Raw genomic sequence first — 56,527 nt, 5'->3', positions numbered from 1 at the left:
GGTTGATGGCCCGATAAAAACCCTGATAGAGAGCCAAATGGCCTTCATCCGTAGGATGGATGGGATTGCGTACCAGCCTGACGTCCCGAAAAACGCCGTTGCGATAGTGTTCAACATACGTCGGTTCCTTGCCGCGGAACAACTTGGGGCCCTCGACCAGCACCAAGCCGTGGCGCGCGGCGACGCTGCGGATCATGTCGTTGTATTGCGAAATAATTCGTTCCGCCAACTTGAAGTTGGGAAATGGGTTGTAGAGCGTGGCGATGGCAAACGTGTTGTACGGCCTCTTCGTCCGCTCCACAATCGCTTCGATCTCGCTCCTCGATTTGTCGCACACCTGCGCAATCTTGTCCGCTCGCCCCATGAGCAAAGTGGTCGCAGCGTGAAGCAAATCGTTGCCGCCAATCATCAGTGTGACGATTTCCGATTCGTCAAAAATGCATTGCGGCAGATCGTTCAAAGACTTATTCAGTTGCTTGGAAGTCCAGCCTGGCTTCGCTTGCAGGTGCAATGTGGTTCGTCCATGCTTCGCAAGCTGCTTTTGCAGCAATTTCACGAAACTCCTCTCTGGACTCGTGGCGCCGTATCCATATGTAATGGAGTCGCCTAACGCGAGCATTAACATCGTGAGCCCTCCCAGCCGTCGGTGCTTTTTTAAGCTATGGGCTGAGAGGGCAAGTGGTCACAGTGACTGCCTAAATAACGGTTTTTCCGAACAGGGATTCAAGCAGTTCCACAGCCATCCTGGCTGTCTGATTCTGCTTGTCGAGAATCGGGTTCACTTCGACGACATCGACGGACTGCAGTTTGCCGGAGTTCGCGAGCAGTTCCATCGCCAGATGCCCTTCGCGGTACGTCACGCCGCCGTTCACAGGCGTGCCGACGCCTGGTGCAAACATCGGATCGAGCGCGTCCAAATCCAGGCTCAGGTGAATCCCGTCCGTACCCGCCGCCGCGATCTCGATGGCTTCCGACATTACCGTTGCCATCCCACGCATATCGATCTCGGCCATTGTGAAACACTTGACGCCAGTCTTGCGGATCAGCTCGGCTTCCTCGCGATCGATGGAGCGAATGCAGACAAGAACCACATTTTGCGGCTTCACCTTGCCAATGAAACCGCCGATGCTTGTCAGATCAGGATGCCCGTAGCCGAGGCTGACCGCGAGCGGCATCCCGTGGATGTTGCCTGTGGGCGTGGTTTCAGGGGTATTCATGTCACCATGGGCGTCGAACCAGATGACACCGTAGTTCGGGTTCGTTTGTGAAAGTCCAGCCAGACTGCCGATGGCTACGGAGTGATCACCGCCAAGGACGATGGGTAAATGCCCCTCTTCGATCACGTTCTTCACCATGTCGGCCAATGTCTGCGACAGTTGAGCGACCTCCCGAAGATACCGCAGCCCATGATTCACTTCGCCGTCGTGCATCTCCGGGGTCGGAACGTTGATGTTGCCCAAGTCTTGCACTCGATAGCCAAGCGACTCCAGCTTGCTGCTCAGGTTTGCATAACGAATGGCGCTCGGTCCCATATCAACGCCTCGACGACCCTGCCCCAAATCGGATGGGACGCCAATAATCCGCAGGTCTTTCATGGCCATTCCTCCATTCCATGCTCTCCGGTCTACGCTTAGCTTACGCTATCGCGAGTTCGGATCAAAACAAACCATCTCCCATTTTCTGCAAAACGCAATGTGAAATTGCATAGCAAGCAGTTCGCAAGCAAAGACTTCCGTATGAAAAAAGGAGGTCTATGTTCATGACTTGGAAAGCGATTCGACGTTGGACGCAACTGGCAGCAGCGGCCTTGTTGCTGACTGGACTGTCCATAGCGCACCCCGCAACCGCGTCGGCGAAGTCCGATGCGCCCAAAGCCATCTATAAAGTCGAGACGGACAAGAAGGTGGTTGCGCTGACCTTCGATATCTCGTGGGGCAATAAAGTGCCTGAGCCTGTGCTCGACGTGTTGAAAGAACAAAACGTCAAGAAGGCTACGTTTTTTCTGAGCGGCCCTTGGACGCTGCACCATCCCGAAATTGCCAAGCGGATCAAGGCGATGGGCTATGAAATTGGCAGCCACGGCAATTTACACAAAGATTTCTCCAATTACCCAAACAGTTGGATACGCCAACAGGTGCAAATTGCGGATCAGTCCATCGCACAGGTCACAGGAGTCCATCCGAAGCTGATTCGGACGCCAAATGGGGACTTCAATCCGCGCGTGATCGCTTGCTTGAACGACATGGGATACAAGGTCATTCAGTGGAACACCGATTCGCTCGACTGGAAGAACCCTGGCGTACAGAACATTGTAAACCGTGTCACCAAGCGCGTCGTGCCGGGAGATATCATCCTCATGCACGCCAGCGACTCGTCAAAGCAGATCGTGCAGGCCTTGCCTCAGATCATTTCGCAGTTGCGGCAACAGGGATATCAATTTGTCACCGTATCTGAGTTGATATCCGGCACGAACGTGTCCTCCTCGGTTCAGTAACACGTTCCGAAAGCTTCTTGTCGCGGGTCTCGGTGTGCGAATGCGGTCCAGCGCGGTGCAAGGACGCGGAGTAGAGGGACGGCGGAGCCGCTCGGATAGTCCGCTGCCTGCAGTCACATACTGAGACACAAGAGTTGAGAACACCATGGAGGGGCTGTCATGAACCGTAAGACTGCTGGATTGCTCACCATTGGATTGAGTACGCTGTTCGTTGTCGGCTGCGGAATGTCGGACGCAGGCGCTGACGTCAGTGGCAGCAGCACCGGAGGTGGATACGGCCAAACAAAGCAAATGGTCGTCGATATTTTGAATTCTAAGGAAGGCCAAGAAGCACTCTTGGAGACGATGAAAAATCCTGAATTCAAAAACCAGTTGCTGGCGTCGCCGACCGATATTCAGAAGGCGATGACCCAGTTTATCGAGTCGCCGAAGAATCAACAATTTCTCGCTGAGGCGGCTAAAGACCCGACCTTTGCTGCTGCCCTCGCCAAGGCTGCGCAGCCCGAATTGAAAACGACTGTCCAGGAACTGATGAAAGAACCGAGTTTTCAACAGGATATGCTCGTTCTTTTGAAATCGGACGAGTTCACCAAGAATTTGCAAACCATGATGCAGGGTCCGCAGTTCCGATCCGATCTGCAAAAGCTGATTTTGCAAACCATGCAGTCGCCGACGTATCAGGTCCAATTCCAAGAGACACTTCAACAGGCAATCAAGAAGGCCATGGAAGCTGGCCAAGCATCCGGAGGCGAGAGCAGTGGCGGAAGTCAGAATAGTTCCGGAGGATCAGGCGGTTCTGGAGGAGAAGGAGGAGGCAGCGGAGGATCCAGTTGATGCAGAATGGGCCGAATCGTGCGTGATCGCATGAATCGGCCCATTTGCTTTTGCCGGGCATACCCGTCTATTTGCTCCCCGACCGACACTATGCGCGCAGTTCCTGTGACGTCAGTCCGAGCGATTCGCGTACGCGGATTGCCAATTTGTCAAACTGGACTCCCTGAATGCTGTTGGCGTCAAATACGCCGCTGGTTTGCTCACTCAGGTTGGCGATAGGGATTTCCGCCAAGAGATCGGTGTTCAACTGCTTGGCCACGCGCTCTCCGCCGCCCCGTCCGAAGATATAGGCTGGCTCCCCGCAAGCTTCGCACTGATAGTAGGCCATATTCTCCACGACGCCAATCACCTCGTGATTGGTCCGAACACCCATCAGGCCTGCGCGCACGGCCACTTCCGACGCGGCGCTCTGCGGCGTCGTCACAATCAGCTGCTTGCTGTTTGGCAGAAGTGTGTGAATATCGAGCGCCATGTCGCCGGTTCCTGGCGGCAAGTCCAACAGCACCACGTCGACGTCTCCCCAAACGACCTGCGCAAAAAAGTTTCGGAGCATCTTTCCCAACATCGGGCCACGCCAAACAACCGGTGTATCCTTCGGGACGAAGAACTGCATCGAGATCAGTTTGACGCCGTTCGCTTCGACAGGGATGATCAGTTCGTCGATCATCGTCGGCTTGCGCTCCTGAACGCCAAAGATGGCTGGAATGCTGAATCCGTAGATGTCCGCGTCGATCAAGGCCACGCGAACGCCCTGGCGCGCGAGCGCCACCGCCAGGTTGGCCGTCACGGTGGACTTCCCCACACCGCCTTTGCCGGACGCCACGGCGAGAAAATGCCTCGGACCGCCTTCCTGCAAGAGCGGCGGAAGCTGCGCTTGCTGCGGATTGGCGCCTGCAGCCGAACCGCCGCGGACCTTTGCCGCGAACGCCGCCCGCTCTTCGTCGCTCATGTGGCCAATCTTCACCGTGACCTCGTCCACACCCGCCAGCTTGCTCAGGCGGTCGTTTACTTCCTTCTCGATCACGTTGCTGAGCGGACAGCCTCGAATGGTCAACAACACCTCGACCGTCACATGTGTTCCTTCGATCTCGACGGACTTCACCATGTCCAACTCGACGATGCTTCTATGGACTTCGGGATCGTGTACATCCCGCAATGCTTCAATCACTTGTTCCTTTGTAACCACGGCACCTTGTCCTCCTATCCGAAGTGACGAGACACTTCCTAGCGAAAGTGTACAACATCACTCGGACGAATCCAAATTGGCCCGAAGCACTTCATACTCGCCGCGATCGTTCGCGCCAAGCCAATTGACGACATACTCGGTGTCCGAATTCGGCTCACCGACGAACCAGATGGAGGCTCCTGGCTGCAGGGTGTAAGGCGGATTGGGATCGCCGTCCGCAGGGAGAGGGTGCGGGAACTGACTGCCGACGGCCAGCACGGGCAGGATGTCGTTGTTCCAGCTTTGGATGAAGACGTGCGAGAGCGTCTGCGTGGAGTCGTTCTTCACTTGAAAAACAGGGCGGTCATTCCACTGAAACGGCGCAGTGGACATGGACAGCCGCGGCTCGTTGGTGGAATGAACCTGCCGCTCACTGGTCGATGCTTGACTTTTCGACTCCGAAGCGAAGAGATTGACGCTGAAGCTCGTCGCTGCGATCAACAGTACAGCCAGACCTAGCGGTCCTAGGATGGGAAGTCTCCCGTCGCGCCTCATCGCTCGCATGAATGCCCAACTCCTCGTAATGGACTACGTTTCGTCGGAGACGTCAGCATCGTTGGCCTCATCCTGCCCTGACCTATCCTGTTCCGTGTCGCTTTCATTGCCCATCTGGTTGGCTTGCAGAACAGACGGATCGCTGAAATATCGAACCAGGGCTTGGTAGGTCGCGAACGCGATCCGTTCTTGATAAGCGGGTGTTCGCATCGCGGCTGCTTCCGTCGGGTTGGTGATAAATCCGATTTCGGCAAGCACAGTCGGCCCTTCGATCCGCTTCAGCAAATACAGCGTCCGGTTGGACTGAATGGCCCGATTGGTTGTCAGCAGTTCGCGTCCGTACGTCTCTTGTAGAATGGTCGCGAGTGTCTTGCCCTCGACATTGTTTCGGAAGTACAGGACTTGCGCGCCGTGCCAGTTCGGCGACGGAGCCGCATTGCAGTGAATCGAAACAAATGCGTCCACATGTTGCTTTCGCACAACCTGGAGACGTCCTTGCAGATCACCTATATGCCGACGGCGACGGGTTCGATCCTCATCTGTGGCGAGATCGACATCCGACGTTCTCGTCATCACGACATGCGCGCCAGCTTGCTGCAAATAAGCCGTGAGTCGGCGCGACACCGCGAGTGTAATCTCTTTCTCCTGCAGTCCGTTCACGCCTCGAGCGCCCGAGTCGCTTCCTCCGTGTCCAGGGTCGATCACGATGGTCTTACCCGCTATACCAGTGGGTTTTGTCTCCTCTTTGACGCTATGCGATTCCGCCTGCAACCATGCTCCTGCATGCGCATGAATGAACGGGCTCAACGCAGAGGCTGACGCCATGAGGGCGAATGCGGCTATGATGACGGGGAAGTGTTTGTCTCGCTTAAGCTTCATATCGTTCACTCCTATCCTGCAACAGCATGGAAAAGCTCTCGTTCAGTTTGCACAGGAATAGGGAAAACAATGAGGCTTGACACGGCACGAAACGAAAAAAGGCTGGTACCGCACGACATTGCCGTGCAGTACCAGCCCGAGAAAACGATACAATTAACGCTTCGAAAACTGAGGAGCGCGACGAGCGGCCTTCAGACCGTACTTCTTACGTTCCTTCATACGAGCGTCACGAGTGAGCAAACCAGCACGCTTCAAAGGTGCGCGAAGCTCTGGATCCACCTTCAACAACGCCCGAGCGATACCGTGGCGAATCGCCCCGGCTTGACCAGAGATACCGCCGCCATAGACATTCGCGTACACGTCATATTGGCTGAGCGTCTCCGTCAGCAACAGTGGTTGCTTGACGATAAGCTTCAAAGTCTCCAACCCAAAGTAATCGTCCATCGCGCGCTTGTTCACAACGATATTGCCGTCACCCGGCAGCAAACGAACGCGAGCGACAGAGGTTTTGCGCCGTCCAGTCGCCATATACTGTAAACGTGCCAAGTTCCTGTCCCTCCTTATTCCTTCGTACCCGGTACGAGCGGTGTCGGTTGTTGTGCTTCATGCGGATGTTCCGGACCCGCATACACTTTCAACTTCTTCAATTGAGCACGCCCAAGCGTGTTGTGTGGCAACATGCCGCGGACCGCGTAGTACAGAACACGCTCCGGATGCTTGTTCAACATCTCTTGCGCCGTCGTCTCCTTGAGTCCGCCAGGATACCCGGAGTGACGATAGTACTTCTTGTCCTGGAGCTTCTTTCCTGTAAATTGAACCTTGTCCGCGTTGATAACGACGACAAAATCGCCTGTATCGATATGCGGTGTAAATTCCGGTTTATGTTTGCCGCGCAGAATGGAAGCGATGTGCGTAGCCAATCGACCTACACGCCAGTCTGTAGCATCGATGACATACCACTTGCGCTCAACGCTGCCGGGCTTCGCCATATACGTCGTACGCATGTTCAGATTCCCTCCGAATCTCAATTTGACCGACTGGGTAACGGGGGGTTTCAGCGGGTCAAATATACCTGCATAAGTTTATTACAAATGCCACTCAGGATCAAGTACTTTTCCACCGTACACTGTTGGATACTCCACATTCCACAAACACAATCCTTGCGGTGGCGCTGTACTGCCGGCGCGGGCGCGGTCTTTCGCGAGCAGAATCTCCCGAATGTCATCCGGGGCACGTCGCCCAAGACCAATCTCCACCAGTGTTCCCACAAGTATCCGAACCATGTATTGCAGAAAGCCATTTCCCTCGACGTACACGTAGACCATACGTTCCGCTTCCACGATCTCGACGCGGTACAGCGTACGCACCTTGTCTTCTTGCGGCGCTTGTCCGCTGCAGAACGACGTGAAGTCGTGCGTCCCCACCAAATGCGCCGCGCCGCGCCGCATCGCGTCGAGATCGAGAGGAGTTGGGACATGCCATGAAAAGGGCCGGTGGAACAGGTCTCGTATGCGACCGCGGTACAACGCGTATCGATACGTCTTCCGAACAACCGAAAACCTGGCGTGGAATCCAAGGTCGACCGCGTCGGCGCGAATGGGAATGATGTCGTCTGGAAGGCGGCGGTTCAGTACGTGGACCAGTTTTTCCGGCGGCGGGCCATAGGGTTGATCGAAGTGGACCACCTGGGCCCTGGCATGAACACCCTTGTCTGTACGACCGGAACCGTGCACCTCTATCGACGTCGCCAACATGGTCGACAAGGTGCCTTCTAAAACGCCTTGGACGGTTCGCAAGTCTCGTTGACGGGCAAAGCCGTGGAAACCGGCTCCGTCGTATGCGACGACGAGGCGAATTCGGCTGCCACGGCTTTCCTGTGTTACACGTTCCATTATACGAGCTCGATGAGAACCATCGGGGCCGCGTCGCCACGACGAGGTCCAATCTTCACGATACGCGTATAACCGCCATTGCGCTCTTGATAACGCGGCGCGATGTCGCTGAAGAGCTTCTGGATTGCATCGTGCTCGCTGCCTTCCAATTCTTCGCGACGCACGTATTGAGCCACCAGACGGCGCGCGTGCAAATCTCCACGCTTCGCCAGCGTAATCATCTTCTCCGCGATGGAGCGAAGTTCTTTCGCCTTCGCTTCCGTCGTCTGAATCCGCTCGTACAGCACGAGATCCGTTACGAGACTCCGAAACAACGCCTTCCGGTTCGAAGACGTCCGATTCAGCTTACGATATGCCACTGGGTATCCCTCCCTCTGGAAACGATTGAGATGCGACAGCACCGGCCACCGCCGTGCTGTCCGGGACTGACGTCAGTCCTCTTCACGAAGTCCGAGACCAAGGCCTTCGAGCTTCTCGACAACCTCTTCGAGAGACTTCCGACCAAGGTTGCGGACCTTCATCATTTCTTCTTCCGACTTCGAGCACAGTTCCGCAACGGTATTGATGCCGGCCCGTTTCAAGCAGTTATAGGAGCGCACAGAAAGATCCAACTCTTCGATGGGCATATCCATGATCCGATCGTTTTGCGTGCTCTCTTTTTCGACCATCATGTCGGTATCTTTTCCGCGATCTGTCAATCCGACAAAAAGCATCAAGTGATCCGTCAGGATTTTTGCACCAACGCTAACAGCTTCATCTGGAGCAACGCTGCCGTCCGTCCATACTTCAAGCGTCAGCTTGTCGTAGTCGGTGACCTGACCTACGCGTGTATTCTCGACGGAGAAATTCACACGGGAGATCGGCGAGTACAGCGAGTCGATTGGAATTAATCCGATTTCCTGTTCTTCCGGCTTGTTCCGATGGGCTGGCACATACCCGCGTCCTTGACCAGCGCGCAATTCCATGTAGACGTGCGCACCTTCTGTCAACGTTGCGATGTGCAAATCCGGATTCATGATGTCCACATCCGAATCGGCTCGTATATCTGCGGCTGTAATGGCTCCAGGGCGATCCGCGTCGATAATCAGGATCTTCTCTTCGTCGGAATGAATTTTAAGCGAGAGCCGTTTGAGATTGAGAATCACTTCTGTGACGTCTTCCACAACCCCTGGAATTGTCGCAAATTCATGCAAAACGCCCTCAATCTTCACCGAGCGAACCGCTGCTCCCGGAATGGAGGAGAGCAGGATTCTGCGCAGAGAATTTCCGAACGTCGTGCCATATCCGCGCTCCAAGGGTTCGCAAACGAACTTCCCGTAATCCTGGGACTGCTCCACAATCTCAATGCGCGGCTTCTCTATTTCAATCATTCCTAATCCTCCTTGGAAGTGGTACTTGTCGACGCCCGGACTGGCCCGTACAGACCCGCCAGCTTACGCTACCGGATTACCGCGAGTAGTGTTCGATGATCATCTGCTCAGCCACAGGCGTGTCGATCTCTTCACGCTCCGGCTTGCGCAGGACCTTGCCACTCAACTTCTCGGCGTCTAACTCCAACCAAGCAGGAATGGTCCGATTGGTAATCACTTCAGCCAACTCTTTGATGCGGCCGATCTCGCGACTCTTCTCACGAATCGCAATCACATCACCCTCGCGCACGAGGAACGATGGGATATCTACGCGGCGGCCGTTGACTTCCACGTGACCATGACGAACCAATTGGCGAGCTTCCGCACGAGAAGCGGCGAAGCCCAACCGATACGCGATGTTGTCCAAGCGGCTTTCCAGAATGGACAGCAACGTTTCGCCCGTGACACCGCGACGGCGAGCTGCTTCTTCGTAATAGCGTTCAAACTGACTTTCCAATACTCCATAATACCGGCGAGCCTTTTGCTTCTCGCGAAGCTGGTTGCCATATTCGGAGTTGCGTTTGCGACCTTGTCCATGTTGTCCAGGTGCATATGGCCGTTTGTCGATGGCACACTTGTCACTGAAGCAGCGGTCGCCCTTCAGGTACAATTTGATACCTTCGCGACGGCACAGTCGGCACACTGGCCCTGTATATCTTGCCATTCTAGCATTGACACCTCCAATTTCTTGTATACCCGTGTTGCATAAATTGATCCGATCCTGCGCACCTTAACCGATCCTCGTTAGACACGACGACGCTTCGGAGGGCGGCACCCGTTGTGCGGAATCGGCGTCACGTCGCGAATTCCCGCAACTTCCAGGCCAGCAGCCTGCAGAGCCCGAATCGCAGCTTCGCGGCCGGCACCAGGCCCTTTGACCGTTACCTCAACCTGCTTCATACCATGTTCCATAGCCGTACGCGCAGCTGTCTCAGCAGCCATTTGCGCAGCATACGGCGTGCTCTTTCGGGATCCCTTAAAGCCGACGTTACCTGCGGACGACCAGGAAATCACTGCACCGGTTGGATCCGTGATGCTTACAATCGTGTTGTTAAACGTAGAACGGATGTGAGCCACACCCGACTCAACATTCTTTCGATCACGACGACGCGGACGCGCTGCAGCAGCCGTCCCACGACGTTGCTTGACTTTTGCCAAGTGTTACACCTCCCGAGATTTACTTCTTCTTACCTGCAACGGTCCGACGAGGACCTTTACGTGTGCGAGCGTTGGTCTTCGTGCGTTGTCCGCGAACGGGCAAACCGCGACGATGACGTACTCCTCGATAACAGCCGATTTCCGTCAGACGCTTGATATTTAGCGCGATTTCTCGGCGGAGGTCACCTTCCACCTTCGTCGTGCGGTCGATCTCGTCACGAAGGCGAATCACTTCGTCTTCGGTCAACTCACTCACCCGACGATTTGGATCGATGCCTGTCGCTGCGAGAATTTTGTTGGACGTCGTGCGCCCAATCCCAAAGATATACGTCAAGCCGACTTCCACACGCTTATCACGCGGCAAATCGACACCAGCGATACGAGCCATGCGAATGTTCCACCTCCAAGTAAATACGTTGCAAAGCGGCTGTGCAGTCCGGATCAAGTCCGCTGCTCAGCTTGGGAAGCTGTAGTGCATAGTTGTCTATGGAAACACGATGACAGGTCCGTGACACAATCAACGGAAGGAACCGATTGGCTCCTTCTGGACACGTGCCATGGATTCAGCCGCGCTGCCCTCGTGGACGACACATGTTTGACTCCAATCTGTCGACGTATCGACTGGAACACCACGATTAACCCTGGCGTTGTTTGTGTTTCGGGTTTTCACAAATGACCATCACAGTGCCCTTACGACGAATGATTTTGCATTTCTCGCACATGGGCTTGACAGAAGGCCGTACTTTCATCTAGAACCCTCCTCACTTGCGGTATCATACCGCATCTCGGCGTCGAATGCCAGTCTAGGATTACTTGTAACGATACGTAATCCTACCACGTGTCAGGTCGTACGGTGAAAGTTCGACCGTCACGCGGTCCCCTGGCAAAATTTTGATGTAGTGCATCCGGATCTTTCCGGACACGTGAGCCAGCACCTTGTGGCCATTCTCCAATTCGACACGAAACATTGCATTTGGCAATGGTTCTATGACTTTGCCTTCAACTTCGATGACATCGTCTTTCGCCATATTACGCTCCTCCTTGTTGGCTATCGTGCGCTGCTGCTAAACGTCCTTCGAGGAATGTCCGTACCGCGTACCGCAACTGGGCGTTCGTGACATGCCCGTCACTCTGAAGCCGTTCCGCGATGTCCGTTGCCACATAGGACAGCTTGCGTACATGCGCGACGTTCTTCTTCTTTGGCTTATCAGAACGCCGGACACTCCCGTCGGCAATCAGCAGATACTTTCCCTCGACCTGCCCAACGACAACAGCGATCAGGCCAGCATCGCGCCCCTGCATGACTTCAACTAGGCAGCCGAGCGGTGGCAATTCGCGATGTACCGCCATCCTGAAAACGGTCACCTCGCAAACGGCGCGAGCGCCGACAGAACGTCTCTGTGCACCTGATCGATAGACTGCTCTCCGTCAATTCGACGCAATACGCCGCGTTGTTCGTAATAATCAATCAGCGGCGCTGTCTGCTTGAACTGTTCCAGACGAGTCGAGACCGCTTCCGGCGTATCGTCGGCTCGTTGGTAAAGTTCGCCGCCATCGATGTCACATACGCCCTCCACCTTCGGCGGTTGGAAGACCGTATGATACGTCGCGCCACAGGATTTGCATATGCGGCGGCCGGTCAAACGTGCCAACAACACGCTTGGATCGACATGGATGTACAGAACCACGTCCAGTGGCCGGTCTAGTTCGGACAGCATCGAATCCAGCGCATGGGCCTGTTCCAGCGTACGGGGGAAACCATCGAGAAGAAATCCGTCCTTTGCATCATCCTGTTGCAAACGCTCGCGCACGACTGCAATCGTCGTCTCGTCCGGTACCAAACGTCCCGAATCCAAAAAGGCTTTCAGTTGGCGACCAAGTTCACTCCCAGACGCCACAGCGCTTCGAAACATATCACCAGTCGAAATATGAGGAATTCCGAATTCTGTTTTGATACGTTCCGCTTGTGTGCCTTTACCAGCTCCCGGAAGCCCAACTAGTATTACCTGCACTGACATATCCCCCTCGGTATTCGCGAATGATGCACCAACGAGCAAGCGTGTAAACGGTTTGCAAAAGCACTCAACGGATGAACCCCCGGTACTGCCGTTGGAGGAGTTGACCTTCCATTTGCTGCATGGTTTGCAACGCGACGCCGACCAAGATAATCAGAGAGGTTCCCTGAATATTGTAGTCAGTCAGGTTGATTGCTCCAAGCAAAAGAAACGGAAGAATCGAAATCACGCCCAGAAATACGGAGCCAAACACCGTGATCCGGTTGATTACCTTGATGATGTACAGTTCCGTATCCGCACCAGGACGGACGCCTGGAATAAACCCAGCGTGCTTCTGCAATTGCTCAGCCAACTGCTGAGGATTGATCTGAACGTGCGTATAGAAGAACGAAAATGCGATGATCAGCAAGACTTCCAATCCCATATACCAGCCAGTCTGCGGACTCAAGTACCGCAGAATAAAGGCGGCCCACCCGTGTGACTGAAAGTACGACGCGATGGTGTACGGGAGGATTAGGAGCGACACCGCGAAAATGACCGGAATCACACCAGCCGCGATGACCTTAATGGGAATATAGGACTGTTGCCCGCTGTAGACCGTCCGCCCAACGACGCGCTTGGCATACTGGATCGGAATCTTCCGCTCAGCTTGTTGGATGAAGACAATCAGCCCAAAAATCACGATGATCCCTGCGATCAACAGCAGTGTCTTCAGGATTGCGATCATCAAGTGGCCGGATTGTCCAACAAACCAACTCGTGGCGACCTGTTGACCCAGCGTGGAAAACCGGGACAAGATACCCACGAAGATGAGCAGTGAAATGCCGTTGCCTACGCCTTTTTCCGTTATCATCTCGCCAAACCACATCAACAGCGTGTCACCAGCCGTCAACGTCACAACAATCACGACGTACGACCAAAAGTTTGTCGCGCCTGGCAACAAATCGCCGGATTTGACAAACATGTACGTAAAACCCATCGCCTGCAGGCATCCGAGTCCAACTGTTAAATAACGGGTAACTTGAGTCAATCTTTGACGACCTGACTCGCCTTCCTTTTGCCATTCTTCAAATCGCGCAACCACGCCCGACTGAAGCAGTTGGACAATGATGGACGCCGTGATGTATGGCGTCACGCTCATCGCGAAGATGGAGAACCGGTAAAAGGCGCCGCCGGAAAACATGTTGAGCAGACTGAACAGAGCATTGTTACTCGATCCAGAGTTCAACGCACTCACGTTCATGCCGGGCACCGGAATGTACGTCCCAATCCGATACACGGCAAGCACCATGAGTGTGAACAGTATCCGATTGCGAAGGTGTTTCAGTCGCCACAGATTCGCAATGGTCTGCAGCACGTTAAATCACCTCAACGGTTCCGCCTGCGGCCTCGATCTTCTCTTTCGCCGACGCGGAGAACGCGTGTGCGTGAACCGTAAGCTTGACCTGCAGTTCACCACTGCCAAGAACCTTGATTCCATCCAGCGGTTCGCGGATGATACGGCGTTCCAGCAGAACATCAGGCGTCACGACCGAGCCTGCTTCGAAGACGTTCAAGGACTCCACGTTGACCGTCGCATACTCCTTCGCGAAACGGGCATTGTTAAAGCCGCGCTTCGGAAAACGACGGAACAACGGAGTCTGGCCGCCTTCAAAACCAATGCGGACACCGCCGCCTGAACGAGCCCACTGCCCCTTGTGTCCACGAGTCGAGGTCTTACCATGACCAGAACTCGTTCCGCGGCCGACACGCTTCTTCGCGCGACGGGCACCTTCCTGAGCTTTCAGTTCGTGCAGTTGCATTCGTGAGACACCTCCTTCGAATTCGATTACGCTTCTTGTTCGACGACTTCGACCAAATGACTGATCCGGTTGACCATACCGCGAATGACTGGAGTGTCATCGCACACCACGGTCTGACGCACCTTTCTCAAACCGAGCGCGACCGCCGTCTTGCGTTGATTCTCAGGGCGGCCAACTGGACTCTTTGTCAACGTAATTGCAAGCTTTTTCGCCAAGTTGAACGCCTCCTTAACCGAGAATCTCTTCGACGGACTTCCCACGAAGGCGTGCGACCTCATCGGCGCGCTTCAACTGCTTTAACGCATCCAGCGTCGCGTGAACCATATTGATGGGGTTCGTCGATCCCAGAGATTTTGTAACGATATCCTTGATACCAGCCAATTCGAGAACCGCGCGCGCCGGACCGCCGGCGATGACGCCGCTACCTTGCGGAGCCGGCTTGATCAGCACGCGGCCTGCGCCGAAATGACCCAATGTTTCGTGCGGAATCGTCGTCTTCTTCATCGGTACGTGAATCAGGTTCTTCTTTGCGTCGTCAATCGCCTTGCGGATCGCGTCAGGCACTTCCTGCGCTTTGCCAAGACCAGCGCCGACGTGACCGTTCTGGTCACCTACGACGACCAGCGCGGAGAAGGAGAAACGACGTCCACCCTTGACGACCTTCGCCACGCGATTGACATGGACGACACGTTCTGTCAGTTCCAGTTGATTCGGATCAATGCGCACGTGAACACCTTCCTCTCTGAATTAGAATTCGAGTCCCGCTTCACGGGCCGCATCCGCCAAAGCCTGAATGCGTCCATGGTACAGGTAGCCGCCGCGATCGAACACGACCGACTTGTATCCCTTTTGAATCGCGCGCTCTGCAATCAAAGCGCCGATCTTCTTTGCCGCCTCGACATTGCCGCCATTGCCCTCGTACCCAGGTTCCTTCGTCGATGCGCTCGCCAATGTCCGGCCGGAAGCGTCATCGATCAATTGGGCGTAGATGTGCTTGTTGGAACGAAACACATTCAAGCGCGGGCGCTCAGACGTGCCGGATACGCGTGCGCGAACACGCACATGCCGACGTTTACGCGCTTCGTTGCGATTCACTTTCGTGATCAACCGCACTCACTCCTCTAATCTTATTTCTTACCAGTCTTACCGACTTTCCGACGGACATTTTCGCCCTCGTAGCGAATACCCTTGCCTTTATACGGTTCGGGCGGACGCAGTTCGCGCACTTTCGCTGCGTACGAACCGACGAGTTCCTTGTCGATACCGCGAACAACCAACTTCGTTTGCGCCGGGACTTCGACTTCGATGCCGGCCACTTCCGGCAATTCTACCGGGTGCGAAAAACCGAGTGACAGCGTGACCTTGTTACCAGCCTTGTTGGCGCGGTAACCGACGCCGACGAGATCGAGACTCTTGGTAAAGCCGTTCGTGACGCCTTCGACCATGTTCGCAACGACGCTGCGAGTCGTACCGTGCAAGGCCTTATGCTTCTTCTCGTCCGATGGCCGCTCCACGAGTATCACGCCATCGTTGATGACAAGCTTCATATCCGGATGGAGTTGGCGCTCCAATTGTCCCTTGGGTCCCTTTACGAGAAGGTGATTCCCCGTCAAATTGACTTCCACACCACTGGGCACAGGAATCGGTTTACGTCCAGTACGTGACATACGTTACACCTCCAATCAAATCAAAATTACCAAATGTAGCAAAGTACTTCGCCGCCGATACCTTGTTGGCGAGCTTCTCGATCCGTCATGACGCCCTTCGACGTCGAGATGATGGCAACGCCGAGACCGCCGAGCACGCGCGGAATATTCTCATGGCTTACATACACGCGCAGACCAGGCTTGCTGATGCGCTTCAGACCGGTGATCACGCGCTCTTGTCCTTTGCCGTACTTCAAGAACAGGCGAATGATGCCCTGCGGCCCATCCTGCACGAATTCTGCATCGCGAACGTAGCCTTCGTTCTTCAAAATTTCGGCGATCGAACGCTTGATGTTGGATGCCGGAATTTCCACCTTTTCGTGACGAACCTGGTTCGCGTTACGAATACGGGTCAACATATCCGAAATCGGATCGGATGTAATCATTTGTGCAAACCTCCTTCCACCTGCGGATTACCAACTAGCCTTCTTAATACCGGGCAGTTGCCCCTTGTATGCCAACTCACGGAAGCAGATACGACAGATGCCGAACTTCCGCAAAACCGAATGCGGACGTCCGCAGACACGGCACCGCGTATATGCGCGCGTGCTGAACTTCGGTTTCCGTTGTGCCTTAATGATCATCGATTTTTTGGCCACGATCTCGACCTCCTCGTCAAAGACTGATTACTTGCGGAAAGGCATGCCGAGTTCGGTGAGCAGGGCGCGCGCCTCTTCGTCCGTTTTGGCCGTCGTCACGACGACGACTTCCATGCCCCGAACCTTGTCGATCTTGTCGTACTCGATTTCCGGGAAGATCAATTGTTCCCGAAGACCCAGCGTATAGTTGCCGCGGCCGTCGAACGCCTTCGGCGAAACACCGCGAAAGTCGCGGACGCGCGGCAAAGCGACGTTCATCAGCTTATCGAGAAAGTGGTACATCCGCTCACCGCGAAGTGTCACCTTGACGCCGATAGGCATCCCCTGACGGAGGCGGAAGCCTGCAATCGACTTCTTTGCGCGCGTAACCACAGGCTTTTGACCAGCAATCGCAACCAAGTCCTCCACCGCGGAATCGATGACCTTGGAATTCTGCGTAGCTTCGCCCAATCCCATGTTGATCACGACCTTCTCCACGCGGGGAGCTTGCATCGCGTTCGTGTAGTTAAACTCCTTCATGAGCGCCGGTACCACTTGTGAACGGTACATTTCTTCCAAACGAGTCACACCAACGACCTCCTTTCACCTGGCTACTTCAGTCCAATACTTCGCCAGACTTTTTCGAGTAACGTACTTTCTTCCCGTCTTCGGTAAACTTGTATCCGATGCGCGTCGGTTCCCCTGTTTTCGGGTCCGCGATCGCGACGTTCGAAATGTGAATCGGAGCTTCCTTCTCGATGATACCGCCATCAGGATGCGCCATGCTTGGCTTGGAGTGGCGCTTCACGATGTTGACACCCTCCACCACCACGCGGCCCTCGCTCGGCAGCACTTTCAAAATGCGCCCCTTCTTCGACTTGTCTTTGCCTGCGATGACAACGACGTTATCGCCGGTTTTCACACGAATCTTGCTCACATTGACACCTCCCGCTTGAAACGATCGTCAACCTCAGAGCACCTCTGGTGCCAAGGAAATGATTTTCATAAAGTCGCGTTCGCGCAATTCGCGAGCGACAGGTCCAAAGATACGCGTTCCACGCGGGCTCTTGTCTTCGCGGATGATGACCGCCGCATTTTCGTCAAACCGAATATGCGACCCGTCATTGCGACGAAATCCGCGCTTGCTTCGAACGACAACCGCCTTTACGACGTCGCCCTTCTTGACAACGCCCCCGGGTGTTGCACTTTTAACAGACGCGATAATGATATCGCCGATATTCGCAGTCTTGCGGTTGGATCCACCAAGAACTCGGAAACACATGATTTCCTTCGCACCAGAGTTGTCCGCAACCGTCAATCGTGTTTGTGGCTGAATCACGTCGATTCCTCCTTCCTCTTAGCGCAACTTAGATAATAATCGCCTTTTCCACGATCTCGACCAAACGCCACCGCTTATCCTTGCTGAGCGGACGAGTCTCCATGATGCGAACGGTATCGCCGATCTTCGCCTCGTTCGCCTCGTCGTGAGCCTTGAACTTCTTCGTCCGACGGACAGTTTTCGCATACAGAGGATGCTTGATATTCTCTTCGACAGCGACCACGATCGTTTTATCCATCTTGTCGCTAACTACCTTGCCAATCCGCTCTTTGCGTTCATTGCGCTCCATTCAGTTACCTCCCTCCAAATTAGCTAATGCCTAGCTCCCGCTGACGCAAAATCGTCTTGGCACGTGCAATGTCCTTGCGGACCTGGCGAATGCGCATTGGATTTTCCAATTGACCCGTCGCGAGTTGGAAGCGGAGGTTGAACAACTCATCCTTCAACCCTTCAATGCGGGTTTCGAGCTCTTCACTGCTCAGCCCGCGCAACTCAGTTGCCTTCATTTGCGTCACCACCCACTTCTTCGCGAATCACGAACTTCGATTTGATGGGAAGCTTCATCGCTGCGAGACGCATCGCTTCGCGCGCAATTTCTTCGCTGACGCCAGCGATCTCGAACATCACGCGTCCCGGTTTCACGACAGCAACCCACTTCTCCGGTGAACCTTTACCACTACCCATGCGTGTTTCCGCCGGTTTTTGCGTGACCGGCTTGCTCGGGAAGATCTTGATCCAAACCTTACCGCCACGACGCATATAACGCGTCATCGCAATACGGGCAGCTTCGATTTGCCTGTTGGTGATCCATGCCGGTTCGAGCGCGACGAGACCGTACTGGCCGAACGTCACCTCGTTGCCGCCTTTGGAATGACCCTTCATACGGCCGCGAAACTCTTTTCTATGCTTAACCCGTTTCGGCATCAACATGGCTTACTGACCTCCTTCGACAGCTTCTTGAGCCGCTTCAGCAGAGGGACGATTCCGCTGTGGCAGCACCTCTCCACGATAAATCCAAACCTTCACACCGATCCGTCCGTAGGTGGTGTGCGCTTCCGCCAAGGCGTAGTCAATGTCTGCGCGGAGCGTGTGCAATGGCACGGTGCCTTCCGAATAGCCCTCGGTACGCGCGATTTCAGCGCCGCCGAGACGGCCTGACACTTGCACGCGAACGCCCTTCGCGCCACTGCGCATCGAACGTTGAATGGCCTGCTTCATCGCTCTCCGGAAGGAGACACGGCGCTCGAGTTGCTGCGCGATACTCTCCGCAACCAACTTCGCCGACAAGTCCGGCGTCTTAATCTCGGAAATGGAGATGTGAACGCGTTTCCCGGTCAAAGCATTCAAGTTGTTTCTCAACGCGTCGACTTCCGATCCACCCTTGCCAATCACCATACCCGGCTTTGCGGTATGGACGGTGACGTTGATTCGGTTTGCCGCCCGTTCAATATCGATCGATGCAAGCCCTGCGTCCTTCAAGCGACGAGAAACGTAGTTGCGAATTTTCAGGTCCTCGTGGAGCAGGTCCTGATAGTCCTTCTTGTTCGCAAACCACTTCGCCTCCCAATCGCGGATGATCCCGATTCGAAGACCAACTGGGTTAACCTTTTGACCCATGCAGCAAATCCCTCCTTTACTTTTCCGCGACGACGACGGTCACGTGGCTGGTACGTTTGAAGATGCTGAACGCACGACCTTGCGCGCGCGGGTGGAACCGCTTCAGCGTCGGACCTTCATCCACATAGATTTCCTTCACAAACAGGCGATCAACGTCCATATTGTGATTGTTTTCGGCATTCGCCACAGCCGATTTCAGCACTTTTTCGACGACAGGCGACCCAGCACGCGGGGTGAACTTCAGGATCGCCAACGCCTCTTCTACGCTCTTGCCACGAATCAAATCGACAACCAGGCGCATTTTCCGAGGTGCTATGCGAATATACTTCGCTACAGCACGCGTTTGCGTGGACTCCATGCTCTAACCTCCCTCAACATGCGGACGCGGCCCTCATCATCCGGCCGACGTCACACATCAAATCTGTTACCGCGATCTCGATGATTTTTCGTCGCCTGCGTGTCCCTTAAAGGTTCTCGTGGGGACGAATTCGCCCAGTTTGTGTCCGACCATGTCCTCGGTCACGTACACAGGAACGTGCTTCCGGCCGTCGTGAACGGCAAAGGTGTGACCAATAAATTGCGGGAAGATCGTGGAGCGGCGAGACCAAGTCTTAATGACTTTCTTTTCGCCGTTCGCATTCTGTTGCTCGACCTTCTTCATGAGGTGATCGTCGCAGAACGGCCCCTTCTTGAGTGAACGACCCAACGTCGTGTTCCTCCCTTCACACAGCTAGCATGATACGACGGATAAGCCAATTACTTGGTGCGGCGGCGCACGATGTACTTGTCCGTACGGTGATTCTTCTTCCGAGTCTTCTTGCCAAGCGTCGGTTTGCCCCACGGGGACATCGGCGATTTGCGGCCAATCGGAGCGCGGCCTTCACCACCACCATGCGGGTGATCCACCGGGTTCATAACAGAACCACGAACGGTCGGACGCCTGTTCAACCAACGGCTGCGACCAGCCTTGCCAATGTTGATGTTCTCGTGATCGAGATTGCCAACTTGACCAACCGTAGCACGGCATTCCACGCGAACGCGACGAACTTCGCCCGATGCCAGACGAACCTGCGCGTAGTCGCCTTCCTTCGCCATCAGCTGCGCAGACGCGCCAGCCGCTCGAGCGAGCTGTCCGCCCTTGCCAGGCTTCAGTTCGATGTTGTGAATCACAGTACCAACAGGAATCGCGGACAGCGGCATCGCATTACCGACACGAATATCCGATCCAACGCCATTGTGAATCACATCGCCGACCTTCAGTCCATGCGGCGCAATGATGTAACGCTTTTCCCCATCCAAATAGTGCAACAGCGCAATACGCGCGGAGCGGTTCGGATCATACTCGATGGTCGCGACCTTAGCCGGCACTCCATCCTTGTCGCGCTTGAAATCAATCAGGCGATAACGGCGCTTGTGACCGCCGCCCTGATGGCGCACAGTAATTTTACCCTGATGGTTGCGGCCAGCGCGGTTTTTCAACGGCGCCAACAGCGACTTCTCAGGGGTGTCCGTCGTAATCTCATCGAACGCCGACACAGACATGAAACGGCGTCCAGGAGAAGTAGGACGATATTTTTTAATCGCCACTCTGACGACCTCCTTTGTCAAATTTCATGAACTCGGAACAATCACGCTTCCCCGAAGAAGTTGATTGGGTTCGAATCGGCTGCAAGCTTCACAATCGCCTTCTTGCGATCCTGTGTACGGCCAACGTGCTTGCCCACGCGCTTCAGCTTGCCGGTTTGGTTCAGCGTATTGACCTGCTCGACCTTCACGTCAAACAGCTTCTCAATCGCCTTGCGAATCTCAACTTTATTCGCGCGGCGATCCACTTCGAAGACGTACTTGTTCTCTTCCATCAATTCACTGGAACGTTCAGTGATGATAGGGCGCTTAATGAGGTCCCGCGGATCCATCAGGCGAACACCTCCTCTACCTTCGCCACTGCATCCTTCGTAAGAACGAGATGGTCGTGCCGAAGCAATTCGTACACATTGATGCCGTTCGCTTCCATGTACTTGACACCCTCAATATTGCGAGCAGACAAATACACAGGCTGTTTCTTCTCACTGTCCACAATCAATGCTTTGGACAAATTCAACGTCTTCAACACGGAAGCCATTTCCTTCGTCTTCGGCGCAGGGATTTCCAACTGGTCAAGCACAAGCAGCTTGCCTTCTGCGACCTTGGACGACAAAGCGCTGTAGAGCGCCAGTCGACGAACCTTCTTCGGCACAGAGATCGCGTGTGAACGCGGCGTCGGACCAAAGACCACACCGCCGCCTTTCCACTGCGGCGAACGCGTGCTGCCCTGACGTGCACGGCCCGTACCCTTCTGACGCCATGGTTTACGCCCGCCACCAGCAACTTCCGACCGATTCTTGACCTTGTGCGTACCAGCGCGTCGATTCGCCAAGTACTGCAAGACAACTTGATGCATCAAATCAGGACGAATTGCAGCTCCGAAAACTTTGTCGTTCAATTGCAGTTCAGAGACCTGCTCGCCCGCTGTGTTATAGACTGCTACCGTCGGCATACGTCTGCCTCCTTTCGATACGACCTGTTATTGGTGAACCTTCACGGCAGAACGAACTGTGACATACGAGTTCTTCGGCCCAGGAACGGATCCTTTGATCAAAAGGATGTTCTTTTCGACATCCACACGAACAACCTCAAGGTTTTGCACGGTTACCCGTTCGCCACCCATGCGGCCCGCCATCGTTTGGCCCTTGAATGTGCGGTTCGCGGCGATTGATCCCAACGAACCCACGCCGCGGTGGTACTTCGAGCCGTGGCCCATCGGCCCGCGATGTTGATTGTGGCGTTTAATCGGACCAGCGTAACCCTTACCTTTGGAAACACCAATCACGTCAACGACTTCACCAACCGAAAACACATCAGCTTTCAGTTGTTGGCCAACCTCGTACTCAGCAAGGTTGACACCGCGGAATTCACGAACAAACCGCTTCGGCGCCGTGCCAGCTTTCTGCGCATGGCCAACTTCCGCCTTGGTCGCGCGGTTCGGCTTCTGATCCGCAAAACCAACTTGAATCGCTTCATAGCCATCCACAGCTTGTTCCCGCTTCTGAAGAACAACGCACGGACCAGCTTCGATTACCGTAACCGGCACAACTACGCCGTCTTCGGTAAAGACCTGGGTCATACCCAGTTTGCGACCTAGAATCCCCTTCAAGATGTGCACCTCCTCGAACGCATTCAACACAACGGCACCTGGTGTACCGTATTCATTCTTTACAGCTTAATCTCAATGTCGACACCCGACGGCAAATCAAGACGCATCAAAGAATCCACCGTCTGCGGCGTTGGATTGTGAATATCGATCAACCGCTTATGCGTACGCATCTCGAATTGCTCACGAGAATCCTTGTATTTGTGTGGAGCACGAAGGATCGTGTACACTTCCCGATCAGTCGGCAACGGGATGGGTCCTGCCACTTTCGCGCCAGAACGCTTCGCCGTATCAACAATCCGCTCAGCGGATTGATCCAAAATCTGATGATCATACGCCTTTAATCGAATTCGAATTTTTTGCTTCGCCATATGTTTTCCCTCCTTTTCGCCCAATTGAGTGGACATACTCCACGGAAATTCCCCCATCGGTATCCCATATGGCTTTATGGACACATAGGCAACCTTCCGCTTCATAGCAGTCAGAGACCAACGTTCGATATTATACTAGACGTTCCACCCGATAGCAAGTGCCTGATTTGGCCGATCACGCTTAAACTTCTCCGACCCGCCGTTAAAACGAAAGGGGGCGACCAAGTCGCCCCCTATATCTTCAATTAAAACGCTGTTCACTCTCTCTTACTTCAAGATGGAGGAAACAACGCCAGCGCCGACCGTGCGGCCGCCTTCACGAATCGAGAAACGGGTGCCTTCTTCAACGGCGATTGGCGCGATCAGTTCAACCGTCATCGCGACGTTGTCGCCAGGCATAACCATTTCTGTACCTTCCGGAAGGGTAACTACACCCGTGACATCCGTGGTACGGAAGTAGAACTGCGGACGATAACCGTTAAAGAACGGAGTATGACGGCCGCCTTCTTCCTTCGTCAACACGTACACCTCAGCGGTGAACTGCGTGTGCGGGTTGATGCTGCCCGGTTTGCACACAACTTGGCCGCGCTCGATGTCCTTGCGCTCAACGCCACGGAGCAACGCGCCGATGTTGTCGCCAGCTTCAGCGGAGTCAAGCAGCTTGCGGAACATCTCGATACCTGTTGCAACCGTCTTGCGGCGTTCTTCGTGGAGACCAACGATCTCGACTTCGTCGCCAACCTTCAAGGTTCCGCGTTCCACACGACCGGTAGCAACCGTACCACGACCAGTGATGGTGAACACGTCCTCGACCGGCATCAAGAAAGGCTTCGTGGTATCGCGTTCCGGAGTCGGGATGTATTCGTCAATCGCATTCATCAACTCTTCGATCTTCGCCACATACGCCGGATCGCCTTCGAGTGCCCGCAAAGCGGATCCGCGGATAACCGGGATATCGTCGCCAGGGAAGTCGTACTCGCTGAGGAGTTCGCGAACTTCCATCTCGACCAGTTCCAACAGTTCCTCATCGTCAACCATGTCGCACTTGTTCAAGAAAACGACCAAGTACGGAACGCCGACCTGACGAGACAACAGAATGTGCTCGCGGGTTTGCGGCATCGGGCCGTCTGCAGCGGATACGACGAGGATACCGCCGTCCATCTGCGCAGCACCGGTGATCATGTTCTTCACGTAGTCGGCGTGACCCGGGCAGTCAACGTGAGCATAGTGACGCTTCTCCGTCTGATACTCAACGTGTGCCGTGTTGATGGTAATACCGCGTTCACGTTCTTCTGGAGCCTTGTCGATATCATCGTACTTTTGGGCGTCAGCGAAGCCCTTTGCAGCCAATACCGTCGTAATTGCAGCGGTCAATGTCGTTTTACCATGGTCGACGTGGCCGATGGTACCGATATTCACGTGTGGTTTGCTGCGATCAAATTTTGCCTTTGCCACGAGAAATCACTCCTTATTCGCCTTTGCTCTTCTTAATGATTCCTTCAGCAACGTTCTTCGGCACTTCCTCATAAGCTGCGAGTTCCATTGAGTAGGTCCCGCGGCCCTGGGTGCGAGATCGAAGCGAAGTAGAATAACCAAACATCTCTGACAGCGGAACATATCCGCGCACGATGCTTGCGTTATTACGCGTGTCCATACCTTCGACACGTCCACGGCGGGAGTTGATATCGCCGAGGATGTCTCCCATGTACTCTTCCGGCACCGTGACTTCGACACGCATGACCGGCTCAAGCAAGACTGGACCAGCTTTTTCAGCACCCGCTTTGAGCGCCATCGATCCAGCGATTTTGAACGCCATTTCCGACGAGTCGACATCGTGGTACGAACCGTCGTACAGGCTGGCCTTCACGTCCACGAGCGGATAGCCCGCCAACACGCCATTGCGCATCGCTTCCTGAATGCCTTCTTCGACAGCAGGGATATATTCCTTCGGAATCACACCGCCGACGATCTTGTTCTCGAACACAAAACCTTGTCCGCGTTCCAACGGTTCGAAGATCACTTTGACGTGACCATACTGACCGCGTCCGCCAGACTGACGTACGAACTTGCCTTCTTGATCGACCCGCTTCGTGATGGTTTCGCGGTAAGCAACCTGAGGCATACCCACGTTGCATTCTACCTTGAATTCGCGTTGCATGCGGTCGACAATGACTTCCAAGTGCAACTCGCCCATACCCTGAATGATGGTCTGGCCAGTTTCTGGGTCTGTGTACGTCTTGAACGTCGGATCCTCTTCGGCCAACTTCGACAAGGCGATACCCATCTTGTCCTGGTCGGCTTTTGTCTTTGGCTCAATCGAAACCGAGATAACCGGTTCCGGAAACTCCATCGACTCGAGGAGGACCACGTTTTTGTCGTCGCACAGCGTATCGCCAGTTGTCGTGTCTTTCAGACCGACAGCGGCAGCGATATCACCCGCGTACACTTGCGAAATTTCTTCCCGGTGATTCGCGTGCATCTGGAGAATACGTCCGATGCGCTCGCGCTTTCCTTTGGTGGAGTTGAGAACGTACGAACCGCTCTCCAACACACCGGAATACACGCGGAAGAAAGCAAGCTTACCGACGAACGGATCCGTCATGATCTTGAACGCAAGCGCCGCGAACGGTTCTTCGTCGGACGAATGTCGTTCAATTTCCTGACCGTCCGGCGTGACACCCTTGATGGCAGGCACGTCGGTCGGCGCCGGCAAATAATCCACAACCGCGTCCAACATCAACTGAACGCCCTTGTTGCGGTACGACGATCCGCACAAGACTGGGAACAATTGAACCGTACATGTGCCATGGCGCAACGCCGCTTTGATTTCCTCAATGGTGAACTCCTCACCCTCGAGGTACTTCATCATCAAATCTTCGTCGATCTCGGCGACCGCCTCAATCAACTCGGCGCGCTTCTGCTCAGCCAGTTCCCTCAGCTCTGCAGGAATTTCTGCGTCCTCCGAACGGGTGCCAAGGTCATCCGTATAGATGATTGCCTTCATTTCGACGAGATCGATGATCCCGCGGAAGTCGTCCTCCGCACCGATCGGCAACTGGATCGGCACAGCCTTGGCACCGAGGCGATCCCTCATTTGTTCCACGCAGCCGAGGAAGTCGGCACCAATGATGTCCATCTTGTTGACATAGGCAATACGCGGTACATGGTACTTGTCGGCTTGCCGCCACACCGTTTCTGACTGCGGTTCTACGCCACCCTTGGCATCAAAGACAGCGCACGCACCATCGAGTACGCGAAGCGAACGTTCGACTTCAACCGTAAAGTCGACGTGCCCCGGCGTGTCGATGATGTTGATGCGGTGTCCTTTCCACTGGGCAGTCGTCGCTGCAGACGTGATGGTGATACCACGTTCTTGCTCCTGAACCATCCAGTCCATGGTGGCTGCGCCGTCGTGGACTTCACCGATCTTGTGAACACGGCCGGTGTAAAACAGAATGCGTTCGGTCGTCGTGGTTTTACCCGCATCGATATGCGCGATGATACCGATGTTTCTCGTCTGAGCGAGCGGAAATTCGCGTGCCATTTTGCCGCCCCCTTCCATACACGAAGTAGATTCTACCAGCGGTAGTGCGCGAATGCTTTGTTGGCTTCAGCCATCCGGTGCGTGTCTTCGCGTTTGCGAACTGCGCCGCCGGTGTTGTTTGCCGCATCCAGCAATTCGTTGGCCAATTTCTCTTCCATCGTTTTTTCACCGCGAAGGCGAGCATAGTTGACCAACCAACGCAGACCCAGCGTAACGCGGCGATCATTGCGAACCTCAACCGGAACTTGGTAGTTCGATCCGCCGACACGGCGAGCCTTCACTTCCAACACCGGCATGATGTTGCGCATCGCGGTTTCAAACACTTCCATCGGGTCCTTGCCAGAACGTTCCCGAATGATGTCAAACGCACCGTAGACAATACGTTGCGAAACACCTTTCTTACCGTCGAGCATCACTTTATTGATCAAGCGCGTAACCAGTTTGTTTCCGTAAATCGGATCTGGAAGCACGTCGCGCTTTGGAACCGGTCCTTTACGTGGCACGGAACACCCTCCCTTCTGCTTTCGACACACTCACGGTGTGACAACGATTCAAATTAGGATTTCGCCTTCGGACGTTTTGCACCGTACTTCGAACGTCCTTGCATGCGATCCTTGACGCCCGCTGTATCCAACGCACCGCGAACGATGTGGTAGCGCACACCCGGCAAGTCCTTTACACGACCGCCGCGAACCAATACGACGGAGTGTTCTTGCAGGTTGTGACCAATCCCCGGAATGTACGCGGTAACCTCGATGGTGTTGGTCAAACGCACACGAGCGTATTTACGCAATGCGGAGTTCGGCTTTTTCGGGGTCATTGTCCCCACACGAGTGCATACACCGCGTTTTTGCGGCGACGGCAGGTCGGTCAACGCCTTCTGTTGGCTGTTGTACCCCTTCTGCAGCGCCGGTGCTGTCGATTTCTTCAGCACTTCCTTGCGACCCTTGCGTACGAGCTGATTAATTGTCGGCATGACTGCACCTCCTCTCAAATAGTGACTATTTTGTTTACGGATGCTGATTTTTTCAAGCCCACAGAGCCTGGTGGTTCATCGATTCGCAAACAAAAAGCCAAAGACGCCACACCAAACCGAAACAGCCCTAATCCGCCACAATACTCGCAGTGGCTGCCCCAACCTCTATGCCACAAGCCTTCCCAAGTTGCTTCATCGTGTCTACCCATTCAATCTCGATACCTTGTCTCGAGGCAAGGTGGATAACAGGGTCAGTGACTCGTGATTCGGCATCCCGAGCGATGTACACACAAAGAACCCGCTCACCGGATTGCTTCAGAACTTTGAGCGTTTGGTTCGTGCCTATGGTCTTCTTTTTCGCTTGGCGTATGTCGTCAATGGACACCGCACGATCCTCCCTCGATGGAAAACATCGTGCCGACGCACACTACGGAATTCTATCACCGAGGTTTCTGGGCTGTCAACCGAATCGATGCTGACAGCCCAAATCTCACTCAGATTTTATTCGACGGTCTGAACCGGTTCGCGATCGAACTCGGTTGACTCTGCCGATTCCGCGCCGGTTGTATCGACATCTGGTGCGTTTTCGTCAGTCGCCAACGACACCTGACGGTAGCGGGCCATGCCCGTCCCCGCCGGAATCAGTTTACCGATGATGACGTTCTCCTTCAAGCCGAGAAGTCGATCCACCTTGCCTTTGATGGCGGCCTCGGTCAGCACGCGAGTCGTCTCCTGGAACGACGCGGCAGACAAGAACGAATCCGTTTCGAGCGACGCTTTCGTAATACCGAGCAGAGCCGGGCGAGCGACAGCGGGTTCTTTACCGGAAAGCAAGGCTTCCTTGTTGGCCGCTTCGTAGTCGAACAGGTCGACATACGTGCCTGGCAGCAATTCGGTGTCCCCTGCGTCGAGAATCCGAACTTTGCGCAACATTTGCCGAACCATGACCTCGATGTGCTTGTCGTTGATATCCACACCCTGCAGTCGGTAAACCCTCTGCACTTCCCGCAGGAGGTAGTTCTGGACGCCTTGGAGGCCCTTGACGCGCAGCATTTCCTTCGGATCGACCGAGCCATCCGTGAGCTCTTCGCCAGCTTCCAGCACTTGGCCAATGGAGACACGGATACGCGAACCGTACGGAATCTGATACGTCTTCGTCTCGCTCTCGCCAGTCAGTTCGATCTCGCGCTTATCCTTGCCTTCGCGGATATCCGTGATGGTGCCGTCAAATTCGGCAATCACCGCTTGGCCCTTCGGATTGCGCGCCTCGAAGAGCTCCTGAACGCGCGGCAGACCTTGCGTGATGTCGTCACCCGCGACGCCGCCCGTGTGGAAGGTGCGCATCGTCAACTGCGTACCAGGCTCACCGATGGACTGAGCCGCGATGATGCCAACCGCCTCGCCGATCTCGACCATCTTGCCAGTCGCGAGGTTTCGCCCGTAGCACTGGATGCAGACGCCATGACGCGTGCGGCATGTAAGCACGGAACGGATATAGACTTCCTTGATGCCGGCTTCCACGATCTTGTCAGCGGCTTCCGCGTCGATGAGTTCGTTCTTGCCGACGATTTTTTCACCCGTCTCCGGATGGAACACATCCTGGAAGGCGATTCGCCCTTCGAGGCGATCGCTCAGATCCTCGATGACTTCGCGGCCGTCGCGGATTTCGGCGACGCGCAAGCCCTTGTCGGTACCGCAGTCAAACTCGCGCACAATCGTGTCCTGCGCGACGTCGACCAATCGGCGTGTCAGGTATCCTGAGTCCGCCGTACGCAAGGCTGTATCGGCCAAGCCCTTCCGCGCACCGTGCGTGGAGATGAAGTACTCCAACACGGACAGGCCTTCACGGAAGTTCGACTTAATGGCCAACTGAATGATTTCGCCGGACGGATTCGCCATCAAACCGCGCATACCAGCCAACTGAGTGATCTGCGAGTTGCTGCCTCGAGCTCCCGACGTGGCCATCATGTAAATCGGGTTGAACTGATCCATGCTGTCCATCAACGTCGTCGAAATCTTTTCCTTCGCTTCGGACCAGATCTGACTGAACGTGATGTACTGCTCTTCCTCGGTGATCAAACCGCGACGGTACTGTTGCTGCAGCTTGTGCTCCTTCGCTTCTGCTTCTTCGACGACGCGATGCTTTTCTTCAGGAACGATAATGTCGCTCACTGCGATGGTGATACCCGCGCGCGTCGAGTAGTTGAACCCGAGACGCTTGACGCGATCGAGAATCTCCGCGGTCATCGTCGTGCCATAGCGGCGGAAACATTCACCAAGGATGTTGCCGAGATCCTTTTTGATAACCGCCTTCGGTATTTTCCGCTTGGCGATCGCTTCCTTCGGATCCGTTCCCTTTTCAAAGATGAACGTCTCATCCGGCGGACCTTCCAACAGATTCGACTTCGAAGGCGAATGCAGATACGGGAAATCCTCCGGGAAAATGCTGTTGAAGATCAACTTGCCAGGCGTCGTGATGAGCAGCGCCCGCTGTTGCCGCTCGGTCAAGTTGGTCTTGTTCAATATGCTCGCCGGAACGACAATGCGCGATTGCAGCGTAATCAAGCCTTGATGTCGCGCATACTCTACTTCCGACATGGACGAGTAGACATTGCCTTCACCAGGCGCGCCTTCCCGTTCGATGGTCAGGTAGTACGGACCGAGCACCATGTCCTGCGTCGGCGTGACGACAGGCTTGCCATCCTTCGGATTGAGGATGTTGTGCGCCGCAAGCATCAGCAAACGGGCCTCGGCTTGCGCTTCCGCGGACAGCGGCACGTGAACGGCCATCTGGTCGCCGTCAAAGTCGGCGTTGTACGCTGTACAGACCAGCGGGTGCAGCTTGATGGCGCGGCCCTCGACGAGGGTCGGCTCAAACGCCTGAATGCCCAACCGGTGCAATGTTGGCGCACGGTTCAAGAGGACCGGGTGCTGCTTGATCACGTCCTCGACAACATCCCACACTTCGTCAGACACGCGTTCCACCTTGCGTTTCGCGCTCTTGATGTTGTGTGCGAGTCCGCGGGCCACGAGTTCCTTCATGACGAACGGCTTGAACAGCTCAAGCGCCATTTCCTTTGGCAGACCGCATTGGTACATGCGGAGCTCCGGACCGACGACGATCACGGAACGACCCGAGTAGTCCACGCGCTTACCCAGCAGGTTCTGGCGGAAACGCCCCTGCTTGCCTTTCAGCATGTGCGACAGGCTCTTCAACGGACGATTGCCAGGTCCCGTGACAGGGCGTCCGCGACGGCCGTTGTCGATCAGCGCGTCCACCGCTTCCTGCAGCATCCGCTTCTCGTTTTGCACGATGATGTCCGGCGCACCGAGATCCAAGAGCCGCTTCAAGCGGTTGTTGCGGTTGATCACGCGGCGATAGAGGTCGTTCAGATCCGACGTCGCAAAGCGACCGCCATCGAGTTGGACCATCGGCCGGAGATCCGGCGGAATGACCGGCAACGCTTCGAGAATCATCCAACTCGGACGATTTCCGGACAAGCGGAACGCCTCGACGACTTCCAGCCGTTTGATGGCGCGGTTACGGCGTTGACCTTGGGCGGAACGCAGTTCCTCGCGGAGGATTTCGACCTCGCGATCGAGATCGATCTCCTGCAACAGCGAACGGATCGCCTCCGCCCCCATGCCCGCCTGGAATGCGTAACCGTATTTTTCCCGATAGGAGCGATACTCCTTCTCCGAAAGGAGCTGCTTCTTCTCAAGCGGCGTATCCCCAGGATCGGTCACGACGTACGACGCGAAGTAAATGACTTCCTCCAACGCCCTCGGCGACATGTCCAGGACAAGTCCCATGCGGCTCGGGATACCCTTGAAGTACCAAATGTGCGAAACCGGGGCAGCAAGCTCGATGTGCCCCATCCGTTCGCGGCGAACCTTCGCCCGCGTGACCTCGACGCCGCACCGATCACACACGACACCTTTGTAGCGGATTCGCTTGTACTTCCCGCAGTGACATTCCCAATCTCGCGTCGGCCCAAAGATCTTTTCACAGAACAGGCCTTCTTTTTCCGGACGAAGCGTGCGATAGTTGATGGTCTCGGGCTTCTTGACCTCACCGTGCGACCAAGACCGAATCTTCTCCGGTGACGCGAGCCCGATTTTCATGAACTCAAAGTTGTTCACATCTAGCAAATCGTGCACCCTCCAATCGTAGCGCGGGATGAGACGGCGTTATTCTCCGACTTCGTTGTACTCGAGGTTCAGGTTGAGCTTCTCCGATCCGTCGTCTTCCTCGTCGATTTCCTTCATTTCGATCTCGCGCTCGTCACCGCTCAGGATCTTCACATCCATGCCGAGACTCTGAAGTTCTTTGATGAGGACTTTAAACGACTCTGGAACACCCGGTTCCGGCACATTCTCGCCCTTGACAATCGCCTCGTAGGTTTTCACGCGTCCAACGACGTCGTCCGACTTGACCGTGAGAATTTCCTGCAGCGTATAAGCGGCACCGTACGCCTCCAAGGCCCACACTTCCATCTCGCCGAAGCGCTGCCCGCCGAATTGAGCCTTACCGCCAAGCGGTTGCTGCGTGACCAACGAGTACGGCCCTGTGGATCGCGCATGGATCTTGTCGTCGACCAAGTGGTGCAGCTTCAGCATGTAGACGTAACCAACTGTCACGCGGTTCTCAAACGGTTCGCCGCTGCGTCCATCGAAGAGAATCTGCTTGCCGTCTTCCGGCAGGTTCGCTTCTTTGAGCGTCTCGAAGACGTCCTCTGAGCGGGCACCGTCGAAGACCGGCGTAGCCATTTTCAGCCCAAGCACTTTCGCCGCCATGCCAAGGTGCGTCTCAAGCACCTGCCCGATGTTCATACGGGACGGGACGCCAAGTGGATTCAACACAATTTCAACCGGCGTTCCGTCTTCGAGGAACGGCATGTCTTCTTCCGGCAGGATCCGCGCCACGACACCCTTGTTTCCGTGGCGTCCAGCCATCTTATCGCCTTCAGAAATCTTTCGTTTCTGAGCGATGTACACACGCACCAATTGGTTGACGCCAGCCGGGAGTTCGTCGCCATTCTCCCGCATAAACACTTTCACATCGACGACGATCCCCGCGCCGCCGTGCGGAACTCTCAGTGACGTGTCGCGAACTTCGCGAGCCTTCTCGCCGAAAATCGCGTGGAGCAGCCGCTCTTCAGCGGTCAATTCGGTTACGCCCTTCGGCGTTACCTTGCCGACCAAGATGTCACCCGTGCGAATTTCCGCACCGATGCGAATGATGCCCCGCTCATCGAGGTTCTTCAACGCATCCTCGCCGACGTTTGGAATATCGCGGGTAATTTCTTCCGGACCCAGTTTCGTGTCGCGCGCTTCCAACTCGTACTCTTCGATATGAATCGACGTATAGACGTCTTCTTTCACCATCTTCTCCGACAGGAGAATGGCGTCTTCGTAGTTGTAACCTTCCCAGGTCATGAACGCGACCAGCACATTGCGTCCCAACGCCAGCTCGCCGTTCTGCGTCGCCGGCCCGTCAGCGAGGATATCGCCGACGCGCACCCGCTGGCCTTCACGAACAATCGGACGCTGGTTGACACAGGTGTTTTGGTTGGAACGAGCGAACTTGATCAATTTGTACTTGGCCAAATCGCCGCGAATGGTCTGCCCATCGACTTCCGCCTCTTGACGAATCCAAACTTCCCGGGCCGTCACACGTTCCACGATACCGTTGTGCCGGGAAACGACGCACACACCAGAATCCTTCGCCGCCTGATGTTCCATGCCCGTGCCCACGTAAGGCGAATCGGTGACCAACAGCGGAACCGCTTGCCGCTGCATGTTCGATCCCATCAACGCGCGGTTGGCATCGTCGTTCTCCAGGAACGGAATGAGCGCGGTCGCGACCGATACAACCTGCTTCGGCGAAACGTCCATGTAGTCGATCCGATCTCGGGAGACCTTGATGACGTCTTCCCGGGAACGAACTGTAATCTCTTCCGAAGCGAGACGACCATCTTCGGTGAGAGGCTCGTTCGCCTGCGCAATCACGTAATTCTCTTCCTCGTCCGCGGTCAGATAATCAATCTTGTCGGTGACGACACCCGTCTCCGGATCGACCCGGCGGTACGGCGTCTCGATGAAGCCATACTCGTTGATCCGCGCATAGGTCGACAGCGAGTTGATCAAACCGATGTTCGGACCTTCCGGCGTCTCAATCGGACACATGCGCCCGTAGTGAGAATAGTGCACGTCGCGGACCTCAAATCCAGCCCGTTCACGCGTCAAACCGCCAGGACCCAACGCCGACAGGCGCCGCTTGTGTGTCAGTTCGGCGAGCGGATTCGTCTGGTCCATGAACTGGGACAACTGACTGGACCCAAAGAATTCTTTGATAGCCGCAATCACCGGGCGAATGTTGATCAAGGCCTGCGGCGTGATGGCGCTCGCGTCCTGAATCGACATCCGCTCGCGAACCACGCGCTCCATGCGAGAAAGCCCAATGCGGAACTGGTTCTGCAGCAGCTCGCCCACAGAACGCAGACGGCGGTTGCCCAAGTGATCGATATCGTCCGTCGTGCCCACGCCACGCAGGAGGTTGAAGAAGTACGAAACCGCTCCGAGAATGTCCGACGGTGTAATGTACTTCACATCGGTCGAAATTTCACCGTTGCTGATGATGTGGAGGATCCGACCGTCCTCGGACGGACTGAACACCTTCACCATTTGCAACGGCACCACTTCATCCTCAAGCAAGTCGCGCGTAGCCCGCACGGTGAAGCGACCTACGTTGCCGTTCAGAAGCGGAATCAACCGATCCAGAACGCGGCGGTCGATGACCGTTCCAGCCTCCGCCACAATCTCGCCCGTATCGGCGTCGACGAGCGTCTCAGCCAACCGAAGGTTGAGAAGGCGGTTTTTCAGATGAAGCTTCTTATTGATCTTGTAACGACCCACGTTCGCGAGATCGTACCGCTTCGGATCAAAGAAACGCGACGCCAACAAAGCGCGAGCATTTTCGACCGTCGGCGGTTCACCCGGACGCAGACGTTCATAAATTTCAACCAAGGCGCGCTCCGTCGAATCGGTTGTGTCCTTATCAAGCGTATTCTGCAGGTATTCGTCTTCGCCGAGCAATTGAATAATCTCAGCGTCGGACGACAATCCTAACGCCCGCAACAAAACGGTAATCGGAAGCTTGCGCGTACGGTCGATCCGGACGTACACCACGTCCTTCGCGTCGGTTTCAAACTCCAACCACGCCCCGCGATTCGGAATCACCGTCGCAGCGAACGTACGTTTGCCATTCTTGTCGATTTTGCTGCTATAATAAACACTAGGTGAACGGACCAACTGACTGACGATGACTCGCTCTGCTCCGTTGATGATAAAGGTGCCAGTGTCGGTCATGAGCGGAAAGTCTCCAAGGAAAACTTCCTGCTCCTTGACCTCGCCTGTCTCCTTATTCAACAGACGAACTTTCACCCGAAGAGGCGCAGCGTATGTCACATCACGCTCTTTCGACTCTTCGACATCGTACTTGGGTTCCCCGAGGCTGTAGTCGATGAACTCGAGGACGAGATTTCCCGTAAAGTCTTGAATCGGCGAAATGTCAGCGAACATCTCGCGCAAGCCTTCACGCAAAAACCACTCGTACGATTTCTGTTGGATTTCAATCAGATTGGGTAAATCGAGGACTTCACGGATCCGGGAATAGCTGCGACGCTCTGCCCATCCGTACTTGACCATATGTCCCTGCAAAACCGTCACCCCTCAAGCGGATTTGTTGGACGATGCAATTGAATCTGAGGCTGTTGTCAGAAATGAAGATGAGGCGAGCCAACTTGGAACGAAGGCCAAGATGCCCATGAAGAACGTGTTCCCCCAGAGTCGGCGCAGAAAACGACGCTCGAAGAGGTCCCTTCTCGTCTTCGCAAGACAGCACCTCGGAATCTCTCGGTTCACACAAACAGACGAACTAACCCAGAATGTTACAATCGGCTAGTATTCACCTATTTCCATAAACACTGGTTTTTATTCGTTGAATAGGCGATAAACACCCAATCATCGTAGTATGCATTGAATAAGGTTATCACATGCACGGTGCCAGATCAACCTTTATTTGCACGAAAGATAAAATAACCTGATTTTTTATATACCGTTTGCACGTCCTCAAACGTTTCAGCCAATCGCGCCTCCGTCGAGGGCGCTCCGTGTTTCTTCTGCAGCACCACCCAGAGACTCCCATGCCGCCTGAGCGCTCGCCAAGCGTCGTCGTATAGGCGATAGACCACCTGCTTGCCTGCGCGAATGGGTGGATTCAGTAGAACGTGATCGAACGAGTCGTCCAAACTCGTAGGCACGCCGTCCGAGACCATCGCTTTCACTCTCGGCCCAAGGTACGCGGTATTTCGCACAGCCAAACTGACAGCCCGTTCGTTGATGTCGATCAACGTCCAAGCGATGTTCGGGAATACCCGCCCAAGCACCGCTGCAACAACGCCATATCCCGTGCCCAGATCCAAGGCAGTCTCACCATGAGAGAGATCGACTTGTTCAATCAGCCGCCTCGTCGCATCGTCGAGGCTCCCTTTGGAAAACACGCCCCTGTCCGTAACGAGCGTGGTTTCAACGCCGCGAACCGCCACCGAAATAACCCGTTCGTCACTGGTCACGGACGGCTGACTGGTGTAATAGTGTTCCGTCACGATTGAGCACCTCCGGCAAAAGGGCCTGGACAACAAGAAGGGCACCCCACAACGGGGTACCCTCCAACAGCGATTCGCTTACTTAATTTCGACGGACGCGCCAGCCTCTTCAAGCTTCGCCTTGATGGACTCCGCTTCTTCCTTCGCAACCTTCTCCTTGATTGGCTTCGGAGCGTTGTCAACCAAGTCCTTCGCTTCCTTCAGGCCAAGACCCGTGATTTCACGCACAACCTTGATGACGCCAATCTTCGAACCACCAGCGTTTGCAAGAATGACATCAAATTCGGTTTGCTCAGCAGCTGCGCCGTCGCCAGCACCTGCCGCTCCACCCGCGAACGCCACCGGCGCTGCTGCGGTTACACCAAACTCTTCTTCAATCGCCTTTACCAATTCGTTCAATTCGAGAACCGTCATATTTTTTACGGCTTCCAAGATTTCAGTCGTCGTCAATGAAATAACCTCCTCAAGGTATTGGGGGCCGCGGCCGCCCAGAAATATTCGTGATTATTCTTCAGCCGGAGCCTCTGCAGGCGCTGCGTCCGCAGGCGAGACAGCTTCATCGGAAGCTGCTTCCGCCGCTGGTGCAGGCGCTGCTGCACCGTCGCCCTTTTGTTCAGCCACTTGCGAAACCACGTATGCGAAATTGCGCATAGGCGCTTGCAATACGCTCAACAACATGGACAACAAACCTTCACGCGACGGCAGCTTCGCAATCTCGGCCAATTCTTCAGCGGAAACGATACGACCTTCCACGATCCCGCCCTTTAATTCCAAAGCCTTGTGCTCTTTCGCAAAATCGTGGAGCACCTTCGCAGCGGCAACCGCATCCTCATAGCCGAAAGCCACAGCCGTCGGTCCAGACAAGAACTCATCCAAGCCAGACATGTTGACCTGTGCCGCCGCACGACTGGTCATCGTATTTTTGAGAACCGCATACTCGACGCCAGCCTCACGCAAGCGACTGCGCAACTCGGTGTCTTCAGCCACGTTCAAACCGCGATAATCAGCCAAGACCACGCTCTTGCTTCGCTCCAAACGCTCCGCGATGCTCTTCACCAATTGCTCTTTCTCAACGCGAACTGCCAACCAGTCCACCTCCTTCAATTCAAAACGAAAAGCGCCTCGACATGACGAGGCGCTCAGTTACCCATCAGGGTTTCCAAAGCTCACCTCGGCAGGCTGCAAACATTTCACCCGGCTTAAGCCGAGACCTGCTGTCTACGGTTCGCGATTCGATTGTGTTTCGGCAACTTATTCAGCGACCGATACGCGTTGGGGATTGACTCGAATGCCAGGCCCCATCGTCGAGGTGACAGTAATGCCACGCACGTAAACGCCCTTCGCACCGGACGGCTTTGCTTTCTGCAACGCGTCGACCAATGTGCGGAAGTTCCCAGCCAATTGCTCAACTTCAAACGAAGCCTTGCCAATCGGGCAGTGAATGATGCCAGCTTTATCGAGGCGGTACTCGATCTTACCAGCCTTGATTTCGTTCACGGCACGCGCAATTTCGAATGTCACTGTACCCGTCTTCGGGTTTGGCATCAAGCCGCGCGGACCAAGAATACGTCCGAGACGACTGACAGCAGCCATCATATCCGGAGTCGCCACAACAACATCAAAGTCGAACCAGCCCTGCGAAACCTTTTGAATCAAATCTTCTTCGCCAACATAGTCCGCTCCGGCATCGGCCGCTTCCTTCGCCTTGTCGCCTTTTGCAAAGACGAGGACCCGCGCAGTCTTACCTGTTCCGTGCGGCAAAACAACCGCACCGCGAACTTGTTGGTCTTGTTTCTTCGGATCAACACCCAAACGAACGGCCACTTCGACGGTTTCGTCGAACTTCGCCTTCGCGGTCTGCTTAACCAAGTTGAACGCTTCGTCGACGTCGTACAGCTTTTCCCGGTCAACCAGCTTGCTCAACTCTGCTATACGCTTGCTCTGTTTAGCCATATCGTTTCACCTCCATGTGGTCTGCGGTTTGAGAACCTCCCACGAACGTCCCCACCAGTTACTCAGTGATGGTAATGCCCATGCTGCGAGCAGTGCCTTCCACCATCCGCATGGCCGATTCAATCGACGATGCGTTCAAATCAGGCATCTTCTGTTCCGCGATTTCGCGTACTTTCGCACGCGACAAAGTCGCAACCTTGTTGCGATTCGGCTCTGCCGAACCGGACTCGATGCCTGCGGCCTTCTTCAGCAGGACAGCAGCTGGCGGAGTCTTGAGGTCAAACGTATACGAACGATCTTCGTAAACGTACAGCACAACCGGAATAATCAGGCCAACCTGGTCGGCAGTACGTGCGTTGAACTCTTTACAGAACCCCATGATGTTACCAACTTGCGCTTGACCAAGCGCTGGACCTACCGGCGGCGCAGGTGTTGCTTTTCCGGCTGGAATTTGCAATTTCACAACCTTGATAACTTTTTTCGGCAACACAGCCACCTCCTTCGTTCAGAATGTGGTATTTCGGGCCGATGCCCTCCCACTTGTTGCTCATCTATCGACCCAGCTGCTGCCGGGCCACAGAAAGTGAACGCACGGTTCAGACCAGCCGCATTCGGACGAGCCTCGAACACGCGTCACTCCACTGCCTTCGTTAAGAGAGCCGTTCCACTTGACCGTAATCGACTTCAAGCGGTGTTTCGCGGCCAAACATGGAAACAAGCACCTTGAGTTTCTGCTGCTCCGGGTGAACCTCTTCCACAGTTCCCACCATGTCCGCAAACGGCCCTTCAACCATGCGTACAACCTCACCCACATCATACACAACCGTTTGACGCGGTTCATTGACACCCATCGTACGAAGAATGGATTGAACTTCATGTGGCATGAGCGGCACCGGCTTCGATCCAGCGCCAGTCGATCCAACGAAGCCTGTTACCCCCGGCGTGTTGCGCACAACATACCAAGAGTCGTCAGTCATCACCATCTCCACGAGCACGTAGCCAGGGAACGTCTTGCGCTGGACGACCCGCTTCTTGCCATTCTTGACTTCCAACTCGTCTTCGGTCGGAACCAAGATGGTGAAAATGCGGTCTTCCATCCCCATCGTCTGAACACGACTCTCCAAGTTACTTTTCACTTTGTTTTCGTAACCCGAGTACGTATGGATGACATACCAGTTTTTTTCGAGGTTTTCCATCAGGTTAGGCCTGAGCCCGGACACCTCCAAGACGTCCTTAATCTACGCCGACGAGCGAAAAGACCTTCGCCACGCCGATGTCAAATCCCCAAATCATCACACCCAGAATGGCACAAACCACGAGTGCGGCCCCCGTGTACAGGATTACGTCGTGGCGTTTCGGCCATTTGACACGGCGCATTTCGCGAAACGACTCCGCGAAAAAGGCAACGAATCCGGAACGACTTTGTTCCTTTACATTGGCCAACGAATCGTTAGGTTCTGCCATTTTCGGATATCTCCTTCGATTGCCGCGTTGCGTCAGCGGGTCTCACGGTGCGTCGTGTGTGAATTGCACGTCGGGCAATACTTCTTCAGTTCAACCCGCTCAGGGTCGTTCTTCTTGTTTTTCATACTGGTGTAATTGCGTTGCTTGCAATCTGTGCAAGCGAGCGTAATGACTTCACGCATCCTAGGCACCTCCCCAGCATACCGCAAACCAAATAGCGACACAAAATAGAAGAACCCCCGAAACCGGGGACTCACATACCTGCATCACATTAGCATATTACATTCCGGAACGTCAAGTACTTCTCCAATTTGCGTTTGACACGCTGCAAAGCGTTATCGATGGACTTCACGTGCCGCGCCAGGTCGACGGCGATTTCCTGGTACGATCGACCATCGAGGTACAACATGAGAACCTTTCGCTCGAGATCGCTCAGCAGTTCCGACATCTTACCTTCAATATCGTCAAACTCTTCCTGATTTATCACCAGTTCTTCAGGATCCGACGCCCGAACCGTGCAGATCACGTCGAGCAAAGTTCGATCCGAATCTTCATCATAGATGGGCTTGTCCAAGGACACATATGAATTTAACGGGATATGCTTCTGCCTCGTGGCAGTTTTGATAGCGGTGATAATTTGACGCGTGATGCAGAGTTCGGCAAACGCCTTGAAAGAGGATAACTTGTCGCCCCGAAAATCCCGGATCGATTTGTAGAGGCCAATCATGCCTTCTTGTACGATGTCTTCCCTATCGGCGCCAATCAAAAAGTAAGAACGCGCCTTGGCACGGACAAAGTTTCGGTACTTCTGAATCAGGTACTCGAGCGCATCGGTGTCACCTTCGCGAACGGCTTCCACCAGTTCTTCGTCGGCTTGGTCTTCATAACTCGTCATTGCGGCGTCCAACTGTGTCGGCTGTATCGACAAACTCTATCACCCCGAGCCTCGTGGTTGTCGCCATTATACATTATGTAATCTACTATAATCAATCATAGTTTTGCATAAAAAGCTAATTTCTGCGCCACTTCTCGAGGGCCTTTATGACGTCGCCCTTCAGACTGTCCGCCAGTGTGCTGCGAGATTTCGTATTTTGGCGATTGGTCTGCCTGGCTACGTATTCCTGCATCGCGCCGAGCCGCACCAACAACTCGGCCGCGGAGATGCGCAAGGCGCCGCCGCCAAAGGACACCTGCTGTTCCGCCGCGTCCGAGGTCGCGACCGTAATGTTTCGGAAGTTGTCCCGCAAGTCGTAGACCAACCGCTCGATCCGGGCATCCGCAGTTTCGCCGGAGTCCGTGAAGACGATTTGAATTTTGGATCGCTCTTCGAGTACGCCGACCCCTTCTCGCAAGTGCGCGTCGTACACAACGACGACATGCTCATCGTAGACCGCGCGGTACTCCGCCAGCTCGTCTTCCAGTTCGCGCCGCGCCTCTTCGAGGTCCGGAATCTTCGACAACGGAGCGCCAGCCTTCTTGGCGATCACGTTGTAGCCATCGACAATGAGGCACCGTTGGCCCTTCCACTTACGTTCTTTGGCGGACGACTTCATACAGCATGACCCCCGCCGCGACCGACGCGTTAAGACTCTGGACACGGCCGAGGATCGGAATCGACACCAGGAAGTCACAGTGCTCGCGGACGAGTCGATGGACACCTTGCCCCTCCGAACCAATCACCAATACCGTCGGTCCTGTGTAATCGACACCCGTCAACGTCTGCGGCGCGCCGACATCCGTACCGACGACCCAATACCCCGCCTCCTTCATCGTTACCAGAGCCTGCGTGATGTTTGACACCCGCGCGACCGGCAAATACTCCAACGCCCCCGCCGACGCCTTGGCAACGATCTCGGTGAGCGGACTGGCCCGGTGTTTGCCAATCACGACCCCCTGGGCGCCTGCAGCTTCCGCCGTTCGAATGATGGCGCCGAGATTGTGCGGATCGGTCACGCCGTCGACGACGACGACCAGCGGAGCATGCCCCGTCTCGCGGCCGATCACGTCGTCGAGATCGACATATGCGTAGGGTGCGACGTAGGCGACGACGCCCTGGTGGTGATCGCCCGCAATCGTGTCGAGACGCGATCTGGGAACGAATTGAACGAGTACGCCCCGCTCCTTGGCGCGCGCGACAATGTGCTGCAATTCGGCCCCTTCCGCAATCAGCACTTTGTTGATTGGGCGTCCCTCCGTCAGCGCAGTTGCAACAGGGTGTCGGCCTTTCAGAACAGACGTGTCCTGCAAATCTGTTTCCTGCAGTTTCGGAGAACGATTCGCTCCGCGTGATCGTTGCATACTGTCACTCCTTCCTCGATGGATCGCCCTCAATCCGAACCCCCACCAAGCCGTTACTGCGAATCGTCCAGGATGCGCAAGGCCAAATTGGCGATTTCCTCGAGCCGCTCGTTCTGCCCTGTGCCGTGCAGGTAGCCAATCAGCGCTTCGAACCCGGTACTGTGCCTGTAGACAATGACGTCGACATTGCGCCGCACGTGCGCGGACTTGGTGTTTCGCCCCCGCCGAACGACGTCCAGTTCCGTCTCGGTCAGCACATCCTGAAGCCGCGCCAGTACGTCCGCCTGCGCTTTGGCGCTGACATAGCGCGTACACCGCTTGTGAAGCTCATTTGGCTTTCTCACGCCAAGATTGAGACAGTGGTTGCGCGCGTAGGTTTCCCACACCGCGTCGCCGACAAACGCCAAGCCAAGTGGAGACAACTCGTTCGCACGCCACGTCTGATTCATGCTTCGAAACTCCATCGTGTGCCTTGCGGCGTATCTTCCAGCACAATGCCGCGCTCCTTCAAGGCGTCGCGAATCTCGTCCGCTCGGGCGAAGTTGCGGGCGGCGCGCGCCGCGTTTCGTTCCTCAATCAAGGCGGCGACTTCAGCCTCGAGATCGGTCCGCTCCGCTTCAGGGATGCCGATCACGCCGAGCAACTCGACAATCACCTGCCGGTACTCCCGCAGGTCGGCAATGGTCAGCACCGGATCGTCCAGTCGTGAATTGATGGCGCGAACGCCTTCGAATATCGCCGAGATGCCGTCAGCCGTATTGAAGTCGTCGTCCATCGCTTCAATAAATGACTGCCGGATCTCGCCGCACAGGGAAACAGCCTCGGTCGACGGCACACCCGCAACCTCCGGAACGACATCAACACGGCTTTCGAGCGAGGCAATCTTGTGATCCAAGTTCAAAATCAGCCGGTCGATCCGCTGCAACCCCTGCTCAGCCTGAGCCAAGGCCTCTTCCGTGTAGTTCAGGGGATGCCGATACTGCGCACTGAGCAAGAAGAAGCGGATGCTTCGCGCGTCTCGCCGCTGCAACAAATCCCGCGTCATGATGAAATTGCCAGTGGACTTCGACATTTTCTCTCCGTTGATGTTCAGCGTCCCATTATGAAGCCAATAGCGCGCAAACGTCTTGCCAGAATGCGCTTCGCTCTGGGCAATTTCATTTTCGTGGTGCGGAAAAATCAGATCTCGGCCGCCAGCGTGGATATCGATCTGCTCACCCAGATAGAGCAGGTTCATCACCGAACATTCGATATGCCATCCGGGACGTCCCTTGCCCCATGGACTCTCCCAGAATTCTTCACCCGGTTTCGTCGCCTTCCACAACGCAAAATCGGCAGGATCGTCTTTCTCGTCCTGCACATCGATTCGGAAACCGGCGCGCATGTCTTCAGGCGACTGGTGCGACAGCTTTCCGTACGCAGGGTATGAAGACGTGTCAAAATACACACTGCCGTTGCGCTCGTACGCATGACCTTGTTCAATCAAATCTTGTATAAATCGAATGATCTCAGGAATGCATTCCGTGACCCGGGGATGAACTGTCGCCGGGAGAATAAACAGCTTTCCCGCGTCCTCGAAGTAATCCTTGATGTTCTGGTTCGCCAGTTCGCGCGGTGATATGCCCAACTCGCGGGCGCGCGCGATGATGCGATCGTCCACATCCGTAAAATTCTGAACGAAGAATACCTCGTACCCACGGTATTGCAGGTATCTTCGAATCGTGTCAAAGGTGACAAACATCCGCGCATTGCCGAGGTGGAAATAGTGGTAAACGGTCGGACCGCACGCGTAAAATTTGACCTTTCCCGCCTCGAGCGTCTGCAAGGGTTCTTTTTCACCTGTCATACTGTTGTAAAGTACGATACTCAACTGAACTCTCCCTTTCTATTGCCCGAGCACGGTTACAACGTGGAGGAAAGTGCGTCGGAAAGCCGCTCTACGACGACATCTCGCCCGAGCAGCCAGATGGTCTTCTGCAGATCCGGACCGTGAACCTGTCCGGTGACCGCGGCTCGGACAGGCATAAACAACTGCTTGCCCTTGACACCGAGTTCCGCCTGGATTTCTTTGAAACGAGCGCGACTCGCATCCGCTGTCCACTCCGCGGCTTGCCTGCTCCTATGCAAGTAAGCTTCGACGACAGCGCGGGCAGACTCGTCCCTGAGCAATATCCGAGCTTCCTCTTCCCATTCAATATGCGTCTGGAAGAACGTTTGCGCGAGATGGATGAAATCGTGCGCGCATGTCATACCATCTTGGAACAGCGACACGACGTTTTCCAGCCACCCTTCAGGAGCCTCGGGCGGTACCCTGAGGCCCTCCTGTTCCATTTGCTTCGAAACCATCAGAGCCGCATCTGACAACGGCAGAGCCTTAAAGTACTGGTTCGCCATCCAGTTGAGCTTCTCCACGTCGAAGACGGCGCCAGACTTGGACACCCGATCCAGATCGAACTTGGCGCACAATTCCTCCATCGAAAACAGTTCCTCTTCGCCGCCCGGAGACCATCCCAGCAACGCGAGGAAGTTGATAATGGCCTGAGGGACATAGCCCAATTTTTCATACGCGGCGATAGGCAGCACGTTCGGATCGCGCTTGCTGAGCTTCTTCCGATGTTCATCCAGCACGATTGGCAAGTGCGCAAACGCCGGCACCGGCTTGCCGAGCGCTTCATAGACGAGAACCTGCCGCGGTGTATTGGACAGATGCTCTTCAGCCCGAATCACGTGGGTGATCTCCATCTCCACGTCGTCTATGACTACCTGAAAGTTGTAGGTTGGAATGCCATTCGACTTTACGATTACGAAATCGCCGATGTCATCGGTCTGAAACGTCACTTGGCCGCGAATGATGTCCTCGATCTCGATGCGCTTGCCCGGCTCCACATGAAAGCGGATGCTGTACGGTATACCTGCGTCGATCTTGGCCTGGCGTTCTTCCTTGGACAAGTTGTAACACTTTCCGCTGTAGCGCGGCACACGGCCTTCCTGTTCCGCGAGTTCCCGTTGTGCCACCAGCTCGTCGTCCGTACAGAAGCAAGGGTACGCCAGCCCGGATTCCAGCATTCTCTCCGTATACGATTTATACAGTGGCAAACGCTCCATGCAACGATACGGCGCATGCGGCCCTCCTACATCCAAGCCCTCATCCCACAGGATCCCGAGCCACCGAAATCCGTCGAGAAACTGCAGTTCCGCCCCTTCGACGTTACGGTTGACGTCCGTGTCCTCCAACCGCAGAATGTACGTTCCGCCGTGCCTGCGCGCGAAAAGATAGTTAAACAGCGCTGTTCGAACGCTTCCAATATGTAAATGACCGGTCGGACTAGGTGCAAACCGAACTCGTACCGACACAACGACGCCTCCCTTATTCCTTATCCGCTTGAACGAGCAATGCGACCGCCTGTGCGGCGATCCCCTCTTTGCGGCCAATAAATCCAAGTTTCTCGTTCGTAGTCGCTTTGATGGATACTTGTCCAATATCGACATGACACACCGAAGCGATATTGGTCCGCATCGCCATGACGTGCGGCAGCAATTTGGGCGCTTCCGCAAGCACCATCACATCTAGATTGCCCAATTGATAACCTTCTTGGGCCACAAGTCGAACCACGTGTTCAAGAAGTTTCATACTGTCCGCGTCCTTGAACCGATCATCGGACGGCGGAAAATGTACACCGATGTCGCCTAACGCGAGTGCGCCAAGCATCGCGTCCATGACCGCGTGAAGGATCACATCCGCGTCCGAATGTCCGAGCAGTCCGAAGGGAGCCTCTATTTGGACGCCGCCCAATACCAGCGGGCGGCTTTCATCGATTTGATGAACATCGTAACCAATGCCAATTCTCATGCTTCGACGTTCCCCCACAGTCTGATGGATAGCCATTGCGCGTAGTCCAAGTCGCTTGGCGTCGTGACCTTCCCATTGTAGCCCGTCGACTCAACGCAAGCCACTTTTACGCCCAGCGATTCCAAAATGGCGCTGTCGTCCGTCGGAGAGTCCGAGACCTCTTGCGCAAAGTACGCTTGTTCAATGAAGTCGCCGCGCACGACTTGCGGGGTCTCCGCCAGGAAAACCCGTTCGCGCGGGATCGTCCGATCCACCCGGTCATCCTGGACCCATTTGACAGTATCTCGGGAATAGCGGCCGAGGAGCGCTCCGCCGTGTACCGCCGCCTGTTCAAACACTTGATCCACGTCTGCGATCGACACAAAAGGACGCGCCGCGTCGTGAACGGCCACCAAGGCCTCGCTCGGCGGAAGCGCCATCGCCTCCAGCAGCCCGCGAACCACCTGCATCCCTGCCACAACCGAATCGTGGCGAGTCGCTCCGCCCCGTGTGAGCCGCACCCGGGCAGGGTTGTCCAATGTTGAAATCTCCGACTCCATGCGAGGCCAATCTTCTTCGGATGCGACGACAATCACGTGGCTGACGCCAGAGCAAAGCATCGCCTCCGTGGAACGAAGCCACATGGACTTGCCGGCCAGATTGAGAAATTGTTTCTTGAAGCCCATTCGGCGGCCCTGCCCCGCCGCAACCACAATCGCAAAACGCACCATGTCGACCTCCAAGCAAAAGCGAGGAATAAGTCCGCCTCGCTCGACCTATTCCTCGGTTGATTTCTATCGACGCATGTTGATAGTTCAGCTAGCCGCGGTTTCGCAGACGCACGCGGACCTCCGGCAAGCAACTCCGGATTACAGAGCCTTCTCCAACATCTTCGGCTTCGCAAAAATCATTCGACCGGCAGACGTTTGGAGCACACTCGTCACCTGAACAATGAGACGTCCGCCGATGTATTCGCGGCCGCCCTCGATCACGATCATCGTACCGTCATCCAAATACGCGACACCCTGATTGTACTCCTTGCCATCCTTGATGACCTGCACGTGCAGTTCCTCACCGGGGAGAACAACCGGTTTGAGCGCATTCGCCAAATCGTTGATATTTAATACTGGGACACCCTGCAACTCGCAAACCTTGTTCAGGTTGAAGTCGTTGGTCATCACCTTGCCATTCATCTGCTTCGCCAGACGAACCAACTTCGAGTCTACCTCTTGAATGTCGTCGAAGTCTATCTCGACAATTTGGACGACCGCCTTCAGTTCCTTTTGAATGCGATTCAGCACATCGAGCCCCCGGCGGCCGCGGTTGCGCTTAAGCACATCGGACGAGTCGGCAATGTGTTGCAACTCCTCCAGCACAAACGACGCGATGACAAGCGTACCATCCAAAAAACCCGTCTCGACCAAGTCGGCGATGCGGCCGTCGATGATGACGGAAGTATCCAGTAGTTTGGCTTCGCCAGGCCGCATGGCGGGACGTTTGTCGCGCTCTTTTTCCGCCCGTTCCTTCGCGGACAACCGGCCCGAAAATAAATTGAGCAAATCTTCACGCTTGGTGAATCCGATTCGGAGGCCGAGATAAGCGAAAAAGACCGCCACAAAGAACTGTACCGCGATGCCGACAATCGGAATGGAACGAATCTCTGGTGAGAAGAGATACGCGACGACAAGGCCGATGACCATGCCGATGGTACCGCCGAGGATATCCGCCAGCGGCGCGCTCTTCAACCGCTCCTCCAACCACCTCAACAACGCAGACACGTACCCGGCCACTGACATGGTCGCTATGAGAAAAACTGCCCCACCCAGCGCTGCGCCAAACCAATTCGAAGTCAAAACATCTTGATTGTTCATATGAAAGACGCGTATGAATAAGTCCGGACAAAATTGATACCCCAGTACTACCCCCAAAACCGTAAAAAACAGATGGACAACTTTTTTCATCATATCTAGCGTCACCTCCTGTCAAATAGTATGCACCCGATAGATCCTGTTCTAATCACACGAAGCTGGGATAAATTGAGTAAAAACGGTATCCTGGATAAATTTGCACGTTTGGCAGTCTCAAATGGGGTAATGACTTCAGTGTAGCATTCCCTCGGGAAGGCGTCAAAAAGCCTGAGACAGCTCGCCTCAGTCCTCGGATCTTCGCAAGATCTCAGATGAGACGGCACGTCCTCGACGAAATTTAATCACTCGATACCGAATGGATCGAATCAGACCATAACACGCGTAAAGACCCAAGATCCCAAAGATCAACCAATCGGGCCGAATCAACACATAGTGAATCAACACAAATACCAATCCAATTGACATAGGAACAAGTACGAGCAACGCTCGCGGAAACGCCACGCGCTTGAAGTTAGGGTAACGAACGCGGCTGATCATCAACATGGAAAGGACGAATGCGGCTGCCGAGAGAATCAACGATGCTGGATGAAGCACGGGCTTCATCAGCGTCAAGGTCGCCAATACGCCGCCAGCCGCGGTAATGGGCAAGCCAACGAAGAAATGCGTCGATTTCGTCTGCATGTGAAATCTGGCCAGGCGGATGGCGCCGCACATGGGAAACCATAGAGTCAGGAGATCTCCAATGACGCCGAGTTGTTTGAGCTCCATTTGATAGACGATGAGCGCTGGCGCCGCTCCAAATGTCACGATGTCCGCGAGTGAATCCAACTGTTTGCCAAACTCGCTCTCCGCGTGAAGCAGTCGAGCGATTCGACCATCCAACCCATCCAGGACCATGCCGACAACGACAAATAACGCCGCCTCGCTGACGCGTCCGTGCAAAGTCAGCAAGCTAGCTATCAACCCGAGGCCGAGATTCAGTAATGTCAACGCGCTCGGGATCGATCGTATCAACAAAGATGCCGCCTCCTCATTACCATTAGGAACCACGTTTAAAACTGACGCTCAATCAGGACTTGCTCCTGGATTCTATCGAGCCCAGTTCGAATCATTTGCGAGCGGATCGGGCCAACGCCCTCGACTTCGTCCAGATCAAGCACACTGGCGTTCAGGATCTTCGACAGGACACCAAAATGCTCCACAAGATTCTCGATCACAGGTTGTGGCAGTCGGCTGATCTTGTGCAAGACCCTGTATCCTCTTGATGGTACGACCTCTTCCAACAGATTTCCACTCGTTCGATAGCCTAAGGCCCGCGCAACGAGATGCCCATCGAGCAGTTCGTCTGATGACATATCGTGAATTTGCGACAGGATTTGGTGCGCGGCAGCCGAAGATTCAGGCGCCAAAAAATCCTTGACCAGCAAGTAGGCTTGTTCGTCCAGGTTGCTGACCAATTCGTCAAGCTGCATGCTCACGAGACGCCCCTCCGTGCCTAGCTCGATGATGTACCGCCGAATTTCCGACGTGACACGAAGCACCGTCTCAAAACGTTGTAGGACCGTGGTCACTTCGTCCAAGGTCACAGCCTCTTCAAATTCCAAAGCGCTTAAGTCGGTCAGTTCCTGCTCAAGGACGACCTTGTACTTTTCCAACGTTTGAAGCGCTTGGTTGGCCTTCGTCAAAATGACCGAAATGTCGCGCAGTACGTATTTGAACGTACCCTGGTAGAGTGTGATGACATTGCGTCGCTGCGAAATGCAAACCACCAGATGTCCGCTCTGACGGGCCACTCGCTCTGCCGTCCGATGCCGAGTACCTGTTTCAGAGGTGGGAATGGTGTGATCCGGATTCAGATTCGTATTGGCGTACAGTACGCGCCGCGCGTCTTCACTGACGATGATGGCGCCGTCCATCTTGGCCAATTCGTACAAGTGGGACGGCGTCAACTCACACTGAATCGAGAAGCCGCCGTCCATCATGGACAGCACCGTTTCCGAGGCTCCGATGACAATCAGTCCGCCGCTCTTGGCCCGCAGTATGTTTTCTATGCCCTCACGAAGCACCGTTCCTGGGGCTACCATTCGCAGAATTTTGTTGATCGCGATGTCGCGCCGCGAATCCTCTCTCATCCCGTGTCACCCTCTAAAAGGCCTTTTGTATCGCGTCCTGCACGGACTGGACAGAGACGACCTCCAATCCGGCGATGGTTTCCGCGACCGTTTGCGCAGCCGGGACAAAACACCGTGCGAATCCCAGCTTCTTCGCCTCCCGCAACCGTTCGGACAGACGCGTCACCGCGCGAACCTCTCCAGTTAATCCAACTTCACCAACGAACATGTCGCCCCGTGCCAGCGGGCGATCCCGATGGCTCGACACAAGTGCCATCGCGATCCCGAGATCGACCGCCGGCTCATCGACCCGCACGCCTCCGGCGACGTTGACATAAGCGTCGGATGCGCCGACCTGCAATCCCAGTCTTCGCTCCAACACGGCCAAAATCATATTGACCCGTTGATAGTCGGCCCCTGTGGTCGTCCGCCGCGGCGTTCCAAAGCTGGTAGGCGCGACGAGCGCCTGGACTTCAAGCAGCAGAGGCCGCCGTCCTTCCATCGCCGCAACCACCGCGGATCCAGGTACGACCAACTGTCGTTCGGACAGGAACAAAAGCGATGGATTGGAAACTTCACGGAGCCCTTCGTCGCCCATTTCGAACACGGCCAATTCGTTGGTTGAACCAAAACGGTTCTTCACCGCGCGCAGTACTCTATACATATGATGTCTTTCGCCTTCGAAGTATAATACTGCGTCAACCATGTGCTCCAACATGCGTGGACCGGCAAGAGCCCCGTCTTTCGTCACGTGCCCCACGATAAATGTGGCGATGTTTCGCGACTTCGCAAACCGCAGCAGAACACTGGTGCACTCCCTCACCTGGGCAACGCTTCCAGGCGCAGAGGTCAAACTCGGCCGAAAGACCGTTTGAATCGAATCGACGATCAGAAAATCCGGCTCGACCGAGGCTGCGGACTCGACGGCGAGATCGAGATCCGTTTCCGCCATGACGTACAGGTTGTTGTGCACCGTGCCGAGCCGCTCTGCCCGGAGACGAATTTGGCTCGCACTTTCTTCTCCAGAAATATACAAGACACGCCGGTTTTGTGACGCGATGGCCTGGGACAATTGAAGCAAGAGCGTCGACTTGCCAATGCCGGGATCGCCGCCGATGAGCACCAGTGATCCAGGCACCACACCGCCGCCCAGCACGTAGTCGCACTCTTCGATCCCGGTGTGAATCCGCGTCTCCGACTGCGCAGGAATTTGATGAATCGGCAGCGGTTCGCTCCGGACTCCGGAATGGCCGGTCCGCCTGGAATCCACAGGGGTGGACACCTCTTCGACAAGCGTGTTCCATTCGCCGCAACCGGGGCACCGCCCCATCCACTTCACCTCGATGTGCCCGCATGCCTGACACACGTATTGCGTTTTCGTCTTTGCCAAATCTCACTCCGCCCTTCGTACACACTGATTACCATCATACAAGAATGCAGCGATTCGTCTATCACGAGGGCGCTTCGACACACACACAATCGCAAACAGAACGAGATGTCTCCCCCGGACCCCGGGCGGAGACATCTCGAGTTGACAGCATGCTCCTAAAGGCGCACGCGTGTATCCGTTATACGCCAAGTGTTTGCGCGTTGACTTTTTCGACGCGGAGGCGATCCCCATCGAGTCCGAGGACGACCGTGTCGCCTTTCTTAATTTCGCCAGCAAGCAACGCTTCGGACAACCGATCTTCGATATGGCGAACGATCGCGCGTTGCAGCGGCCGGGCGCCGTATTGCGGATCGAACCCTTCCTTCGCCAGGAACGCCTTGGCTTCGTCCGTCAACGTGAACTGGATCTCCTGCTCCTGCAGTCGGCGCTGCAGGTTCTTCACCATCAGCTCGACAATCTGCGCAATCTGCGCTTCGTCAAGCGGATGGAAGACGATGATTTCGTCGATCCGGTTGATGAACTCCGGCCGGAACGTCTTCTTCAGATCCTGCATGACTTTGTCTTTCATATCGTTGTATCGGCTGCTGGAATCAGGCTTAAAGCCCACGCTTCCGCCTTTTCGCAGCTCTTCGGCGCCCACGTTCGACGTCATGATAATGACCGTATTGCGGAAGTCGACTGTGCGCCCTTTTCCGTCCGTCAACCGTCCATCGTCGAGCACCTGCAAGAGAATGTTGAACACTTCCGGGTGCGCCTTTTCGACCTCATCCAACAGTACGACCGAGTATGGCTTGCGGCGAACTTTTTCCGTCAATTGCCCACCTTCGTCGTACCCTACGTACCCCGGAGGAGAGCCAACCAGCCTGGAGGTCGAATGGCGTTCCATGAATTCGGACATATCGATTCGGATCATCGCGTCTTCGTCACCGAAAATCGCCTCAGCCAACGCGCGCGCCAATTCGGTCTTGCCAACGCCGGTTGGGCCGAGGAAGATGAACGAGCCAATCGGCCGTTTCGGATCCTTCAGCCCCGCGCGGGCGCGCCGAATGGCGCGGGATACGGCTTCGACCGCTTCGTCCTGCCCGATCACCCGATCATGCAGCAACTTCTCCATATTCAAGAGCCGTTCGGACTCTTCCTGTGCGAGCTGCTTCACCGGAATACCGGTCCAAGCTGCGACAACGTGCGCGATGTCGTCCACCGTGACGCGGACGTCGTCGTGTTGCTGCGTCTTCTGCCAATTTTCCTTCAGTTCTTCGAGCTCTTGCTTGATTCGCTGTTCCTGATCCCGGAGATTGGCAGCCTGTTCGAACTCCTGGCTTTGCACCGCGGAATCTTTCTCACTGCGCACCTTCTCCAGCTTCTGCTCCAGTTCCTTCAGGTTCGGCGGCGCCGTGTGCGTCCGCAAGCGAACCCTGGAGCCTGCTTCGTCGACGAGATCGATAGCCTTATCCGGCAGGAAGCGGTCAGAGATGTAGCGATCCGACATTCTCACCGCCGCTTCCAACGCTTCATCGGTAATCTTTACGCGGTGGTGGGCTTCATAGCGATCCCGCAGGCCTCGCAAAATTTCGAGCGCCTCTTCCGGCGTCGGCTGATCCACCGTGATCGGCTGGAACCGCCGCTCCAAAGCGGCATCCTTTTCGATGTGCTTGCGGTATTCGTCGAGCGTGGTCGCGCCGATGCACTGCAGCTCGCCGCGGGCCAACGCTGGCTTGAGGATGTTGGACGCGTCGATGGCGCCTTCAGCACCCCCAGCTCCGATCAAGGTGTGCAACTCGTCGATGAACAGAATGATATTCCCCGCTTGGCGGATTTCATCCATGATCTTCTTCAGCCGATCTTCAAACTCGCCGCGATATTTCGTCCCAGCGACGACGGTCCCCATATCGAGCACCATCACGCGCTTGTTGCGCAAGGTCTCGGGGATGTCGCCGAGGATGATGCGCTGGGCGAGTCCTTCGGCGATCGCGGTTTTACCGACACCCGGTTCTCCGATCAGCACCGGATTGTTTTTGGTGCGCCGTGACAACACCTGAATCACACGCTCGATCTCGCCGGCCCGGCCAATCACGGGATCGAGCTTGCCGTCGCGCGCCATCTGCGTCAAGTCGCGGGCGAGGCCATCCAGTGTCGGTGTGCCCGCCGCGTTGTCCTTGTCGCTGGCCAAGTCCGCGGCGTCTCCACCGAGCAACTGAAGCACCTGTTGCCTCGCCTTGTTGAGGCTGACATTCATGTTGGCCAGAACGCGCGCCGCGACGCCTTCGCCTTCGCGAATCAGCCCCAGCAGAATGTGTTCGGTGCCAACGTACGTATGATTCAATTTACGGGCTTCATCAATGGACAGCTCAATGACTTTCTTCGCGCGCGGCGTGTACGTCATCGCACTGACTTGTCCTTGCCCCTTGCCGATGATGCGCTCCACTTCCTGTTGCACCTTGTCTGCCTGAACGCCTAACATCTGCAAGGCGCGAGCGGCGATTCCTTCACCCTCCCGAACCAGCCCCAAGAGGATGTGTTCGGTACCAACGCCCGGATGATTCAGCCGAGTCGCTTCTTCCTGAGCCAGAGCCAAAACTTTCTGCGCTCTTTCCGTAAATCGTGCGTACATTAACCTTGCACCTCCATGTCATCTAAGCGAAGACGCTCTCGAATCAACGCGGCCCGTCGAACATCGCGTTCCGACGCCGACAGCTCCCGGTTCGAATACTTTTGAAGAAACGCTGGCTGCGTCGTCACCATCAATTCTTTCAAAATGCCGGCCGACACGCCTTGAATAATGCCTAAATCGATACCGAGCCGCACATCGGACAACCGCTCCATCGTCTCTTTGGTATCGATTCTACGAGCATATGCGAGAATGCCAAAGGACCTGCTTACCCTATCCTCCAGTTGCGTTCTGTTCCTGGCGAGCAAAGCCTTTCTGGCATTGCGCTCATGCTCGATCAACTGATAAACCACGCTTCGCAGGTTTTGTGTGATCTCTTCCTCAGTCTCTCCGAGCGTGATTTGGTTTGATACCTGAAACAGGTTGCCGTACGATTCCGATCCTTCGCCATACATTCCACGCACAGCCAATCCAACTTGGGACACCGCCGTTAGCATACGGTTAATGCTGCCCGACAAGACCAGGCCAGGCAAGTGCATCATGACCGAAGCGCGAATCCCCGTTCCCACATTGGTCGGACACGCCGTCAAGTACCCATAGGTATCGTGATACGCATAGGTCAACTGCGATTCCAAAGCATCGTCGATCGCGCTCGCCGTCTTCCACGCATCCTCCAAGCGAAGCCCTGGATATATGCATTGGATACGTAGATGATCTTCTTCGTTGATCATGATACTCACCAATTCGTCGTCGCGAAGCACCATCGCGCCATGCTTCTCCTGCTGGGCGAGATCGGGACTGATCAGATGTTTTTCGACAAACACCTGTCGATCCAAGGCCGACAAGTCCTGACACCGCACGAGTTCGAATTTGCCCAGCGAAGCCATGCTCGGAGACGCCACCGCACGAGCGACCGACTCAATCACCTCGCGCGCGTGGCTGTCCGTCTGCAGCACCGGAAACGGATATCCCTGAAGATTCCTCGCCACACGCACACGGCTTGTCAAGACGATGTCGTCCTCCGGGCCGCCTTCCTTCATCCAGCGACTCATAGCCCGTTGAAGGAAATCACTCAGTGACATGAGGCACCCTCCTCAATCTCCTTGTTGTTCGAGTAATTTGATTTGGTCACGGAGCTCCGCGGCCCGTTCAAACTGCTCATTCGCCACCGCCTGCTGCAACTCCCTGCGAAGCGCCTCGAGCCGCCGCTTTTGCTGCAAGGTCGCGCCCGATTTCACAGGGACCTTTCCCGTGTGGCTGGTGCCCGTTTGGATTCGCCGCAGAAGCGGTTCCAACCGGCTTGAAAAGCTGTCGTAACAATCCGGGCAACCAAAGCGGCCCAATTGCGTGAATTGGTTGTATGTCATCCCACAGGAGGGACATCTGAGCTGCACGGATTGAACCGTTGCGTATCCCGGTGACGACTCCATGTTCAACAACCCACTCAGGAGCTTGTTGAAATCAAACGCGTTGCCCGCGACGAACGGATTGAGCACTTCGCCCTGCTCCTTGGCACACACTTCACAGAGGTGATAGCCCGTCTTCTCACCGTTGATAATTTTCGTTACGTGAACCGTCGCTGGCCGTTCATGACAACGTTCACACAGCATGTGGACACCTCCGCGGATCCGGCTTACTGATCTGCAGCCGCAAGGACTTGAATCGCTGAGTACAAGAGACGCGCTCGCAACTGATCCCGAAGCGGCAAGTCGACCGTAAGAACCTCTCTTCTCAACATGTTTTCCAGCATGAGCGCTTCTCGCCGCGTCACCCACTTTTCCCTGTACAGGCGTCCAATCAAAGCCTCGCCAGACGCCTGGCTGACTTCCGGACCGAGCGTCCGAAGCAACTCCAAGAGCGCATGTTCTCGATCCAGCTTTAACCGCCGAATCCGTATGTAGCCACCGCCACCGCGCTTAGACTCGACGATGTAACCGTGATCGACCGTGAACCTCGTACTGATTACATAATTAATCTGCGAAGGCACACAGTGGAACAACTCGGCCAGCTCACTGCGCTGGATTTCGATGACGTCGAGATCGCTCTCTTCCAAAATACGCTTCAGGTACTGTTCGATCACATCGGAAATGTTGTTACCCATTGGCTGTAACTCCCATCCTTCGGCAGCACCGCCCTTTTGACTTTCACTTTTCTTGACTTTGACCTTTCTTGACCATATTATACACCGCTGATTTTCAAACACAAGTTCCATACGTACATCTTTGCGTCTTATCAGCCACGCCTTCCTTGTTCATTCTACCCAATCCCGCCCTAAGGATGACGGCGTTTGGGGACGACGCGGTGAGGAGATTGGCGCGAGGGCGAAGGCGATGTGGCGCGATCGCGACGGCGGGCGAGGGCGAAGGCGAAGGCGAAGGCGAGGGCGAAGGAGCGAAATAGGCGGCCCTCAGCCGCTTATTTCGGCGAGAGGGCCGGGCAAGAGGCAAAATAGGCAGCCCTCAGCCGCTTATTCGCCTTCCTCCCCACAGAATGGCCTGATTCGGGCCATTTAAGCGGCGCTGGACCGCTTATTCCTCGCCCATCACACGATTCGACACACTTAAGCCGCCTGCGGACGCTTATTTCGCTGCGCCCCCGATCGCCTCCGTTGCCGGAATCCGCGCGATCACGATCGGGGGCAGGAGGGGGGTGGCGCGAGATGACGCGATCGCGACGGCGGGCGAGGGCGGTGAAGGAGCGAAATAGGCGGCCCTCAGCCGCTTATTTCGGCGAGATGGCCGGACAAGAGGCAAAATAGGCAGCCCTCAGCCGCTTATTTGCCTTCCTTCCCACGGAATGGCCTGATTCGGGCC

General features: G+C 55.4%; 72 protein-coding genes and 1 other annotated feature (1 of these 73 cut by a window edge). Of the genes, 2 read left to right on the top strand and 70 right to left on the bottom strand.

Annotated elements, in window-relative coordinates; all coding sequences use genetic code 11:
* Positions 1-625: the 5' portion of an SGNH/GDSL hydrolase family protein gene (locus tag AAC01S_RS07740; RefSeq protein WP_067621118.1), read on the bottom strand. 62 nt of this gene lie to the left of the window's left edge; only the first 625 of its 687 coding nucleotides appear in the window; the start codon lies at positions 623-625; its stop codon lies off the left edge, out of view.
* A gap of 70 nt (positions 626-695) precedes the next feature.
* Positions 696-1,595, bottom strand: a complete 900-nt coding sequence (gene rocF, locus AAC01S_RS07735) for an arginase (protein ID WP_067621117.1) — start codon at positions 1,593-1,595, stop codon at positions 696-698.
* A gap of 158 nt (positions 1,596-1,753) precedes the next feature.
* Between rocF and pdaB the strand changes: the two genes are divergently transcribed.
* Both pdaB and gerD read left to right on the top strand, forming a co-directional pair.
* Positions 1,754-2,494 (top strand): polysaccharide deacetylase family sporulation protein PdaB, encoded by a 741-nt coding sequence (pdaB, locus tag AAC01S_RS07730; protein ID WP_067621116.1) that lies wholly within the window; start codon positions 1,754-1,756, stop codon positions 2,492-2,494.
* 159 nt (positions 2,495-2,653) lie between these two features.
* Positions 2,654-3,328, top strand: coding sequence for a spore germination lipoprotein GerD (gerD, locus tag AAC01S_RS07725; protein WP_169794025.1), 675 nt, complete (start codon positions 2,654-2,656; stop codon positions 3,326-3,328).
* 88 nt (positions 3,329-3,416) lie between these two features.
* Here gerD and salA read toward each other — a convergent pair whose 3' ends face one another.
* From salA to AAC01S_RS07385, 68 genes are all read right to left on the bottom strand, one after another.
* Positions 3,417-4,514: an iron-sulfur carrier protein/transcriptional regulator SalA gene (salA, locus tag AAC01S_RS07720; RefSeq protein WP_067621115.1), complete on the bottom strand. Its 1,098-nt coding sequence runs from the start codon at positions 4,512-4,514 to the stop codon at positions 3,417-3,419.
* 57 nt (positions 4,515-4,571) lie between these two features.
* On the bottom strand, positions 4,572-5,057 hold the full coding sequence (locus AAC01S_RS07715) for a hypothetical protein (protein ID WP_067621114.1): 486 nt from the start codon (positions 5,055-5,057) through the stop codon (positions 4,572-4,574).
* A gap of 24 nt (positions 5,058-5,081) precedes the next feature.
* Positions 5,082-5,927: an N-acetylmuramoyl-L-alanine amidase gene (locus tag AAC01S_RS07710; protein ID WP_083511611.1), complete on the bottom strand. Its 846-nt coding sequence runs from the start codon at positions 5,925-5,927 to the stop codon at positions 5,082-5,084.
* A gap of 153 nt (positions 5,928-6,080) precedes the next feature.
* A complete protein-coding gene (gene rpsI, locus AAC01S_RS07705; protein ID WP_067621113.1) occupies positions 6,081-6,473 on the bottom strand; it encodes a 30S ribosomal protein S9 in 393 nt (130 codons plus the stop codon).
* Positions 6,474-6,487: 14 nt separating this feature from the next.
* Positions 6,488-6,931, bottom strand: a complete 444-nt coding sequence (rplM, locus tag AAC01S_RS07700) for a 50S ribosomal protein L13 (protein WP_067621112.1) — start codon at positions 6,929-6,931, stop codon at positions 6,488-6,490.
* Between the two features lie 81 nt (positions 6,932-7,012).
* Positions 7,013-7,819: a tRNA pseudouridine(38-40) synthase TruA gene (truA, locus tag AAC01S_RS07695; RefSeq protein WP_067621111.1), complete on the bottom strand. Its 807-nt coding sequence runs from the start codon at positions 7,817-7,819 to the stop codon at positions 7,013-7,015.
* Positions 7,819-8,178, bottom strand: a complete 360-nt coding sequence (rplQ, locus tag AAC01S_RS07690) for a 50S ribosomal protein L17 (RefSeq protein WP_067621110.1) — start codon at positions 8,176-8,178, stop codon at positions 7,819-7,821. The genes truA and rplQ overlap by 1 nt, the downstream gene beginning before the upstream one ends.
* Positions 8,179-8,250: 72 nt before the next feature.
* Positions 8,251-9,189 (bottom strand): DNA-directed RNA polymerase subunit alpha, encoded by a 939-nt coding sequence (locus tag AAC01S_RS07685; protein ID WP_067621109.1) that lies wholly within the window; start codon positions 9,187-9,189, stop codon positions 8,251-8,253.
* Positions 9,190-9,265: 76 nt separating this feature from the next.
* Positions 9,266-9,892: a 30S ribosomal protein S4 gene (gene rpsD / locus AAC01S_RS07680; protein WP_067621108.1), complete on the bottom strand. Its 627-nt coding sequence runs from the start codon at positions 9,890-9,892 to the stop codon at positions 9,266-9,268.
* Positions 9,893-9,972: 80 nt separating this feature from the next.
* The gene (rpsK, locus tag AAC01S_RS07675) at positions 9,973-10,386 is read right to left on the bottom strand and encodes a 30S ribosomal protein S11 (protein ID WP_067621107.1); all 414 of its coding nucleotides are present in this window, start codon (positions 10,384-10,386) and stop codon (positions 9,973-9,975) included.
* A 19-nt stretch (positions 10,387-10,405) separates the two neighbouring features.
* Positions 10,406-10,774 (bottom strand): 30S ribosomal protein S13, encoded by a 369-nt coding sequence (rpsM, locus tag AAC01S_RS07670; protein ID WP_067621106.1) that lies wholly within the window; start codon positions 10,772-10,774, stop codon positions 10,406-10,408.
* 247 nt (positions 10,775-11,021) lie between these two features.
* Complete coding sequence (gene rpmJ, locus AAC01S_RS07665) at positions 11,022-11,135, bottom strand: 50S ribosomal protein L36 (RefSeq protein ID WP_067621105.1); 114 nt, start codon at positions 11,133-11,135, stop codon at positions 11,022-11,024.
* Positions 11,136-11,195: 60 nt separating this feature from the next.
* Positions 11,196-11,414, bottom strand: a complete 219-nt coding sequence (infA, locus tag AAC01S_RS07660) for a translation initiation factor IF-1 (protein WP_067621104.1) — start codon at positions 11,412-11,414, stop codon at positions 11,196-11,198.
* Between the two features lies 1 nt (position 11,415).
* Positions 11,416-11,736, bottom strand: coding sequence for a KOW domain-containing RNA-binding protein (locus AAC01S_RS07655; protein WP_067621103.1), 321 nt, complete (start codon positions 11,734-11,736; stop codon positions 11,416-11,418).
* Positions 11,737-11,747: 11 nt separating this feature from the next.
* Positions 11,748-12,398 (bottom strand): adenylate kinase, encoded by a 651-nt coding sequence (locus AAC01S_RS07650; protein WP_067621102.1) that lies wholly within the window; start codon positions 12,396-12,398, stop codon positions 11,748-11,750.
* 70 nt (positions 12,399-12,468) lie between these two features.
* Complete coding sequence (gene secY, locus AAC01S_RS07645; protein ID WP_067621101.1) at positions 12,469-13,758, bottom strand: preprotein translocase subunit SecY; 1,290 nt, start codon at positions 13,756-13,758, stop codon at positions 12,469-12,471.
* Between the two features lies 1 nt (position 13,759).
* Positions 13,760-14,203 (bottom strand): 50S ribosomal protein L15, encoded by a 444-nt coding sequence (rplO, locus tag AAC01S_RS07640; RefSeq protein ID WP_067621100.1) that lies wholly within the window; start codon positions 14,201-14,203, stop codon positions 13,760-13,762.
* Positions 14,204-14,229: 26 nt separating this feature from the next.
* On the bottom strand, positions 14,230-14,418 hold the full coding sequence (gene rpmD / locus AAC01S_RS07635; protein ID WP_067621099.1) for a 50S ribosomal protein L30: 189 nt from the start codon (positions 14,416-14,418) through the stop codon (positions 14,230-14,232).
* A gap of 13 nt (positions 14,419-14,431) precedes the next feature.
* A complete protein-coding gene (rpsE, locus tag AAC01S_RS07630) occupies positions 14,432-14,929 on the bottom strand; it encodes a 30S ribosomal protein S5 (RefSeq protein WP_067621098.1) in 498 nt (165 codons plus the stop codon).
* 21 nt (positions 14,930-14,950) lie between these two features.
* On the bottom strand, positions 14,951-15,310 hold the full coding sequence (gene rplR / locus AAC01S_RS07625; protein WP_067621097.1) for a 50S ribosomal protein L18: 360 nt from the start codon (positions 15,308-15,310) through the stop codon (positions 14,951-14,953).
* A 20-nt stretch (positions 15,311-15,330) separates the two neighbouring features.
* Positions 15,331-15,870: a 50S ribosomal protein L6 gene (gene rplF, locus AAC01S_RS07620; RefSeq protein ID WP_067621096.1), complete on the bottom strand. Its 540-nt coding sequence runs from the start codon at positions 15,868-15,870 to the stop codon at positions 15,331-15,333.
* A 26-nt stretch (positions 15,871-15,896) separates the two neighbouring features.
* Complete coding sequence (rpsH, locus tag AAC01S_RS07615; protein ID WP_067621095.1) at positions 15,897-16,295, bottom strand: 30S ribosomal protein S8; 399 nt, start codon at positions 16,293-16,295, stop codon at positions 15,897-15,899.
* Positions 16,296-16,322: 27 nt separating this feature from the next.
* Positions 16,323-16,508, bottom strand: a complete 186-nt coding sequence (locus tag AAC01S_RS07610) for a type Z 30S ribosomal protein S14 (protein WP_067621094.1) — start codon at positions 16,506-16,508, stop codon at positions 16,323-16,325.
* A 27-nt stretch (positions 16,509-16,535) separates the two neighbouring features.
* Positions 16,536-17,075 (bottom strand): 50S ribosomal protein L5, encoded by a 540-nt coding sequence (gene rplE / locus AAC01S_RS07605; protein WP_067621093.1) that lies wholly within the window; start codon positions 17,073-17,075, stop codon positions 16,536-16,538.
* Positions 17,076-17,103: 28 nt separating this feature from the next.
* Positions 17,104-17,415: a 50S ribosomal protein L24 gene (gene rplX, locus AAC01S_RS07600; RefSeq protein ID WP_067621154.1), complete on the bottom strand. Its 312-nt coding sequence runs from the start codon at positions 17,413-17,415 to the stop codon at positions 17,104-17,106.
* A gap of 42 nt (positions 17,416-17,457) precedes the next feature.
* Positions 17,458-17,826, bottom strand: a complete 369-nt coding sequence (gene rplN, locus AAC01S_RS07595) for a 50S ribosomal protein L14 (protein ID WP_067621092.1) — start codon at positions 17,824-17,826, stop codon at positions 17,458-17,460.
* 28 nt (positions 17,827-17,854) lie between these two features.
* Positions 17,855-18,115, bottom strand: coding sequence for a 30S ribosomal protein S17 (gene rpsQ, locus AAC01S_RS07590; RefSeq protein WP_067621091.1), 261 nt, complete (start codon positions 18,113-18,115; stop codon positions 17,855-17,857).
* Positions 18,116-18,134: 19 nt separating this feature from the next.
* Positions 18,135-18,332 carry a 50S ribosomal protein L29 gene (gene rpmC, locus AAC01S_RS07585; RefSeq protein ID WP_067621090.1) on the bottom strand — a complete coding sequence of 66 codons (198 nt, stop codon included), beginning with the start codon at positions 18,330-18,332 and terminating at the stop codon, positions 18,135-18,137.
* Positions 18,319-18,756, bottom strand: a complete 438-nt coding sequence (gene rplP / locus AAC01S_RS07580) for a 50S ribosomal protein L16 (RefSeq protein WP_067621089.1) — start codon at positions 18,754-18,756, stop codon at positions 18,319-18,321. The genes rpmC and rplP overlap by 14 nt, the downstream gene beginning before the upstream one ends.
* A gap of 3 nt (positions 18,757-18,759) precedes the next feature.
* Positions 18,760-19,443: a 30S ribosomal protein S3 gene (gene rpsC, locus AAC01S_RS07575; protein WP_067621088.1), complete on the bottom strand. Its 684-nt coding sequence runs from the start codon at positions 19,441-19,443 to the stop codon at positions 18,760-18,762.
* A gap of 16 nt (positions 19,444-19,459) precedes the next feature.
* Positions 19,460-19,801 carry a 50S ribosomal protein L22 gene (gene rplV, locus AAC01S_RS07570; RefSeq protein WP_067621087.1) on the bottom strand — a complete coding sequence of 114 codons (342 nt, stop codon included), beginning with the start codon at positions 19,799-19,801 and terminating at the stop codon, positions 19,460-19,462.
* Between the two features lie 66 nt (positions 19,802-19,867).
* Positions 19,868-20,149, bottom strand: coding sequence for a 30S ribosomal protein S19 (rpsS, locus tag AAC01S_RS07565; RefSeq protein ID WP_067621086.1), 282 nt, complete (start codon positions 20,147-20,149; stop codon positions 19,868-19,870).
* 50 nt (positions 20,150-20,199) lie between these two features.
* Positions 20,200-21,030, bottom strand: coding sequence for a 50S ribosomal protein L2 (gene rplB / locus AAC01S_RS07560; RefSeq protein ID WP_067621085.1), 831 nt, complete (start codon positions 21,028-21,030; stop codon positions 20,200-20,202).
* Between the two features lie 41 nt (positions 21,031-21,071).
* A complete protein-coding gene (gene rplW, locus AAC01S_RS07555) occupies positions 21,072-21,359 on the bottom strand; it encodes a 50S ribosomal protein L23 (protein WP_067621084.1) in 288 nt (95 codons plus the stop codon).
* Positions 21,359-21,979 (bottom strand): 50S ribosomal protein L4, encoded by a 621-nt coding sequence (rplD, locus tag AAC01S_RS07550; RefSeq protein WP_067621083.1) that lies wholly within the window; start codon positions 21,977-21,979, stop codon positions 21,359-21,361. The genes rplW and rplD overlap by 1 nt, the downstream gene beginning before the upstream one ends.
* A gap of 27 nt (positions 21,980-22,006) precedes the next feature.
* Entirely contained in the window at positions 22,007-22,636 is a 630-nt protein-coding gene (gene rplC, locus AAC01S_RS07545; RefSeq protein ID WP_083511610.1) for a 50S ribosomal protein L3, read from the bottom strand.
* A gap of 59 nt (positions 22,637-22,695) precedes the next feature.
* Complete coding sequence (gene rpsJ / locus AAC01S_RS07540) at positions 22,696-23,004, bottom strand: 30S ribosomal protein S10 (protein ID WP_067621082.1); 309 nt, start codon at positions 23,002-23,004, stop codon at positions 22,696-22,698.
* Positions 23,005-23,271: 267 nt separating this feature from the next.
* On the bottom strand, positions 23,272-24,459 hold the full coding sequence (gene tuf / locus AAC01S_RS07535; protein ID WP_067621081.1) for an elongation factor Tu: 1,188 nt from the start codon (positions 24,457-24,459) through the stop codon (positions 23,272-23,274).
* A 13-nt stretch (positions 24,460-24,472) separates the two neighbouring features.
* On the bottom strand, positions 24,473-26,548 hold the full coding sequence (gene fusA / locus AAC01S_RS07530) for an elongation factor G (RefSeq protein WP_067621080.1): 2,076 nt from the start codon (positions 26,546-26,548) through the stop codon (positions 24,473-24,475).
* A 32-nt stretch (positions 26,549-26,580) separates the two neighbouring features.
* Positions 26,581-27,051, bottom strand: a complete 471-nt coding sequence (gene rpsG, locus AAC01S_RS07525; protein ID WP_067621079.1) for a 30S ribosomal protein S7 — start codon at positions 27,049-27,051, stop codon at positions 26,581-26,583.
* Positions 27,052-27,104: 53 nt separating this feature from the next.
* Complete coding sequence (gene rpsL, locus AAC01S_RS07520) at positions 27,105-27,524, bottom strand: 30S ribosomal protein S12 (protein ID WP_067621078.1); 420 nt, start codon at positions 27,522-27,524, stop codon at positions 27,105-27,107.
* A gap of 127 nt (positions 27,525-27,651) precedes the next feature.
* Positions 27,652-27,909, bottom strand: a complete 258-nt coding sequence (locus AAC01S_RS07515; RefSeq protein ID WP_067621077.1) for a ribosomal L7Ae/L30e/S12e/Gadd45 family protein — start codon at positions 27,907-27,909, stop codon at positions 27,652-27,654.
* A 116-nt stretch (positions 27,910-28,025) separates the two neighbouring features.
* On the bottom strand, positions 28,026-31,676 hold the full coding sequence (gene rpoC / locus AAC01S_RS07510) for a DNA-directed RNA polymerase subunit beta' (RefSeq protein WP_067621076.1): 3,651 nt from the start codon (positions 31,674-31,676) through the stop codon (positions 28,026-28,028).
* A gap of 39 nt (positions 31,677-31,715) precedes the next feature.
* The gene (gene rpoB, locus AAC01S_RS07505) at positions 31,716-35,234 is read right to left on the bottom strand and encodes a DNA-directed RNA polymerase subunit beta (RefSeq protein WP_370670818.1); all 3,519 of its coding nucleotides are present in this window, start codon (positions 35,232-35,234) and stop codon (positions 31,716-31,718) included.
* Between the two features lie 362 nt (positions 35,235-35,596).
* Complete coding sequence (locus AAC01S_RS07500; protein ID WP_083511609.1) at positions 35,597-36,193, bottom strand: class I SAM-dependent methyltransferase; 597 nt, start codon at positions 36,191-36,193, stop codon at positions 35,597-35,599.
* 78 nt (positions 36,194-36,271) lie between these two features.
* Complete coding sequence (gene rplL / locus AAC01S_RS07495; RefSeq protein ID WP_067621074.1) at positions 36,272-36,643, bottom strand: 50S ribosomal protein L7/L12; 372 nt, start codon at positions 36,641-36,643, stop codon at positions 36,272-36,274.
* 54 nt (positions 36,644-36,697) lie between these two features.
* A complete protein-coding gene (rplJ, locus tag AAC01S_RS07490) occupies positions 36,698-37,288 on the bottom strand; it encodes a 50S ribosomal protein L10 (RefSeq protein ID WP_370670817.1) in 591 nt (196 codons plus the stop codon).
* 7 nt (positions 37,289-37,295) lie between these two features.
* Positions 37,296-37,435: a sequence feature (ribosomal protein L10 leader region), on the bottom strand.
* Positions 37,436-37,444: 9 nt separating this feature from the next.
* Positions 37,445-38,146 (bottom strand): 50S ribosomal protein L1, encoded by a 702-nt coding sequence (gene rplA / locus AAC01S_RS07485; RefSeq protein ID WP_067621073.1) that lies wholly within the window; start codon positions 38,144-38,146, stop codon positions 37,445-37,447.
* A gap of 58 nt (positions 38,147-38,204) precedes the next feature.
* The gene (gene rplK, locus AAC01S_RS07480; protein WP_067621072.1) at positions 38,205-38,633 is read right to left on the bottom strand and encodes a 50S ribosomal protein L11; all 429 of its coding nucleotides are present in this window, start codon (positions 38,631-38,633) and stop codon (positions 38,205-38,207) included.
* 163 nt (positions 38,634-38,796) lie between these two features.
* The gene (nusG, locus tag AAC01S_RS07475; RefSeq protein WP_067621071.1) at positions 38,797-39,342 is read right to left on the bottom strand and encodes a transcription termination/antitermination protein NusG; all 546 of its coding nucleotides are present in this window, start codon (positions 39,340-39,342) and stop codon (positions 38,797-38,799) included.
* 37 nt (positions 39,343-39,379) lie between these two features.
* Positions 39,380-39,610: a preprotein translocase subunit SecE gene (gene secE / locus AAC01S_RS07470; RefSeq protein ID WP_067621070.1), complete on the bottom strand. Its 231-nt coding sequence runs from the start codon at positions 39,608-39,610 to the stop codon at positions 39,380-39,382.
* Positions 39,611-39,642: 32 nt separating this feature from the next.
* A complete protein-coding gene (gene rpmG / locus AAC01S_RS07465) occupies positions 39,643-39,792 on the bottom strand; it encodes a 50S ribosomal protein L33 (RefSeq protein WP_067621069.1) in 150 nt (49 codons plus the stop codon).
* An 89-nt stretch (positions 39,793-39,881) separates the two neighbouring features.
* Positions 39,882-40,505, bottom strand: a complete 624-nt coding sequence (sigH, locus tag AAC01S_RS07460) for an RNA polymerase sporulation sigma factor SigH (RefSeq protein WP_083511616.1) — start codon at positions 40,503-40,505, stop codon at positions 39,882-39,884.
* 115 nt (positions 40,506-40,620) lie between these two features.
* Entirely contained in the window at positions 40,621-41,163 is a 543-nt protein-coding gene (locus AAC01S_RS07455) for an NYN domain-containing protein (protein WP_067621067.1), read from the bottom strand.
* Positions 41,138-41,908: a 23S rRNA (guanosine(2251)-2'-O)-methyltransferase RlmB gene (gene rlmB, locus AAC01S_RS07450; RefSeq protein WP_083511606.1), complete on the bottom strand. Its 771-nt coding sequence runs from the start codon at positions 41,906-41,908 to the stop codon at positions 41,138-41,140. The genes AAC01S_RS07455 and rlmB overlap by 26 nt, the downstream gene beginning before the upstream one ends.
* 53 nt (positions 41,909-41,961) lie before the next feature.
* Positions 41,962-42,357, bottom strand: a complete 396-nt coding sequence (locus tag AAC01S_RS07445; protein ID WP_067621066.1) for a Mini-ribonuclease 3 — start codon at positions 42,355-42,357, stop codon at positions 41,962-41,964.
* A complete protein-coding gene (cysS, locus tag AAC01S_RS07440; protein ID WP_174520834.1) occupies positions 42,354-43,754 on the bottom strand; it encodes a cysteine--tRNA ligase in 1,401 nt (466 codons plus the stop codon). The genes AAC01S_RS07445 and cysS overlap by 4 nt, the downstream gene beginning before the upstream one ends.
* Positions 43,755-43,810: 56 nt before the next feature.
* A complete protein-coding gene (gltX, locus tag AAC01S_RS07435) occupies positions 43,811-45,262 on the bottom strand; it encodes a glutamate--tRNA ligase (protein WP_067621064.1) in 1,452 nt (483 codons plus the stop codon).
* 13 nt (positions 45,263-45,275) lie between these two features.
* Positions 45,276-45,758 carry a 2-C-methyl-D-erythritol 2,4-cyclodiphosphate synthase gene (gene ispF / locus AAC01S_RS07430; RefSeq protein WP_067621063.1) on the bottom strand — a complete coding sequence of 161 codons (483 nt, stop codon included), beginning with the start codon at positions 45,756-45,758 and terminating at the stop codon, positions 45,276-45,278.
* Positions 45,755-46,465, bottom strand: coding sequence for an IspD/TarI family cytidylyltransferase (locus AAC01S_RS07425; RefSeq protein WP_157071093.1), 711 nt, complete (start codon positions 46,463-46,465; stop codon positions 45,755-45,757). The genes ispF and AAC01S_RS07425 overlap by 4 nt, the downstream gene beginning before the upstream one ends.
* A gap of 141 nt (positions 46,466-46,606) precedes the next feature.
* The gene (locus AAC01S_RS07420; protein WP_067621061.1) at positions 46,607-47,701 is read right to left on the bottom strand and encodes a PIN/TRAM domain-containing protein; all 1,095 of its coding nucleotides are present in this window, start codon (positions 47,699-47,701) and stop codon (positions 46,607-46,609) included.
* Positions 47,702-47,887: 186 nt separating this feature from the next.
* Entirely contained in the window at positions 47,888-48,622 is a 735-nt protein-coding gene (gene pssA, locus AAC01S_RS07415; protein ID WP_067621060.1) for a CDP-diacylglycerol--serine O-phosphatidyltransferase, read from the bottom strand.
* Between the two features lie 35 nt (positions 48,623-48,657).
* Positions 48,658-49,737, bottom strand: a complete 1,080-nt coding sequence (disA, locus tag AAC01S_RS07410; RefSeq protein WP_067621059.1) for a DNA integrity scanning diadenylate cyclase DisA — start codon at positions 49,735-49,737, stop codon at positions 48,658-48,660.
* A 13-nt stretch (positions 49,738-49,750) separates the two neighbouring features.
* Positions 49,751-51,106 carry a DNA repair protein RadA gene (gene radA / locus AAC01S_RS07405; RefSeq protein WP_067621058.1) on the bottom strand — a complete coding sequence of 452 codons (1,356 nt, stop codon included), beginning with the start codon at positions 51,104-51,106 and terminating at the stop codon, positions 49,751-49,753.
* Between the two features lie 178 nt (positions 51,107-51,284).
* The gene (locus AAC01S_RS07400; protein WP_067621057.1) at positions 51,285-53,717 is read right to left on the bottom strand and encodes an ATP-dependent Clp protease ATP-binding subunit; all 2,433 of its coding nucleotides are present in this window, start codon (positions 53,715-53,717) and stop codon (positions 51,285-51,287) included.
* Positions 53,717-54,796 (bottom strand): protein arginine kinase, encoded by a 1,080-nt coding sequence (gene mcsB / locus AAC01S_RS07395; RefSeq protein WP_067621055.1) that lies wholly within the window; start codon positions 54,794-54,796, stop codon positions 53,717-53,719. The genes AAC01S_RS07400 and mcsB overlap by 1 nt, the downstream gene beginning before the upstream one ends.
* Positions 54,797-54,808: 12 nt before the next feature.
* On the bottom strand, positions 54,809-55,324 hold the full coding sequence (gene mcsA / locus AAC01S_RS07390; RefSeq protein ID WP_067621053.1) for a protein-arginine kinase activator protein McsA: 516 nt from the start codon (positions 55,322-55,324) through the stop codon (positions 54,809-54,811).
* A gap of 23 nt (positions 55,325-55,347) precedes the next feature.
* Positions 55,348-55,815 (bottom strand): CtsR family transcriptional regulator, encoded by a 468-nt coding sequence (locus tag AAC01S_RS07385; RefSeq protein WP_067621051.1) that lies wholly within the window; start codon positions 55,813-55,815, stop codon positions 55,348-55,350.
* Positions 55,816-56,527 lie beyond the last annotated feature (712 nt).

Source organism: Alicyclobacillus acidiphilus NBRC 100859 (genome assembly GCF_001544355.1).
Lineage (GTDB): Bacteria > Bacillota > Bacilli > Alicyclobacillales > Alicyclobacillaceae > Alicyclobacillus > Alicyclobacillus acidiphilus.
This window is presented reverse-complemented; position numbering and strand designations above follow the sequence as displayed.

Coding starts and splice junctions, on each gene's coding strand:
- rocF (WP_067621117.1), bottom strand. CDS start 1,595: ATGAAAGACCTGCGGATTATTGGCGTCCCATCCGATTTGGGGCAGGGT.
- pdaB (WP_067621116.1), top strand. CDS start 1,754: ATGTTCATGACTTGGAAAGCGATTCGACGTTGGACGCAACTGGCAGCA.
- gerD (WP_169794025.1), top strand. CDS start 2,654: ATGAACCGTAAGACTGCTGGATTGCTCACCATTGGATTGAGTACGCTG.
- AAC01S_RS07715 (WP_067621114.1), bottom strand. CDS start 5,057: ATGCGAGCGATGAGGCGCGACGGGAGACTTCCCATCCTAGGACCGCTA.
- AAC01S_RS07710 (WP_083511611.1), bottom strand. CDS start 5,927: ATGAAGCTTAAGCGAGACAAACACTTCCCCGTCATCATAGCCGCATTC.
- rplM (WP_067621112.1), bottom strand. CDS start 6,931: ATGCGTACGACGTATATGGCGAAGCCCGGCAGCGTTGAGCGCAAGTGG.
- truA (WP_067621111.1), bottom strand. CDS start 7,819: ATGGAACGTGTAACACAGGAAAGCCGTGGCAGCCGAATTCGCCTCGTC.
- AAC01S_RS07685 (WP_067621109.1), bottom strand. CDS start 9,189: ATGATTGAAATAGAGAAGCCGCGCATTGAGATTGTGGAGCAGTCCCAG.
- rpsD (WP_067621108.1), bottom strand. CDS start 9,892: ATGGCAAGATATACAGGGCCAGTGTGCCGACTGTGCCGTCGCGAAGGT.
- rpsM (WP_067621106.1), bottom strand. CDS start 10,774: ATGGCTCGTATCGCTGGTGTCGATTTGCCGCGTGATAAGCGTGTGGAA.
- rpmJ (WP_067621105.1), bottom strand. CDS start 11,135: ATGAAAGTACGGCCTTCTGTCAAGCCCATGTGCGAGAAATGCAAAATC.
- infA (WP_067621104.1), bottom strand. CDS start 11,414: ATGGCGAAAGACGATGTCATCGAAGTTGAAGGCAAAGTCATAGAACCA.
- AAC01S_RS07655 (WP_067621103.1), bottom strand. CDS start 11,736: ATGGCGGTACATCGCGAATTGCCACCGCTCGGCTGCCTAGTTGAAGTC.
- rplO (WP_067621100.1), bottom strand. CDS start 14,203: ATGCAACTGCACGAACTGAAAGCTCAGGAAGGTGCCCGTCGCGCGAAG.
- rplF (WP_067621096.1), bottom strand. CDS start 15,870: ATGTCACGTACTGGACGTAAACCGATTCCTGTGCCCAGTGGTGTGGAA.
- rpsH (WP_067621095.1), bottom strand. CDS start 16,295: ATGATTACATCCGATCCGATTTCGGATATGTTGACCCGTATTCGTAAC.
- rpsQ (WP_067621091.1), bottom strand. CDS start 18,115: ATGGAGCGCAATGAACGCAAAGAGCGGATTGGCAAGGTAGTTAGCGAC.
- rpmC (WP_067621090.1), bottom strand. CDS start 18,332: ATGAAGGCAACTGAGTTGCGCGGGCTGAGCAGTGAAGAGCTCGAAACC.
- rplP (WP_067621089.1), bottom strand. CDS start 18,756: ATGTTGATGCCGAAACGGGTTAAGCATAGAAAAGAGTTTCGCGGCCGT.
- rpsC (WP_067621088.1), bottom strand. CDS start 19,443: ATGGGTCAAAAGGTTAACCCAGTTGGTCTTCGAATCGGGATCATCCGC.
- rplV (WP_067621087.1), bottom strand. CDS start 19,801: ATGGAGTCCACGCAAACGCGTGCTGTAGCGAAGTATATTCGCATAGCA.
- rplW (WP_067621084.1), bottom strand. CDS start 21,359: ATGGATCCGCGGGACCTCATTAAGCGCCCTATCATCACTGAACGTTCC.
- rplD (WP_067621083.1), bottom strand. CDS start 21,979: ATGCCGACGGTAGCAGTCTATAACACAGCGGGCGAGCAGGTCTCTGAA.
- rpsJ (WP_067621082.1), bottom strand. CDS start 23,004: ATGGCGAAGCAAAAAATTCGAATTCGATTAAAGGCGTATGATCATCAG.
- fusA (WP_067621080.1), bottom strand. CDS start 26,548: ATGGCACGCGAATTTCCGCTCGCTCAGACGAGAAACATCGGTATCATC.
- rpsL (WP_067621078.1), bottom strand. CDS start 27,524: ATGCCGACAATTAATCAGCTCGTACGCAAGGGTCGCAAGGAAGTGCTG.
- rpoB (WP_370670818.1), bottom strand. CDS start 35,234: ATGGTCAAGTACGGATGGGCAGAGCGTCGCAGCTATTCCCGGATCCGT.
- rplA (WP_067621073.1), bottom strand. CDS start 38,146: ATGGCTAAACAGAGCAAGCGTATAGCAGAGTTGAGCAAGCTGGTTGAC.
- nusG (WP_067621071.1), bottom strand. CDS start 39,342: ATGGAAAACCTCGAAAAAAACTGGTATGTCATCCATACGTACTCGGGT.
- secE (WP_067621070.1), bottom strand. CDS start 39,610: ATGGCAGAACCTAACGATTCGTTGGCCAATGTAAAGGAACAAAGTCGT.
- rpmG (WP_067621069.1), bottom strand. CDS start 39,792: ATGCGTGAAGTCATTACGCTCGCTTGCACAGATTGCAAGCAACGCAAT.
- sigH (WP_083511616.1), bottom strand. CDS start 40,505: ATGACGAGTTATGAAGACCAAGCCGACGAAGAACTGGTGGAAGCCGTT.
- AAC01S_RS07455 (WP_067621067.1), bottom strand. CDS start 41,163: ATGAAGTCGTCCGCCAAAGAACGTAAGTGGAAGGGCCAACGGTGCCTC.
- rlmB (WP_083511606.1), bottom strand. CDS start 41,908: ATGCAACGATCACGCGGAGCGAATCGTTCTCCGAAACTGCAGGAAACA.
- AAC01S_RS07445 (WP_067621066.1), bottom strand. CDS start 42,357: ATGAATCAGACGTGGCGTGCGAACGAGTTGTCTCCACTTGGCTTGGCG.
- cysS (WP_174520834.1), bottom strand. CDS start 43,754: ATGACAGGTGAAAAAGAACCCTTGCAGACGCTCGAGGCGGGAAAGGTC.
- ispF (WP_067621063.1), bottom strand. CDS start 45,758: ATGAGAATTGGCATTGGTTACGATGTTCATCAAATCGATGAAAGCCGC.
- AAC01S_RS07420 (WP_067621061.1), bottom strand. CDS start 47,701: ATGATGAAAAAAGTTGTCCATCTGTTTTTTACGGTTTTGGGGGTAGTA.
- disA (WP_067621059.1), bottom strand. CDS start 49,737: ATGAGAGAGGATTCGCGGCGCGACATCGCGATCAACAAAATTCTGCGA.
- AAC01S_RS07400 (WP_067621057.1), bottom strand. CDS start 53,717: ATGTACGCACGATTTACGGAAAGAGCGCAGAAAGTTTTGGCTCTGGCT.
- mcsB (WP_067621055.1), bottom strand. CDS start 54,796: ATGTCACTGAGTGATTTCCTTCAACGGGCTATGAGTCGCTGGATGAAG.
- mcsA (WP_067621053.1), bottom strand. CDS start 55,324: ATGCTGTGTGAACGTTGTCATGAACGGCCAGCGACGGTTCACGTAACG.
- AAC01S_RS07385 (WP_067621051.1), bottom strand. CDS start 55,815: ATGGGTAACAACATTTCCGATGTGATCGAACAGTACCTGAAGCGTATT.